The 56130-nt window shown below is 69.1% G+C and carries 55 protein-coding genes and 1 rRNA gene (1 of these 56 only partly in view); 23 read left to right on the forward strand and 33 right to left on the reverse strand.

What is annotated here, in order from left to right; all coding sequences use genetic code 11:
* Positions 1-77: ribosomal RNA gene (rrf, locus tag ABD817_RS38075) — 5S ribosomal RNA — on the forward strand; the annotation flags it as partial.
* 293 nt (positions 78-370) lie between these two features.
* On the opposite strand, the gene ABD817_RS38080 is transcribed toward rrf, so the two are convergent.
* Positions 371-808: a nuclear transport factor 2 family protein gene (locus tag ABD817_RS38080; protein WP_344923326.1), complete on the reverse strand. Its 438-nt coding sequence runs from the start codon at positions 806-808 to the stop codon at positions 371-373.
* Between the two features lie 223 nt (positions 809-1031).
* Between ABD817_RS38080 and ABD817_RS38085 the strand changes: the two genes are divergently transcribed.
* Positions 1032-1586 (forward strand): TetR/AcrR family transcriptional regulator, encoded by a 555-nt coding sequence (locus ABD817_RS38085; RefSeq protein WP_344923327.1) that lies wholly within the window; start codon positions 1032-1034, stop codon positions 1584-1586.
* Positions 1587-1740: 154 nt separating this feature from the next.
* On the opposite strand, the gene ABD817_RS38090 is transcribed toward ABD817_RS38085, so the two are convergent.
* Positions 1741-2208, reverse strand: coding sequence for an Lrp/AsnC family transcriptional regulator (locus tag ABD817_RS38090; protein WP_344923328.1), 468 nt, complete (start codon positions 2206-2208; stop codon positions 1741-1743).
* Positions 2209-2339: 131 nt separating this feature from the next.
* Between ABD817_RS38090 and ABD817_RS38095 the strand changes: the two genes are divergently transcribed.
* The gene (locus ABD817_RS38095; protein WP_344923329.1) at positions 2340-3227 is read left to right on the forward strand and encodes a phenylalanine 4-monooxygenase; all 888 of its coding nucleotides are present in this window, start codon (positions 2340-2342) and stop codon (positions 3225-3227) included.
* A 137-nt stretch (positions 3228-3364) separates the two neighbouring features.
* Positions 3365-4384: a serine hydrolase gene (locus tag ABD817_RS38100; protein ID WP_344923330.1), complete on the forward strand. Its 1020-nt coding sequence runs from the start codon at positions 3365-3367 to the stop codon at positions 4382-4384.
* A gap of 50 nt (positions 4385-4434) precedes the next feature.
* Here the strand turns inward: ABD817_RS38100 and ABD817_RS38105 are convergent, their stop codons facing one another.
* From ABD817_RS38105 to hisN, 6 genes are all read right to left on the reverse strand, one after another.
* A complete protein-coding gene (locus tag ABD817_RS38105) occupies positions 4435-5154 on the reverse strand; it encodes a response regulator transcription factor (protein WP_344923331.1) in 720 nt (239 codons plus the stop codon).
* 19 nt (positions 5155-5173) lie between these two features.
* The gene (pstB, locus tag ABD817_RS38110) at positions 5174-6001 is read right to left on the reverse strand and encodes a phosphate ABC transporter ATP-binding protein PstB (RefSeq protein ID WP_425583459.1); all 828 of its coding nucleotides are present in this window, start codon (positions 5999-6001) and stop codon (positions 5174-5176) included.
* A 29-nt stretch (positions 6002-6030) separates the two neighbouring features.
* Entirely contained in the window at positions 6031-6921 is an 891-nt protein-coding gene (pstA, locus tag ABD817_RS38115; RefSeq protein WP_344923332.1) for a phosphate ABC transporter permease PstA, read from the reverse strand.
* Positions 6921-7862 (reverse strand): phosphate ABC transporter permease subunit PstC, encoded by a 942-nt coding sequence (gene pstC / locus ABD817_RS38120; RefSeq protein ID WP_344923333.1) that lies wholly within the window; start codon positions 7860-7862, stop codon positions 6921-6923. The genes pstA and pstC overlap by 1 nt, the downstream gene beginning before the upstream one ends.
* Complete coding sequence (locus ABD817_RS38125; protein WP_344923334.1) at positions 7862-8869, reverse strand: PstS family phosphate ABC transporter substrate-binding protein; 1008 nt, start codon at positions 8867-8869, stop codon at positions 7862-7864. The genes pstC and ABD817_RS38125 overlap by 1 nt, the downstream gene beginning before the upstream one ends.
* Before the next feature lie 423 nt (positions 8870-9292).
* On the reverse strand, positions 9293-10096 hold the full coding sequence (gene hisN / locus ABD817_RS38130; RefSeq protein ID WP_344923335.1) for a histidinol-phosphatase: 804 nt from the start codon (positions 10094-10096) through the stop codon (positions 9293-9295).
* Between the two features lie 139 nt (positions 10097-10235).
* On the opposite strand from hisN, the gene ABD817_RS38135 reads away from it, so the two are divergent.
* Entirely contained in the window at positions 10236-10679 is a 444-nt protein-coding gene (locus ABD817_RS38135) for a DUF4442 domain-containing protein (RefSeq protein ID WP_329085613.1), read from the forward strand.
* Between the two features lie 13 nt (positions 10680-10692).
* Here the strand turns inward: ABD817_RS38135 and rsgA are convergent, their stop codons facing one another.
* Positions 10693-11751 (reverse strand): ribosome small subunit-dependent GTPase A, encoded by a 1059-nt coding sequence (gene rsgA, locus ABD817_RS38140; protein WP_344923384.1) that lies wholly within the window; start codon positions 11749-11751, stop codon positions 10693-10695.
* A 67-nt stretch (positions 11752-11818) separates the two neighbouring features.
* Positions 11819-13096, reverse strand: a complete 1278-nt coding sequence (gene aroA, locus ABD817_RS38145) for a 3-phosphoshikimate 1-carboxyvinyltransferase (protein WP_344923336.1) — start codon at positions 13094-13096, stop codon at positions 11819-11821.
* Positions 13097-13312: 216 nt separating this feature from the next.
* Between aroA and ABD817_RS38150 the strand changes: the two genes are divergently transcribed.
* Together ABD817_RS38150 and ABD817_RS38155 are read left to right on the forward strand one after the other, a co-directional pair.
* Positions 13313-14050, forward strand: coding sequence for an SOS response-associated peptidase (locus tag ABD817_RS38150; RefSeq protein ID WP_344923337.1), 738 nt, complete (start codon positions 13313-13315; stop codon positions 14048-14050).
* A 191-nt stretch (positions 14051-14241) separates the two neighbouring features.
* On the forward strand, positions 14242-14580 hold the full coding sequence (locus ABD817_RS38155) for a TraR/DksA family transcriptional regulator (RefSeq protein WP_344923338.1): 339 nt from the start codon (positions 14242-14244) through the stop codon (positions 14578-14580).
* Positions 14581-14651: 71 nt separating this feature from the next.
* On the opposite strand, the gene ABD817_RS38160 is transcribed toward ABD817_RS38155, so the two are convergent.
* Positions 14652-15392 (reverse strand): class I SAM-dependent methyltransferase, encoded by a 741-nt coding sequence (locus ABD817_RS38160; RefSeq protein WP_344923339.1) that lies wholly within the window; start codon positions 15390-15392, stop codon positions 14652-14654.
* A 357-nt stretch (positions 15393-15749) separates the two neighbouring features.
* On the opposite strand from ABD817_RS38160, the gene ABD817_RS38165 reads away from it, so the two are divergent.
* The 6 genes from ABD817_RS38165 (at position 15750) to ABD817_RS38190 (ending at position 20815) form a co-directional block, all read left to right on the forward strand.
* Positions 15750-16286 carry a sigma-70 family RNA polymerase sigma factor gene (locus tag ABD817_RS38165; RefSeq protein ID WP_386247759.1) on the forward strand — a complete coding sequence of 179 codons (537 nt, stop codon included), beginning with the start codon at positions 15750-15752 and terminating at the stop codon, positions 16284-16286.
* A gap of 64 nt (positions 16287-16350) precedes the next feature.
* Complete coding sequence (gene rsrA, locus ABD817_RS38170) at positions 16351-16617, forward strand: mycothiol system anti-sigma-R factor (protein ID WP_344923340.1); 267 nt, start codon at positions 16351-16353, stop codon at positions 16615-16617.
* A gap of 51 nt (positions 16618-16668) precedes the next feature.
* On the forward strand, positions 16669-17613 hold the full coding sequence (locus tag ABD817_RS38175; protein ID WP_344923341.1) for an NAD-dependent epimerase/dehydratase family protein: 945 nt from the start codon (positions 16669-16671) through the stop codon (positions 17611-17613).
* Between the two features lie 215 nt (positions 17614-17828).
* Complete coding sequence (locus ABD817_RS38180) at positions 17829-19184, forward strand: HD-GYP domain-containing protein (RefSeq protein WP_344923342.1); 1356 nt, start codon at positions 17829-17831, stop codon at positions 19182-19184.
* A complete protein-coding gene (locus tag ABD817_RS38185; protein ID WP_344923343.1) occupies positions 19181-20461 on the forward strand; it encodes an HD-GYP domain-containing protein in 1281 nt (426 codons plus the stop codon). Before ABD817_RS38180 ends, ABD817_RS38185 begins: the two co-directional genes overlap by 4 nt.
* A 141-nt stretch (positions 20462-20602) precedes the next feature.
* Positions 20603-20815: a biotin/lipoyl-binding carrier protein gene (locus ABD817_RS38190; RefSeq protein ID WP_344923344.1), complete on the forward strand. Its 213-nt coding sequence runs from the start codon at positions 20603-20605 to the stop codon at positions 20813-20815.
* Here ABD817_RS38190 and ABD817_RS38195 read toward each other — a convergent pair.
* A complete protein-coding gene (locus ABD817_RS38195) occupies positions 20805-21203 on the reverse strand; it encodes a thioesterase family protein (RefSeq protein ID WP_344923345.1) in 399 nt (132 codons plus the stop codon). The two genes, ABD817_RS38190 and ABD817_RS38195, sit on opposite strands and share 11 nt — an antisense overlap.
* Between ABD817_RS38195 and bsaP the strand changes: the two genes are divergently transcribed.
* Together bsaP and ABD817_RS38205 are read left to right on the forward strand one after the other, a co-directional pair.
* Complete coding sequence (bsaP, locus tag ABD817_RS38200; RefSeq protein ID WP_344923346.1) at positions 21202-21411, forward strand: biotin synthase auxiliary protein BsaP; 210 nt, start codon at positions 21202-21204, stop codon at positions 21409-21411. The two genes, ABD817_RS38195 and bsaP, sit on opposite strands and share 2 nt — an antisense overlap.
* A gap of 328 nt (positions 21412-21739) precedes the next feature.
* Positions 21740-23458: a serine/threonine-protein kinase gene (locus ABD817_RS38205; RefSeq protein ID WP_344923347.1), complete on the forward strand. Its 1719-nt coding sequence runs from the start codon at positions 21740-21742 to the stop codon at positions 23456-23458.
* A 233-nt stretch (positions 23459-23691) separates the two neighbouring features.
* Here ABD817_RS38205 and ABD817_RS38210 read toward each other — a convergent pair whose 3' ends face one another.
* The 5 genes from ABD817_RS38210 to ABD817_RS38230 form a co-directional block, all read right to left on the reverse strand.
* The gene (locus ABD817_RS38210) at positions 23692-25344 is read right to left on the reverse strand and encodes an acetolactate synthase (RefSeq protein WP_344923348.1); all 1653 of its coding nucleotides are present in this window, start codon (positions 25342-25344) and stop codon (positions 23692-23694) included.
* Positions 25345-25558: 214 nt separating this feature from the next.
* Positions 25559-26554 carry a biotin synthase BioB gene (bioB, locus tag ABD817_RS38215; RefSeq protein ID WP_344923349.1) on the reverse strand — a complete coding sequence of 332 codons (996 nt, stop codon included), beginning with the start codon at positions 26552-26554 and terminating at the stop codon, positions 25559-25561.
* 37 nt (positions 26555-26591) lie between these two features.
* Complete coding sequence (gene bioD / locus ABD817_RS38220; protein ID WP_344923350.1) at positions 26592-27314, reverse strand: dethiobiotin synthase; 723 nt, start codon at positions 27312-27314, stop codon at positions 26592-26594.
* A 31-nt stretch (positions 27315-27345) separates the two neighbouring features.
* On the reverse strand, positions 27346-28065 hold the full coding sequence (locus ABD817_RS38225; RefSeq protein ID WP_344923351.1) for a GntR family transcriptional regulator: 720 nt from the start codon (positions 28063-28065) through the stop codon (positions 27346-27348).
* Positions 28062-29222, reverse strand: coding sequence for an 8-amino-7-oxononanoate synthase (locus tag ABD817_RS38230; protein WP_344923352.1), 1161 nt, complete (start codon positions 29220-29222; stop codon positions 28062-28064). Before ABD817_RS38230 ends, ABD817_RS38225 begins: the two co-directional genes overlap by 4 nt.
* Before the next feature lie 67 nt (positions 29223-29289).
* On the opposite strand from ABD817_RS38230, the gene ABD817_RS38235 reads away from it, so the two are divergent.
* Positions 29290-30753 carry a histidine kinase N-terminal domain-containing protein gene (locus ABD817_RS38235; RefSeq protein ID WP_329085580.1) on the forward strand — a complete coding sequence of 488 codons (1464 nt, stop codon included), beginning with the start codon at positions 29290-29292 and terminating at the stop codon, positions 30751-30753.
* A gap of 138 nt (positions 30754-30891) precedes the next feature.
* Here ABD817_RS38235 and ABD817_RS38240 read toward each other — a convergent pair whose 3' ends face one another.
* Complete coding sequence (locus ABD817_RS38240) at positions 30892-31146, reverse strand: WhiB family transcriptional regulator (RefSeq protein WP_329428561.1); 255 nt, start codon at positions 31144-31146, stop codon at positions 30892-30894.
* 281 nt (positions 31147-31427) lie between these two features.
* Positions 31428-32387: a diacylglycerol/lipid kinase family protein gene (locus ABD817_RS38245; protein ID WP_344923353.1), complete on the reverse strand. Its 960-nt coding sequence runs from the start codon at positions 32385-32387 to the stop codon at positions 31428-31430.
* Between the two features lie 78 nt (positions 32388-32465).
* Between ABD817_RS38245 and ABD817_RS38250 the strand changes: the two genes are divergently transcribed.
* A complete protein-coding gene (locus ABD817_RS38250; protein WP_344923354.1) occupies positions 32466-32849 on the forward strand; it encodes a hypothetical protein in 384 nt (127 codons plus the stop codon).
* 7 nt (positions 32850-32856) lie between these two features.
* Here the strand turns inward: ABD817_RS38250 and ABD817_RS38255 are convergent, their stop codons facing one another.
* The 3 genes from ABD817_RS38255 to sodN all read right to left on the reverse strand — a co-directional run bounded on the left by ABD817_RS38255 (position 32857) and on the right by sodN (position 34825).
* Complete coding sequence (locus ABD817_RS38255; RefSeq protein ID WP_344749384.1) at positions 32857-33657, reverse strand: RNA polymerase sigma factor SigF; 801 nt, start codon at positions 33655-33657, stop codon at positions 32857-32859.
* Positions 33654-34079, reverse strand: coding sequence for an ATP-binding protein (locus tag ABD817_RS38260; protein WP_425583460.1), 426 nt, complete (start codon positions 34077-34079; stop codon positions 33654-33656). The genes ABD817_RS38255 and ABD817_RS38260 overlap by 4 nt, the downstream gene beginning before the upstream one ends.
* A gap of 344 nt (positions 34080-34423) precedes the next feature.
* Entirely contained in the window at positions 34424-34825 is a 402-nt protein-coding gene (gene sodN, locus ABD817_RS38265; RefSeq protein WP_344923355.1) for a superoxide dismutase, Ni, read from the reverse strand.
* 90 nt (positions 34826-34915) lie between these two features.
* On the opposite strand from sodN, the gene ABD817_RS38270 reads away from it, so the two are divergent.
* On the forward strand, positions 34916-35218 hold the full coding sequence (locus ABD817_RS38270; protein WP_344923356.1) for a S24 family peptidase: 303 nt from the start codon (positions 34916-34918) through the stop codon (positions 35216-35218).
* Between the two features lie 9 nt (positions 35219-35227).
* On the opposite strand, the gene ABD817_RS38275 is transcribed toward ABD817_RS38270, so the two are convergent.
* Positions 35228-35758 (reverse strand): CGNR zinc finger domain-containing protein, encoded by a 531-nt coding sequence (locus ABD817_RS38275; RefSeq protein ID WP_344923357.1) that lies wholly within the window; start codon positions 35756-35758, stop codon positions 35228-35230.
* A 277-nt stretch (positions 35759-36035) separates the two neighbouring features.
* On the opposite strand from ABD817_RS38275, the gene ABD817_RS38280 reads away from it, so the two are divergent.
* Together ABD817_RS38280 and ABD817_RS38285 are read left to right on the forward strand one after the other, a co-directional pair.
* The gene (locus ABD817_RS38280) at positions 36036-37229 is read left to right on the forward strand and encodes an NAD(P)-dependent malic enzyme (RefSeq protein ID WP_344923386.1); all 1194 of its coding nucleotides are present in this window, start codon (positions 36036-36038) and stop codon (positions 37227-37229) included.
* Between the two features lie 296 nt (positions 37230-37525).
* A complete protein-coding gene (locus ABD817_RS38285; protein ID WP_344923358.1) occupies positions 37526-38884 on the forward strand; it encodes an NsdA family TPR-like regulatory protein in 1359 nt (452 codons plus the stop codon).
* 159 nt (positions 38885-39043) lie between these two features.
* On the opposite strand, the gene ABD817_RS38290 is transcribed toward ABD817_RS38285, so the two are convergent.
* From ABD817_RS38290 to ABD817_RS38310, 5 genes are all read right to left on the reverse strand, one after another.
* The gene (locus ABD817_RS38290) at positions 39044-40582 is read right to left on the reverse strand and encodes a trypsin-like serine peptidase (protein ID WP_344923359.1); all 1539 of its coding nucleotides are present in this window, start codon (positions 40580-40582) and stop codon (positions 39044-39046) included.
* 939 nt (positions 40583-41521) lie between these two features.
* Positions 41522-43060 carry a trypsin-like serine peptidase gene (locus ABD817_RS38295; RefSeq protein ID WP_344923359.1) on the reverse strand — a complete coding sequence of 513 codons (1539 nt, stop codon included), beginning with the start codon at positions 43058-43060 and terminating at the stop codon, positions 41522-41524.
* A gap of 500 nt (positions 43061-43560) precedes the next feature.
* Entirely contained in the window at positions 43561-44721 is a 1161-nt protein-coding gene (locus ABD817_RS38300) for a trypsin-like serine peptidase (protein WP_344923360.1), read from the reverse strand.
* A gap of 129 nt (positions 44722-44850) precedes the next feature.
* On the reverse strand, positions 44851-46080 hold the full coding sequence (locus ABD817_RS38305; RefSeq protein ID WP_344923361.1) for a trypsin-like serine peptidase: 1230 nt from the start codon (positions 46078-46080) through the stop codon (positions 44851-44853).
* Between the two features lie 213 nt (positions 46081-46293).
* A complete protein-coding gene (locus ABD817_RS38310; protein ID WP_344923362.1) occupies positions 46294-47853 on the reverse strand; it encodes a trypsin-like serine peptidase in 1560 nt (519 codons plus the stop codon).
* Between the two features lie 319 nt (positions 47854-48172).
* On the opposite strand from ABD817_RS38310, the gene ABD817_RS38315 reads away from it, so the two are divergent.
* A complete protein-coding gene (locus ABD817_RS38315) occupies positions 48173-48817 on the forward strand; it encodes an SSI family serine proteinase inhibitor (RefSeq protein ID WP_344923363.1) in 645 nt (214 codons plus the stop codon).
* A gap of 99 nt (positions 48818-48916) precedes the next feature.
* Here ABD817_RS38315 and ABD817_RS38320 read toward each other — a convergent pair whose 3' ends face one another.
* Positions 48917-50032 carry a trypsin-like serine peptidase gene (locus tag ABD817_RS38320; protein WP_344923364.1) on the reverse strand — a complete coding sequence of 372 codons (1116 nt, stop codon included), beginning with the start codon at positions 50030-50032 and terminating at the stop codon, positions 48917-48919.
* 488 nt (positions 50033-50520) lie between these two features.
* On the opposite strand from ABD817_RS38320, the gene ABD817_RS38325 reads away from it, so the two are divergent.
* On the forward strand, positions 50521-51402 hold the full coding sequence (locus tag ABD817_RS38325) for a hypothetical protein (protein ID WP_344923365.1): 882 nt from the start codon (positions 50521-50523) through the stop codon (positions 51400-51402).
* Between the two features lie 195 nt (positions 51403-51597).
* Positions 51598-52560: a zinc-binding dehydrogenase gene (locus ABD817_RS38330; RefSeq protein ID WP_344923366.1), complete on the forward strand. Its 963-nt coding sequence runs from the start codon at positions 51598-51600 to the stop codon at positions 52558-52560.
* A 49-nt stretch (positions 52561-52609) separates the two neighbouring features.
* Here the strand turns inward: ABD817_RS38330 and ABD817_RS38335 are convergent, their stop codons facing one another.
* The 4 genes from ABD817_RS38335 to ABD817_RS38350 all read right to left on the reverse strand — a co-directional run.
* Positions 52610-53299: a PadR family transcriptional regulator gene (locus ABD817_RS38335; RefSeq protein WP_344923367.1), complete on the reverse strand. Its 690-nt coding sequence runs from the start codon at positions 53297-53299 to the stop codon at positions 52610-52612.
* Complete coding sequence (locus tag ABD817_RS38340) at positions 53296-54093, reverse strand: DUF4097 family beta strand repeat-containing protein (RefSeq protein WP_344923368.1); 798 nt, start codon at positions 54091-54093, stop codon at positions 53296-53298. The genes ABD817_RS38335 and ABD817_RS38340 overlap by 4 nt, the downstream gene beginning before the upstream one ends.
* A 70-nt stretch (positions 54094-54163) precedes the next feature.
* Entirely contained in the window at positions 54164-54340 is a 177-nt protein-coding gene (locus ABD817_RS38345) for a DUF6104 family protein (RefSeq protein ID WP_329094229.1), read from the reverse strand.
* Positions 54341-54478: 138 nt separating this feature from the next.
* On the reverse strand, positions 54479-56130 hold the 3' portion of the coding sequence (locus ABD817_RS38350) for a multifunctional oxoglutarate decarboxylase/oxoglutarate dehydrogenase thiamine pyrophosphate-binding subunit/dihydrolipoyllysine-residue succinyltransferase subunit (RefSeq protein WP_344923369.1). The gene runs 2050 nt beyond the window's last position; only the last 1652 of its 3702 coding nucleotides appear in the window; its start codon lies off the right edge, out of view; its stop codon occupies positions 54479-54481.

A 56130-nucleotide genomic window follows, 5' to 3' on the forward strand; every position in this document is an offset into this window, starting at 1 on the left:
CGAACCCGGAAGTTAAGCTCTTCAGCGCCGATGGTACTGCACCGGGGACGGTGTGGGAGAGTAGGTCACCGCCGGACAATCTTTCGTGAAGGGCCTCCACCGTTGGTGGGGGCCCTTCGTGCTTTCCAGGACCTGTTGCCCCGGCCCCTTTGTCAGGACCTGTTGCCCCGGCGCCTGTGTTTCGTCTCTGTCCCGGGCTCCGCCTGTTGAGGTCCCTCCCGGGCTTTACCTCTTCCCAGGGCGCCTGTCCTGGGCTTTTCACGCTGTCCCGGGTGCCCCTGTTTCCCGGGCCTGCGGTGTTTCAGACTTCCGGGCCTCCATAACCTTGGAGTCTCCGGCGGTGGACGTCCTTCCTGTTCTCAGGCGCTCGTCAGGCTCGCTCCGGGTGCCCCATGATCTCGATCATGGCCAGGGTGTTCTGGTATTCCCGCCAGTTGACGATTTTCCCGTCCCGGACCCTGAGGACCCCGATGAAGGGGGAGGATGCCTGCCTGCCGGTGGCGAGGACCCTGCCGACGAGCTCGTACTCGACGACGATGACCTCGGGATCAGCGGTCTCGTGAACGACCACGTCGCGGATCTCGTCCAGGGCGAACCGCTGGGCGAAGGCGGCCTGTTCGGGACCGCTGAAGAGGAGGAACGCCTCCTTTCCCTCATGACGCCTGGCCCTGCCCGGAGGGGCGAAGGGGACTTCGATGACGGCGTCCTCGGCGAGCTCGCTCCCGAAGCCGCCGAGGTTCTCAAGCCAGTGTCGCCGTACGCGCTCGAAGATCTCGCGGGGGCCGGGGACGACGGTGGACTCGGTCATGGTGGATCCCTTCGTAACGAACACTAAGATGAGTGGAAACTCATCTTTATAATCGTGAGTGGAGACTCACTTTGTCAACGCCGCATCTCGCGGGCGAGGACCGGGCACAGACGAGGACGACGGAGACGGGGAAGGCTAGATGACCACTACGAATCCTTCATCGGGCGATACGGGCGATACGGGCGAGACGGGTAAGAAAGGCGATCCCGGTGGTGCCAGGCCGTTGCGTGCGGACGCCCAGCGCAACCGGGAGCGCATCCTCGCCGCCGCGGAGGCCGTCTTCGCCGAGAAGGGCCCCTCGGCGTCGACCGAGGAGGTCGCCGCCCGTGCCGGGGTGGCCATCGGCACGGTCTTCAAGCACTTTCCGACCAAGCAGGCCCTGTTGCAGGCCATCATGAAGGGCCTTTTGGGCAGGCTGGACGGGGAGATGGCCGAGCTCGCCGCCGATGAGGCTCCTGGGGAGGCGCTGTTCACCTTCGTCACCCGCATGGTCGAGCAGGCGGCGCGGAAAAGGACCGTCGTCGGTCTCCTTGCCGAGACGGGTGTCGATCTCCAGGTCGCGAGTTCGGTGCGGATGTTGCGCGATGGGATCGGGACACTCCTCGCTCGCTCCCAGGAGGCCGGTACGGTCCGTGACGACGTCCGTCTCGACGAGGTGATCGCCCTGCTCACCGGCATCTGCCAGGGAGCCCTCCACGCGGGCTGGGACGACGACCTGCGGCAACGCACGCTGGCCATCGTCTTCGCCGGTCTCCGGGCACCTGAGGCCCGCCGATGACCCATGTCGCCGACCTGGCCGGGGGCGGGGGCAGGTCGCGAGGGCCAACCGGGGCCGGTCGCGATGGCGAATCATCCTGAGGCGTGATGGCGAATCACCGTGAGGCGCGATGGTGACCCGTCGTGAGGATCGGGCGAGCGGCCGTGATCCGAGGTCAGGCGCCGGAGGCGGCGCGGAGCAGGGGCTCGATCCGGTAGGGGATCTGGATGGAGAGGGCGATCGTGGTGTCCGTCCGCTGGACCGCCGGAGAGGCTAGGATGCGGGCGATGATCTCCTGGAGGTCGGGGGTGCTGCGGGCGACCACGCGGCAGAGCAGGTCGGCCTGGCCGCTGGTGCCGTACACCTCCAGGATCTCGGGAAGGGACTCCAGGGCTCTTACGGCCTCGTCCAGGCGGCCCTGGGCGATCTGCAGCGAGACGAACGCCAGGATCGGGTATCCGGTGCCCTCGGGGGTGACGGTGGGACCGAAGTCGGCGATGACGCCGCGGGCGATCAGCTTCTCGACGCGGGCCTGCACGGTGCCCCGGGCCACGCCCAGCAGGCGGGCCAGCTCGGTCAGGCCGATGCGCGGATTGGCGCGCATGGTGACCAGGAGGCGGCCGTCCAGCTCGTCGATCGACATCTCCGCAGGGTCCCGTCAGATTGGGCGATTCGACCAGCATAGACGAGGTGTGACGATACGTTTCTGTGCGGATCGCTCAGTACAACTGGCTGCTCTTGCCAACGTTTCCGGATATTGCTGTCATTTCACTTATGTTCGAGGAAGCACAGTACTTCGCACCGGTGTCGACCCGTGACGACGGTTCGATCGAGGTCGAGCTCGGTGCCGGTCATCCCGGTTTCGCCGACCCGGTCTACCGCGCGCGCCGCAACGCGATCGCCGCGCTCGCCGTGGGGTACGTGCCCGGTACGCCGATCCCGACGGCCGAGTACACCGACCAGGAGCACGAGGTGTGGGCCCTGGTCAGCCGGGAGCTGGGCCGGAAACACCGCGAGTACGCGACCGCCGAGTATCTGCGCGCGGCCGAGCGGCTCGGGCTGCCCGCCGAGCGCATCCCGCAGCTCCAGGAGGTCGGCGAGCTGCTGGAGCCGCTGACCGGGTTCCGCTACGTCCCGGCCGCGGGGCTGGTGCCGCTCAGGGACTTCTACGGCGTCCTGGCGGACGGGCTCTTCCACTCCACGCAGTACATCCGGCACCACTCCACGCCGCTGTACACGCCGGAGCCCGACGTGATCCACGAGGTGATCGGACACGCCAACGCGCTGGCCTCCGACCGCTACTCGCGGCTCTACCGCCTGGCGGGAGCGGCGGCCCGGCGGGTCGAGGGCAAGGAGGCGCTTGAGTTCATCTCGAAGATCTTCTGGTTCACGATGGAGTTCGGCGTGATGACGGACCAGGGCGAGCTGCGGGCGTACGGCGCGGGCATCCTGTCGTCGTACGGGGAGATCGAGGAGTTCCGGGGGATGGACATCCGTCCGCTGGACATCGCCGCCATGGGCACCACTCACTACGACATCACGAAATATCAGGACGTACTCTTCCGGGCGGAGTCGCTGGAGCACCTTGAGGACATCGTCGGGGGCTTCTGGGCGACCTGCGATGACGAGGTCATCGCCCGGCTAATCGCGGACGTTCGCTAAGGGCGGGCATCGGTTCGGCGGGATGTTCTATAGCGCACGCCCTGTTTCAGACTAGATTTCGCTTGATCGTCTTATTGTTACGTGTAGTGGGATATATCCCGATCGTCACGTAATGGGGGAGACGGTTGGGGTGGATGATGGGAGCAAGGAATCGGGCGGCCCTGGCCGCCGCCATGCTGGTCATCGCGCAGGTCACCGCCTGCAGCACGTGTCAGGGCCTCACGCCGGTGAGCATGCCGACGCCGTCCCCCTCGCGGCAGGCGGCACCGGTCCCGACGTCCGGCGCCACTCCTCCCGCGCCGTTCCTGGCGGTGGTCCCGGCGCCTGTCTTCCCCGGCGCCGGGGCACCCCGTGCCTCCGGCCGGGTGGCCGCCCGCCCGCGAAGGATCTTCTCCAAGGAGCTCAGCCGCAGCCTCGACGCGTTCCTGGCCGGGTACGGCGGCAGGACCGCCGCCTCGGTGAGCGACCTGAGCACCGGCCGGCGCTACCACTACCACCACACCCTGCAGCTGCCGTCGGCCAACACCTCCAAGGTGAGCATCCTGACGGCACTGCTGCTCGGAACGCGCTGGCACGAGCTCGGTGAGCAGGCCAGGTCCGACGCGAGCGACATGATCCGCTTCAGCGACAACGAGGCGGCCGACCGGTTGTACGAGCGGATCGGGATGAGGCCCGGCCTGGCCAGTGCGAACCGCAGGCTCGGTCTCAGGCGCACCTACACTCCCGGCGGGTGGTGCGCGGCCCAGTACTGCTGGGGCGTCGCGCAGACCACGGTGGAGGACCAGATCCGGCTGGTCAAGGCGCTGGCCACCGGTAAGAGCCCGCTCGCGGCTCCGGAGCGCCGCAGGGTGCTCGGGCTGATGGCGAAGGTGACCCCCGAGCAGAAGTGGGGGATCAGCGCGGGGGCGTGCGAGAGCGACCAGGTGTCACTGAAGAACGGCTGGCTGCGGCACACGGCGAACGGGCGCTGGGCGGTCGCCAGCGCCGGGCTGATCCGAGGGCACGGGCACGACTACGCGGTCGCCGTCCTCACCGAGGACAGCCCGAGCATGGAGACGGGCATCGCCAGGATCGAGGGCGTGACCAGGCGCCTCATGGACGCCTTCAGGGGCGGGCGCGGCTGCGAGGCGACCGCGAACCGAGCGCCGGGTCCGTGAGCCGGTGAAACCGCGGGCTCGCGGAACCGCGTGCCCGCGGGGAAGGCGTGTCACGCCGTTCTGTCGACCAGCCGGTAACCCACCCCTCGTACGGTCTGGATCAGCTGGTCGTCGGTGTCGCCCAGGCGGGCACGGAGGCGCTTGACGTGCACCGCGATGGTGTTGGTCGAGGTCGTGTCCGTGGAGTTCCAGACATGCCGCATGATCTGCTCCCGCGTCACCGTGCGGTGCGCGTTGCGCATCAGATAGTGCAGCAACTCGAACTCGCGCAGCGGCAGGTGGACGACCCTGCCGTCGACCCTGACCTGGTAGGCGTTGACGTCGAGTTCCACCCTGCCGACCACGAGTGCCCTGCGGGCCCCGGACTCACCGGTGAACGCGGCGTGGATCAGGGGCAGCAACTCGGGCACCCGGTAGGGCCGGGCCACGCACGCGGTGGCTCCGGCCGCCAGTGCCTGGACGGCCTGCTGGGCGTGCCCCTCGCCCACGCCCAGCAGGACGGGGATCACCCGCGTCAGCCGTACCGCGCGGACGAACTCCACCGCCCCTATGACCGGCAGCGAGGCGCTGACGAGCACGACGTCGGGGCGGAGCGCCCCGGCCTGCAACAGGGCTTGGGCGCCGTCGGTGACGCCCATGACCTGCACTCCTTCGCGTTCCAGGGCCGCGGCCAGGTCATGGACCATGGCCGCCTCCGGATCGGCCACCAGCAGCATGGGCGCCGTCCGTGTGTCCCCGTCCACCTCTGGTGCCGTCTGCGGCTGGATCACCCGCATCCTCCAATATGGGTTAGCCGAAGCGGCCGGTGATGTAATCCTCAGTCCGCTTGTCGCTGGGGTTGGTGAAGATGCGGCTGGTCTCGTCGAACTCCACCAGGCGGCCGTGCCGCACGCCGGCCTCGTCCACCTCGGCGGTGAAGAAGGCCGTACGGTCCGAGACGCGGGCGGCCTGCTGCATGTTGTGGGTGACGATCACGATCGTGTAATCGCGCGTCAGCTCCTGCATCAGGTCTTCGATCTTGGTGGTCGCGATCGGGTCCAGGGCCGAGCAGGGCTCGTCCATCAGGATGACGTCGGGCTTCACCGCGATCGCCCGCGCGATGCACAGACGCTGCTGCTGTCCGCCGGACAGGGAGAGGGCGTTCTGCTTGATCTTGTCCTTGACCTCGTCCCAGAGCGCCGCCTTGGTCAGCGCCTCCTCGACGATCTCGTCCATGTTGCCCTTGATCCCGTTGACCCGGGGACCGTAGGCGATGTTGTCGTAGATCGACTTGGGGAAGGGGTTCGGCTTCTGGAAGACCATGCCGATCCGGCGCCGGACCTCGATCGGGTCCACGTGGTCGCCGTACAGGTTCTCGTCGTGGTACAGGATCTCGCCGACCGCGCGGGCGCCGGGGATCAGGTCGTTCATCCGGTTGAAGCAGCGCAGCACGGTGCTCTTGCCGCAGCCGGACGGGCCGATCATGGCCGTGATCTCGCGGTTGCCGATGGTCAGGTTGACCCCGCGTACCGCCTCGTAATCGCCGTAGAAGACGCTGAGGTTGGAAACGGTGAAGACCGGGTCGAGGGCTTCGATGGTGCGGGGGACTTCGGGGCCGCGCACGTTCACGTTCGGCACGGAAATTCCAATCTCGGACATTTCTTACCTCACCAGCGCTTCTGGTAGCGGTTACGGAGCCAGATGGCGACGGAGTTCATCAGGAGCAGGATCGCCAGCAGGATCACGATCGCCGCCGCGGCGAGGATGGCGAACTCCTCCTGGGGGCGGCTGATGAAGCTGTAGATCTGCAGCGGCAGGACGGTGAAGCTGCTCCAGACGCCCTCGGGGTTGAACCGGACCAGCGTCGCGGCACCGAGCATCAGGAACGGGGCGGCCTCGCCGATCGCGCGGGAGAGGGCCAGGATCGAGCCCGTCGCGATGCCCGGGATCGACGCCGGGAGCACCTGGCGGTAGATGGTCTGCCACTGGGTCGCGCCCAGTGCCAGCGAGCCCTCGCGGATCGACGGCGGCACCGCGCGGATGGCCTCGCGGGCGGAGATGATCACGATGGGCAGCACGAGCAGCGAGATGGTGACCGCGCCGGTCATGACGGTGAAGCCGAACTGCAGCCAGCGGGCGATGATGCCCAGGCCGAGGATGCCGTAGACGATCGAGGGAACGGCCGCCAGGTTGGAGATGTTCAGCTCGATCAGCTTGTTGTACCACTTGGTCCTGTCGGCGTACTCCTCAAGGTAGATCGCCGCGAGGATGCCGGTGGGCAGGGCCATGAGCGCGGTCAGGCTGATGATCCACAGGGTGCCGAAGATGCCCGACTGGATGCCGGACGTCTCCGGGCGGCGGATCGAGGGCTGGTTCTCCCACAGCACCGAGTTGAGCCGCGGCCAGCCCTCCTCGACGACGTAGAACAGCAGCATCGCCAGGAAGGCGAGAGCGATCGCGAGGCTGGCCAGCAGCGCGATGCGGAAGAGGTGTTCCTTGAGGGGGCGCCCCTGGCTGGCCAGCTGTACGGCCGAGCGGGGGGTGGAGAGGATGGCCATCAGTCGTATACCTCGCGATACTTCTGGACCATGCGGGCGCTGAGGTAGTTCATCGCGAAGGTGATCACGAAGAGCAGGGAACCCACCGCGAAGATGGTCTTGTAGGCGATCGAGCCGACCGAGGCGTCGCCGGAGCCGGCCTGGGCGATGAAGGCCGCCATCGTGGCCATCTCGTTGCCCGGGTAGAGCGTGAAGACGGACTTGAAGCCGCCGGCGATCGCGACGATCATCGTCTCGCCCGCGGCGCGGGAGATCGCCAGGATGACGGCGGCGACGATGCCGGAGAACGCTGCGGGGACGACGACGCGCACCGAGGTGAGCATCTTGGAGGCGCCGAGGGCGTACGAACCCTCGCGCAGGCCGTTCGGCACCGCGGCCATCGAGTCCTCCGACAGCGACGCGACGATCGGAATGATCATCACGCCGACCAGGAGGCCGGCGGCGAGCGCGTTCTTGCCGTCCAGGTCCAGGAAGGGGAGGACGTCCCTCAGCAGCGGGGTGACGAAGGTGAGGGCGAAGAAGCCGAAGACCACCGTCGGGATGCCCGCGAGGACCTCCAGCACCGGCTTGAAGATCTTGCGGGTCCTGCGGGAGGCGTACTCCGACAGGTAGATCGCGGCGGCCAGGCCGAGCGGCACGGCGACCACGATGGCGATCAGGGTGATCTCCAGGGTGGCGACGATGAGCGGCCACACGCCGAACGACGGCGGGTTGAACAGCGGGCCCCAGTTGGTCGAGCCGAAGAACTCCCCGATGCTCACCGCGGCGAAGAACTCGACGGTCGGTTCGAGGAGCGCGATGACGATGCCGATCGTGGTCGCCACCGACACCATCGCCGCGGCCAGGAGAACGGCCTTGACGACGAACTCGCCATAACGCGGGCGCGACCGCGCCAGGGACCCCGGGGCCCCTGGAACGGTCGTGCGGTGCTGAGCCGACATCAGCCGGCGCTCTTCAGCGCGGTGATGTCAGCCTTGAGCTTGGCCTCCTGCTCGGGGTTGAGCGGGATGAACTTCGCGTCCTTGGCGATCGCGTTGATGTTGGCCGCGTAGTAGTCGAGGAAGGCCGTGACCTCGGGCCGCTTCACCGCGGTGGTGGCGGGGTAGATGAACAGCGGGCGGGCGAGCGGGGTGTACTTGCCGCCCTGGGCCGCCTCGACGCTCGGGGCCACGCAGCCGCTGCCGGAGTCGATCTCCACGGCCTTCAGCTTCTCGGCGTTCTCCTCGAAGTAGGTGAAGCCGAAGTAGCCCAGGCCGCCCTTGGCGCCCTCGACACCGGTGACGATGTCGTTGTCGTTCTCGCTCGGGCTGTAGTCCTTGCGGCTGGCGCCCTCCTCACCGTTGATCTCGCCGGTGAAGTAGTCGAAGGTGCCGGAGTCGGTGCCGGGGCCGTAGAGCTTGAGCTCCTCGGCCGGGAACTTGGCGTCGACGTCCTTCCAGGTCTTGACCTTGCCCTCGGCCGCCGGCTCCCACATCTTCTTGAGCTGGTCGGTGGTGAGGCAGGTGACCCAGTCGTTCTCCTTGGGAACCACGACGGTCAGCGCGTCGACGGCCACCGTGAGCTCGGTGAACTTGATGCCCTTCGCGTCGCAGGCCGCCTTCTCCTCGTCCTTGATCGGCCGGGAGGCGTTCGAGATGTCCGTCTCACCGGCGCAGAACCTCTCGAAGCCGCCGCCGGTGCCCGAGGTGCCGACCGGCACCTTCACCTGCGGCTGCTCCTCGCCGAAGAGCTCGGAGGCCGCCTGGGTGAGGGGGGCCACGGTGCTGGAACCGTCGATCTTGATCTCGCCGCTCAGGGCCGCACCGGCACCCGCCTCGGCGGAGGATGCGGTGGCGGCGGTGGTGCTGCCGTCACTGTTGGGCTTGGCGTCGCCACCACAGGCGGCCGCGAGCGATACGACGAGCGCGGCCGTCGCCACCGCGCTGAGGCGGCGCTGTCCACTGGTCACGGTATGTTCCTTCTCCGTAGTGAGATCCGTTCTCGATGCCTCCGATGAAAGTGGGGCAAAGTGAACGGAAGTGAAACGAGCCATGACCGTGGCCGGAAGAGGTAGGCCCGCGGATGTGAATACCCGGACGTCGCCGGAAATTTGATCCCGGTTTCCGGTCCGGTAGGTCCGGTGGGCAGGGCCTTGGGGATTCCCTGGTCTGGGCGTGACCCGGTGGGACAGCCTCGCCGCGGGAACGTTCCCGTTCCCGGCCGCCGTCTCGCGGACTTGCCGATCTGTTCATCTTCCCGACATCCGGCGGAAGGTAACGCGGCCGGATCTCCGGCGCGGCCAGGAGGGGAAAGGTCGCGGCGAGCCCTGGGCGGGGGTCTTCAGATGGGCAGGGTTCTCCGGGGAGCGAGCCCTGTGCGGGGAAGGGGAACCTTAGGCGGGGAGGGTGAGCGGGCCGCCGCCGAGGCGTTTGAGCACCTCGCCGTGCAGAGAGCCGTTGCTGCACAGCAGGCTGCCGCCGTTGATGTCGGGAACGCCCGACAGGTCGGTCCAGATGCCTCCGGCCTCCTCGACGATCACGGTCAGCGCCGCGATGTCCCAGGGGGAGAGTTCCGGCTCCGCCGACACGTCGGCCGCGCCCTCGGCGACCAGCATGTGCGACCAGAAGTCACCGTAGGCACGATTGCGCCAGACGGAACGGTTCAGGTCGAGGAACGCGTCGAGCTTCCCGGTCTCCTCCCAGCCGCCGATGCTGGAGTAGGAGAACGAGGCGTCCTCAAGGCGGGTGACGGAGGAGACCCGGCACCGGGTGGCCTTGGTGAGGCTCTTACCGGTCCAGGCGCCGCTGTCGCGGGCGGCCCACCAGCGGCGGCCGAGCGCGGGGGCGGAGACCAGGCCCACGACGACGCGGCCCTGGTCCATCAGGGCGATGAGCGTGGCCCAGACGGGCACTCCGCGCACGTAGTTCTTGGTGCCGTCGATCGGGTCGATGATCCACGAGCGCTCGCCGCGGCCACTCGCGCCGAACTCCTCGCCGATGACGGCGTCGCGCGGCCGGGCCCGGCCGAGAGCGGAGCGGAGCGCCTCCTCCGTCGCCTGGTCGGCGTCGCTCACCGGTGTGAGGTCGGGTTTGGTCTCCACCCGCAGGTCCATGGCCTTGAACCGGCGCATGGTCAGATCGTCGGCGGCGTCGGCCATGACATGCGCGAGGCGAAGATCGTCGTTGTAACCCGTCACGGGGGGCAACGCTATCGCGTCGATGGCCGAATGGCGGAGATCGGGGAGCAAGCGGAACAATCGTGTCGCGTCCCACCAGGCCGGGATACCGCGTGAAACATCCGTTGGCATCGGTGTTACTCGCGAGTAGCATCCCGGTATGACCTTTGACGTGGGTGACTTCATGCTGCAGAGCGTCCCGTTCGCCAGGACGCTGGGCATCTCGTTCGACAAGGTGGAACCGGGCTTCGCCGTCGCCCGCATGGCCGACCGGGCCGAGCTGCACAATCACGTGGGAGGCCCGCACGCCGGAGCCCTGTTCAGCGTCGCCGAGACGGCCTCCGGCGCCGCGATGCTCTCCACCTTCGGCGACCAGCTGTCACGGGCCACCCCGCTGGCCAAGAGCGCGGCGATCCGCTACCTCAAGCTCGCGAGGGGCGAGGTCGTCGCGGAGGCCCGCCTCCGGGCGTCCAGGGAGGAGGTCGTGGCCACGCTGGACGCGGGAGAGCGCCCGGAGTTCGACGTCGCCGTCGAGATCAGGACGGCCGACGGCACCCTCGTGTCCGAGATGACCGTCGCCTGGGCCTTCCGGCTGAACAGCTGACGCCGCGGCGTCCTTACGACTGGTCGTCGTCGGAGGCGCCCTCACGGCTGGCGAGCAGGCGGCGCAGGGAGGTCAGCCGGGTCGGGTCGGCGTGTCCGGCCGCCACCCAGGCGTCCAGGGCGCACTCGTCGGAGAGGTGGTTGCAGCCCTTCGGGCACTGGACGGTGCCCTCGACCAGGTCGGGGAAGCCCGCCAGGACCGTCTCCACCGAGACGTGGGCCAGCCCGAAGCTGCGCACCCCCGGGGTGTCGATGATCCAGCCGCCCTCCGGCAGCTCCAGGGCGACGGCCGAGGTGGAGGTGTGACGGCCCCGGCCGGTCACCGCGTTCACGTGTGAGACGGCCCGGTTGGCGTCCGGCACCAGGGCGTTGACCAGTGTCGACTTGCCCACCCCCGAATGGCCGACGAGCACGCTGACCCGGCCCTTCAGGCGTTCCCTCACCTCTTCCAGGCCGCCCCCCTTCTGGACCACCACGTACGGGACCCCGAGGGGGTCGTACAGCGAGACGAGCTCGTCGGGCGAGGCGAGGTCGGACTTGGTGAGACAGAGCATCGGATCGATGTCGGCGTCGAAGGCCGCGACCAGCATCCGGTCGATCATGCGGGGCCGGGGCGGCGGATCGGCCAGGGCCGTCACGATGACGAGCTGGTCGGCGTTGGCGACCACGGGCCGCTCGATGCCGTCGGTGTCGTCGGTGTCGTCGGCGGAGCGGCGGAGCATGGAGGTGCGGGGCTCCACCCGCACGACGCGGGCCAGCGTGTCGGCCATGCCGGAGACGTCGCCCACCAGGGCCACCCGGTCGCCGACCACGATGCCCTTGCGGCCCAGCTCGCGCGCCTTCATGGCGACCACGACCCTGCCGCTCATCGCGGCACCCTCCGCGTTGTCCTTCTTGCGACGGCGGCTCTTCTCGCCCGCCGACTCGACCAGGCACGTGTAGCGCCCGCGGTCGACGGCGACCACGAACGCAGGGATCGCGTCCTCGTGGGCAGGGCGAATCCGGGTCCGGGGCCGAGATCCCTTGCCCGGCCTGACCCTGACGTCGTCCTCGTCGTACTCGCGCCTTCTCAGTTTCTCCGCCTTGTCCGGCCCGGTGCGCCCCCGAGGAGGGCCGCGGGGCCTGCCGGACGGTCGCCCCTCACCGCGCGCCGCGCAGCATGTCCGCCCACATGGAGGCGAACTCGGGGAGGGTTTTACCCGTGGTGGCGATGTCCTCCACCTCGACGCCGGGCACGGCGAGCCCGATCACCGCTCCGGCGGTGGCCATCCGGTGGTCGGCGTAGGAGTGGAACACCCCGCCGGTGAGCGGGCGGGGCCTGATCTCCAGGCCGTCCTCGGTCTCGTTCGCGTCGCCGCCGAGGCCGTTGATCTCGGCGACCAGGGCGGCGAGCCGGTCGGTCTCGTGCCCTCGGATGTGGGCGACACCGCCGATCCTGCTGGGGGAGCTCGCGAGGGTGGCCAGCGCGGCGATCGTCGGGGTCAGCTCGGCCACGTCGCGCAGGTCCGCCTCGATGCCGGTGATCCGCCCGGTGCCGGTGACCGCCAGCCCCTCGGGCGTGCGCTCCACCGAGGCGCCCATGCCGGCCAGCAGCGTACGGAGCTGGTCACCCGGCTGGGTCGTCCGCGCGGGCCAGTCGGGGATGGTGACCGTGCCGCCGGTCACCATGGCGGCGGACAGGAAGGGCGCCGCGTTGGACAGGTCGGGCTCCACGGTGAAGTCCCTCGCCCCGATGGGGCCGGGCTCGACCCGCCAGACGTCGGGCTCGGAGTCGTCCACCACGACGCCGAACTCGCGGAGCATCTGGACGGTCATCTGGATGTGCGGCTGCGAGGGGATCGGCGGGCCCTCGTGGCGTACCGTCACGCCCTTCTCGAAGCGCGCCCCCGCCAGCAGCAGGCCGGAGAGGAACTGCGACGAGCCGGACGCGTCGAGCATGACCTCGCCGCCGGCCAGCGGCCCTCGCACCGTGAACGGCAGCGCGTCGCCCGTCACCTCGGCGCCGAGGGCGCGCAGCGCGCGCAGGATCGGGCCCATCGGGCGCTTGCGGGCGTGCGGGTCGCCGTCGAAGAAGACCTCGCCCGTGGCCAGCGCCGCCATCGGCGGCACGAAGCGCATGACCGTGCCCGCCAATCCCACGTCGACGCGGGCCCCGCCGACGACGGGACCGGGCGTGATCGCCCAGTCGACGCTGGAGGCGCTCTCGTTGGAGGGGACCATCGTCGCGCCCAGCGTCCGCAGCGCGTCCGCCATCAGGTCGGCGTCGCGGCTGCGCAGCGCCAGACGCACCGTGCCGGGTCCGTCGGCCAGCGCGGCGAGCAGCAGCGCGCGGTTGGTCACGGACTTCGACCCGGGCAGGGGGACGGTCGCGCGGACGGGTTCGGTCGCGGTCGGTGCGGGCCACAGCGGAGCGGACATGGGCAAAAGCCTACCGGTGCCCGCCCCGCGCCGCCCTTCCACGCCCGGACGCGGCGGGGGACGCGTGGTGGATGGGATGAGATGAGGTGAGGAGCCGGGTAAGCCGGGTAAGGGCGTCGTCACCGCGACACCCGGCGGCGACGCCGTGAGGCGCGGCGAGATCGAAACACGGGGTTGGAGACTCCCCGGCGTGTCGTGGCGTGGGAAAGTGGAGATATGTGCGGGAGATACGCGTCTGCGCGGGGCAAGCAGGAGTTGCTGGAGGAGTTCCAGGTCGAGCTCGACGGAGCGTCCGACGAGGAGCTCGGGCCCGACTACAACGTCGCCCCCACGAAACCGGTGTACGCGGTGATGAGCCGGGTGCCGAAGGCCGGGCCGGACGGACGGCCGGTCCGGCAGCTCCGCGTGGTCCGCTGGGGACTGGTCCCCGCCTGGGCGAAGGACCCGTCCATCGGATCCAAGATGATCAACGCGCGGGTGGAGACGGTGGCGGAGAAGCCCGCCTACCGCAAGGCGTTCGCGGAGCGCAGGTGCCTGATCCCCGCCGACGGTTACTACGAGTGGGCCGTGCTGGACGAGAAGGACGCCAAGGGGAAGCCGAAGAAGCAGCCCTACTTCGTCCGTCCCGCCGACGGCGGCGTGATGGCGATGGCCGGACTGTACGAGTTCTGGCGGGACCGGGGCCGGGCCGACGACGACCCGCTCTCCTGGCTGGTGACCTGCACCATCATCACGACCGACGCCGTGGACGAGGCGGGCAGGGTCCACGACCGGATGCCGATGCTGATCGAGCGCGACCGCTGGGGCGAGTGGCTCGACCCGGGGACGCCCAACGCGAAGGGGTTCCTGATCCCGGCGGGCTCCACGGGGCTGGAGATCCATCCGGTCTCCACCGCCGTCAACTCGGTGCGGAACAACAACCCGGAGCTCGTCGAGCCGTTGAAGGAGGCGTAGGGCGAGAGCCGGAGCTCTTCCGAAAACGCCAGGTGATCCGGTGTAAAACTATCGCCAAGTGGGCATTCCGCTGTGAAAGCGGTGCCTCGTGGCGAGGTGGCGAGGTCGCCGTCACAGAGCCCCCCTTGCGCCTGACGGGAGAGTCGGGGATCCCCTCACAGGCCGCCCCCGCTTCCCGGAGGTGCGGATTCGTGGATCTCGCGACCGCGCGTGAGCGCCTGAAGAGCATGCTCGCCGAACTCGACCGGTCCATCGGAGTGCTCCGCGGGGATTCCCCCGCCGTACGGGAACGGGATCGCTCCCGGGCGGACGGCGGCTCCGACCTGACCGACTCCGACCGCAACCGGGCCCTGCTGGACGTGGCCACCCGGCACCGCCGCTCGGTCCTGGAGGCGCTCAAGCGGATGGACGAGGGAAACTACGGCCTCTGCGCGGACTGCGACACGCCGGTCCCCGAGGGCAGGCTGGAGGCGCGGCCCGAGGCCGCCCGCTGCGTACAGTGCCAGTCCAGGCGCGAACGCAGGCGCTGACCCCCGCGCCCCCGCGCCCCCATGAGGCGCAGTCAGGACGTGCCAGTGCCCGCCGGGGCCCGGCGGCGCGATCAGCCGGGGCGCCGGGCGCTGGCCACCAGGTGGATGCCCACCGTGTCGTCGTCGTCCGGGTGGGTGTCCAGCTCGGTGTTGACCAGCCAGGTGAGCGCGCGGGAGTCGGAGGCGAGCACGTGGTCGACCGTCGAGGGGGACAGCACCGTGCGGGGCCGTATCCACTCGACCTCCAGCCCGGCGCCGGTGAGCAGCTCGCGGAGCTGGGCGCTGCTGAAGCACCGGGTGATGCTGCCGTCGGGCCAGGGCACGAGCATGACCTCGCCGGTCTGGCGCAGATGGGCCCAGTAGTTCTGCTCGGCGAGGATCGCCATCCCCAGCACCAGGGAGTCGACGCAGACCAGGGCCCGGCCGCCGGGGCGCAGGACCCGGGCGACGTCGCCGATCGCGGATTCGGCCATGAGCTCCACCGACATCGCGCGCTCCTCGGCGAGCACGGCGTCCACGCTGTGGTCGGGCAGGAAGCGCAGGTCGTCGGCGCGTACCTGGCTGACCTTGGAGATGTCGTGCAGCGGCTGACCGTCCGCGGGCCTGCGGAAGTCGACCACCTCGATCACCCGGTGCCCCGCCTTCGCCGCCTGGACGGCCCAGCGGCCGTCGCCGCAGGACATGTCGAGGACGGTGGACGGGTTTTCCGGCAGCCATCGGCTCAGTTGCTCGGCCACGACCGCGTGGTAAAAGGTCCAGTACGGCCCGAGCGCACCTGAGCCGTTCAGCTCTTCGGCCGGGATGGGCAGCACAAGCAGCTCCTGGCGTCGGGAGGATCCGGTGGTGGTTCAACTGCCTACCGGTACGTACCTTCTTTTTCCCCGTACCGGGTCGTTCGTCACCTTCTATCTTGTGGGAACAGACAGCGGTGCGGGCGTGTTGCAAGCGGACAACGCACGATCCTTTCGGAGGTTGGCAAGCAGATGCTCGCCTTGATCGAACCCGTCACCCGCCCCGGTGATCGGTCTGTCCCTGACGAGCGGGTATTCTCCGCTCAGTACGGTGTCCCGCGTCAGCAGGACTCCGGCGATCTTAAGGGGGTGGGTCCGGTCCCTGCGACAGACGAGGAGACTCTGGAGCAGCGGAGCACACGGTTCGAGCGGGATGCCATGCCCTATCTCGACCAGCTCTACTCCGCAGCGCTTCGGATGACCCGAAACCCCGCGGACGCCGAGGACCTTCTTCAGGAGACCTTCGCGAAGGCTTTCGCGTCCTTCCACCAGTTCCAGCAAGGCACGAACCTCAAGGCGTGGCTTTACCGGATCCTGACGAACACTTTCATCAACAGTTACCGCAAGAAGCAGCGGGAGCCCAAGCAGTCGGGCGCCGAGGAGATCGAGGACTGGCAGCTGGCCAGGGCCGAGTCGCACACCTCGGCCGGGCTGAAGTCGGCGGAGATCGAGGCGCTCGAACACCTCCCCGACACCGACGTGAAGCGGGCGCTGGCCGCGCTTCCCGAGGAATTCCGCATCGCGGTCTATCTCGCCGACGTCGAGGGCTTTCCGTACAAGGAGATCGCCGACATCATGGGGACCCCCATCGGGACCGTGATGTCGCGGCTGCACCGTGGCCGCCGCCAGCTGCGGACCCAACTTGAGGACTACGCCCGCGAGCGTGGCCTGGTTCCCGCGGAGGGTGCGAAGTGAACGAGCGAGACAGGAACGACGAGCCCGCCCGCGCGGGCTCCCGCCCTCGGGGCCGGGTGATCGCATGAGCTGCGGCGGGCACCACGACATCGACTGTCGCGAGATCCTGGACAAGGTCTACACCTACCTGGACGGCGAGCTCGACGAGAGCAACTGCGCCGACATCCGCCAGCACCTGGACGAGTGCCACCCCTGCCTGGAGGAGTACGGCCTGGAGCAGGTCGTCAAGCAGCTCGTCGCCAAGCACTGCGGCTGTGACCAGGTCTCGGCCGACCTGAGGGCCAAGGTGCTCGGCCGTATCGACCAGGTGCGCTCCGAACTGGCCCGCTGACCTCCTAGGATCTCTCGTACGGCCTGGGCCATACGACGATGGGGGTTCACCATGCGCATACTCGTGACCGGCGGGGCGGGATTCATCGGATCCACCCTCGTCGACCGGCTACTGGCCGACGGGCACGAGGTCGCTGCCGTGGACGACCTGTCGGGCGGCGACCGCGGCAACCTGGTCCGCGCCGCGGAGAGCCCGATGTTCGCCCTGCACGTGATGGACGTCCGCGACCCGGCCCTGATCGGCCTGGCCGCCGAGTGGCGGCCCGAGGTCGTCTGCCACCTCGCCGCGCAGATCAGCGTGCGCAAGAGCGTCGCCGACCCGGTCCACGACGCCAGGCTCAACGTCGAGGGCACCGCGTCCGTTCTACAGGCCGCCCACCACGGGGGCACCCGCAAGGTCGTCTTCGCCTCCTCGGTCGCGGTGTACGGCAGGCCGGAGGTCATCCCGGTCCCCGGCGGCGCGGCGACCGACCCGCGCTCCCCGTACGCGGCCTCCAAGCTGAGCGCGGAGACCTACCTGGCCACCTTCAAGGCGCTGCACGGCATCGACTACACCACCCTGGTGCTCTCCAACGTCTACGGCCCGCGCCAGTCGCCCGACGGCGAGGCGGGGGTGGTCGCCATCTTCACCGACGCGCTGCTCAACGGCACCCCCACGGTGGTGTACGGCGACGGTGCCCAGACCCGCGACTACATCTTCGTCGACGACGTGGTGGACGGTATCGCCCGCGCCTGCGGCACCGAGGGCGGCGGCGGCCGGTTCAACCTCGGGACCGGGGTCCAGACCACCGACCGGAGGCTGCACTCCCTGGTCGCGGAGGCGGCGGGTGTCGCCGACGAGCCGGGCGAGGCCCCCGCCCGGCTGGGTGACCTCCCGGCGATGGCCGTCGACCCGGCCCCCGCGTTCGAGGGGCTCGGCTGGCGTCCTCAGACGGATCTGGCCGCGGGCCTGAAGAGCACCGTCGACTGGGCGAGGACCAGGCTCGCGAGCCTGTGACGCCGCGTGACTGCGGGGCGTCGGCCGTCGATGGCAGTCGGTGATTGCTTGATTACGCTTTGCTTGCGATTGGCCGTCTCGCCCTCCTGATCAGGTTCGCTTCGATAGCCTGGGTGCGAAATCGACGTGGAGGCAGCGCATGTTGAAGGAAACGGTCACCCCGGTTTTTCCTGGGATTTCCTGGACCTGAGCACGCGCCCTTTAGGAACCCTAGGGTGGCCGCTTTGCGTGGACTGCCGTGGTTTGCCAAGGTCTATCTGATCCTTGTCATCGGAGCGGCGTTCGCGCTGCTCGGATACAGCGTGGTGTCGGACGGACGGCTGGACCTGCTCGACTGGTCCAACCTCATGGTGCTGGCCCTGCTGTTCCTGGTGTGCGAGTCGGTGCCCACCCTGCTGCACGTCCGGCAGGCGGCGGTGTCGGTCAGCTTCTCCGCGGTGCTCGCCGCGGTGGTGCTGCTCGGCCCCGAGGGGGCGGCGCTGGTCGGCATGACGGCCATGTTCAGCGTGCGCCCCGGCCTGCCGCTGGTGAAGCGGCTGTTCAACAGCGCCCAGTTCGCCATCTGCGGCTACGTCGCCGGCCGGGTCTACGTGTGGCTCGGCGGCAGGTCCGGGGTGCCGACCATCGCCGGGTTCGACGACATCATCGTGCCGTTCGCGGGCGCGGCGGCCGTCTTCGTGCCCCTCAACTTCGTGCTGATCGCGATCGTGCTGAAGCTCACCGGTCAGGCCGACCAGGTGCCGCTGCGGGGCGTGGTCCAGTTCATGGTCTCCTACTTCGGCTACGCCACCTTCGGCCTGCTGATCGCCGGGCTGTGGGCCACGGTCAACTCGATCTCCGCGGTGCTCGTGCTGCTCCCGCTCTTCGTGGCCCGCTGGGCCTTCGGCCAGTACCTCGCGCAGCAGCGCTCCTACGACGCGACGATCGCCGCGCTCTGCCAGGCCGTGGAGACCAAGGACTACTACACGCGCGGCCACTGCACCCGCGTCTCCCTGGCCGCGGGCATGATCGCCGAGGAGATCGGCATGGGGTCCGAGCGGCTGCGCGCGATCCGCTACGCCGGGATGCTCCACGACGTGGGAAAGCTGGGCGTGCCGACCAAGGTGCTGCAGAAGGACGGCCCGCTCAGCGAGGAGGAGTTCGCGGCCATCCAGCTCCATCCGATGCGCGGGCTGGAGATCGTGCGCGGCATCGACTTCCTGGACGAGGCGTTCGCCGGGATCATGCACCACCACGAGCGGCAGGACGGCAAGGGCTACCCGATGGGGCTGGCGGGCGACGAGATCCCGGAGTTCGCCAGGATCATCGCGGTGGCCGACGCCTTCGACTCGATGACCTCCGACCGCTCCTACCGCAACGCCCGCTCGCGCGAGGTGGCGATGACCGAGCTGCGCAAGGGCGCCGGCACCCAGTTCGACCCGGTGATGGTGGTCGCGTTCGTCAAGGCCGTCGACCGTGACGGCTGGGAGCCGCCGCGCACGGTCGTCACGCCTCCGGCCGACGTGACGGAGACCACCACGAAGGACCACGACGACCCGACCGTGCCCATCCAGGTGGTGTCCGAGCGATGAACGGCTCCGGCACCACCCGGGTTTTCCAGACGCTCGACTCGGGCCAGCTCCTGCTGATCTGCGCGGCGGGGCTCCTGGCGGTGGCGGGGGTGGCCCACACGGCCGCGACCGGCCTGCTCGACCCGCGGATCGCCGTCGCCTTCGGCGCGCTGATCGCGATCGGGGAGCTGGCCAGGCTCACCATGCCCGGCAACAGGGAGGTGGCGCCGATCGGCGCGGCGGCCGCGCTCGGGTACACGCTCCTGCTGGACATGGGGGGTGTTCCCGCGCGGCATTCGGCGTTGCAGGTCGTCGCGGTGCTGTCGGCCGGCATGGTGGCGGGGGCGCTGCCGCACCTCGCGGTGGGCCGTCCGCCCCAGCTGGACGGGATGGCGCGCAGGCTCCTCACCGGCGCCCTGCTCGCACTGGCCTACCGGCCGCTGGCCGGGCCGCTGTTCGAGGTGGCGAGCGGAGGGGAGAGCGGCTGGTGGCCCGCGCTCGGCGTGATGGCCCTGCTCATCCTGGTGATGGTGATGGTCGACGTGCTGCTGGCCGCCGTGCTCCGGGCCGAGCAGGTGCGTGCCGCCCTCAGGGTGGCCGTCCACGACGAGCTGCGGATGGCCGCGCCGCTGGGGGCCGCCGTCGCCGCCTCCGGCATCCTGCTCGCGCTCGCCTCGCACAGCATGGGCATGACCGCGCTGCTGGTCTTCGCCGCGCCGCTGCTGGTCACCCAGGTCGCCTTCCGCAAGTACGCCGGGATCAGGGCCACCTACCTGCAGACCGTACGGGCGCTGTCGCGGGTCACCGAGGTCGGCGGGTACGTCGAGCCCGGCCACTCCCGCCGGGTGAGCCGCCTCGCGGTGGCGGTCGGGCGGGAGCTCGGCACGGCGGAGCCCGAGCTGCTGGAGCTCGAGTACGCCGCGCTCATGCACGACATCGGGCAGCTGTCGTTGCGCGATCCCATTCCGGGCGGCGCCACGGTCCTCACCGACCCCGAGCAGGCGCGGCGCATCGCCGAGCTGGGCGCGGAGGTGATCAGGCAGACCGGGGTGCTGGACCGGGTGGCCGAGATCGTCCGCCGCCAGTGCGACACCTGCGCGGAGACGCCTCCGATGGCGAGCCGCATCATCAAGGCGGCGAACGCCTACGACGACCTCGTCGGTGGTTCCAGCGACCGCGACCGGGCGGGTGCCGCCCTGGAACGGCTCCGTCTCGGCGTGGGCCGGGAGTACGACCCGACGGTCGTCGAGGCGATGGCCCGTGTGATCGACAGGCTGGCCCCGATTCACCGGCTTTAGAGTGGCGGGTCTCCGCGCCGGGTCGCCGGAGCAGGCGGAGTTCGCCGGCCGGAGCCACGACACGGGACTGGTGGTCCCGTACGCGGGCGTGATCGGCTCTTTCTGGCACAGTTGAGGAACGTTGAACGATGGGAGTTTCCGGTGGCCGAGATCCGCGCCGAGATGGTGGCGAACGTCTGGAAGGTCCTCGTGGCCGAGGGTGACAGCATCGAGGACGGCGACGCCCTGGTCATCCTTGAGTCGATGAAGATGGAGATCCCGGTCCTGTCCGAGGACAGCGGTGTGGTCGCCAGGTTGCAGGTCGCCGAGGGCGACGTCATCCAGGAGGGCGACCTGATCGCCGTCATCCAGTAGCCCCGCCGTCGCGGGTGAGCCGCGCGAGGAAGCGCTCGCGGTCGACGACCACGCGCTCGATCGTTCCCGAGGCGACGACGGACCTCCGGTCGCGGGCGACGAAGCCGAAGACCAGGCGGCGCCCGTCGACCTCGGTGAGCTCGACGGCGATCTCGACGTGCGTGCCGACCGGGCTGGCCGCCAGGTGCTCCAGGGAGACCCGGGTGCCCACGGAGGTCTGGCCCGGGGCCAGGGCACCCGCGAGCGCCTGGACGCTGGCCCGCTCGGCGAGGGCGAGCACGCGGGGCGTGGCCAGCACCGGGACGTCACCGCTGCCGACCTTCGCCGCGGTGTCCTCCCTCTCCACCATGATGAGGAGCCGTGCCTGCAGACCGGGAGCGAGCGTCATGCGCGTCAGCATAGGGTCTGGTCTCGTGACCTCGTACTGCGACCACTGCGGGCGCCCGGAGGGCGAGGCCGACCACGCCGTGTGCCGGTCGGCCCGCGCGATGGAGCCGCCCCGTTACTGTTCCCGCTGCCGTCGCCGGATGGTGGTGCAGGTGACCCCTGGCGGCTGGTCCGCGCGCTGTGCCGAGCACGGTACGACGAGCGGCTGACGCCCGCTGATTTACCCCCGGTTTGAGCGCTTTTTGCGTACCCTTGTAGGGTTTTACGGAGTTCGCCCTGGATGTCGTGGGGTGACGCCGTGGCACCTGGGCTGAGTGTTTCCTGTGTGACTTCCGGGTGGCCTTGGGCGCAAGAGCCTGCAAGGTGTACAAGTACGCCCAAAAGCGCCGGGTTTTGTGCGATGCTACGGCACGCGTCTCGTTTGTGAGCCATACGGCATGCAGGGTTTCGTTACAGCGCCGTGACGGTGCCGCGACGCTGATCCGCTTTGTTGGAGAGCTCTGGTGGGGTAGGAGTGGAGAGGGTTACGGGGGAGTCATGGTGGCCCAAGGCACGACGCTGGCGGGGCGGTATCGCCTAAGCACCCGCATTGGCGCCGGCGGTATGGGCGAGGTGTGGAAGGGCGAGGACGTCGTCCTGGCCCGCACCGTCGCCGTAAAGGTGCTGCTCCCGGGCCGTACGGACGATCCGGGCTTCCTGGTTCGCTTCCAGGGCGAGGCTCGGGCGATGGCGACGATCAACCACCCCGGGGTCGTCGACGTGTACGACTACGGGGTTCACGAGGTGCCCGGCGCGGGGGCGACGGCATACCTGGTGATGAAGTTCGTCGACGGCGAGCCGCTCGACCGCCTGCTCGGGCGACTGCGGCGCGTCGCCCCCGGGGCCGCGATGGACCTCATCGCCCAGGCGGCCTCGGCACTGCAGGCGGTCCACGACCAGGGCATCGTCCACCGGGACATCAAGCCGGGCAACCTGCTGGTGCGCTCGGACGGCACGCTCGTGCTCACCGACTTCGGCATCGCCAGGTCCGACACCGCGAGCCGGTTGACGGACGCGGGCATGGTGCTCGGCACCGCCGCCTACTGCGCGCCCGAGCAGGCCGAGGGCGCGCCCGTCACACCGGCCGTGGACATCTACGCGCTGGGCGTGGTGGCGTACGAGTGCCTGGCCGGGCAGCGCCCGTTCGACGGCGACACGCCCGTCACGATCGCGCTCAAGCACATCCGCGAGGCGCCGCCGCCGCTGCCGCCGGACATCCCGCCCGCGGTTCGCGCGCTTGTGGAGCGCTCCCTCGCCAAGGATCCGGCCCGGCGCTTCCCCAGCGCCGCGGCGATGAGTGCCGCCGCCAGGCAGGCCGCCTTCGGCGCGGAGGGCGGCGGCACGCTGTCGGCGTCCGCGCAGCAGCAGTCCGAGCCGCCGGAGACCGGCTGGCAGGCGCAGGCCCCCCAGGGAGGCCCGCAGGGGCAGACCGGCTGGCACGGCCAGGGATCGGCCGTGCCGCAGACGGGCTGGCAGGGCGCCCAGGCCCCGACGGGTAACTGGCAGAGTGCCCAGGCCCCGACCGGCAACTGGCAGGGAGGCGCGCAGCACTCCACCGCGCCGACGGTGGGAGCCGAGGCGGGCGCGCAGGGTCGCGGTCGCCGCGCCGCGCAGAAACCTCGGCGCAGGAGCGGGCTGGTCGCGGTGTCGGCGGTCGCGGCCGTGATGTGCGCGGGCCTCGTCGCGGTGGCGATCAACGGGATGGCGGCCTCCCGGGAGACGGCGAACTCCGACCTCATGAGGCAACCGGTGCCCACGGCCATCGCCGACGAGCCGACGAAGACGGCGAGGCCGGCGAAGCCGAACCGCAGGACGCCGACGGCCACTCCGCAGGTGACCCGCGCGCAGCCGAACGAGCGGCCCACCCCGGAGGTCACCGAGAGGGAGAGGTCGCCGACTCCCACCCCGACGGTCACGAGGACGCCGAAGCCGACTCCCACCCTGACTCCCTCTCCGACGCCGAAGCCGAAGAAGAGCGTCCCGGGCACCGTCGGCATGAAGCCGGGCGCGGCGGAGGCGATGCTCAAGCAGGCGGGTTTCAAGGTGACGCTCTCCTACAGCGCCGACGTCAATCCCGGGGACTGCACCGAGGTGGTCGAGTCCCGCCCCGACGCGGGCACGATGTGGGACCCGTCCAAGCCGGTGGAGATCATCATCGCCAAGGCCGAATGCCCGTCGACGCCCACCCCGACGCCGACGGCGACCGGCAAGCCCTAAGGCCTGTTTTGTGGATCTTTCCGCCTACTGCGGTCGTCCAGGCGGCGCCTCGCGGCGTTGTCGTCGTCGCCCATAACTCCGTTATGAACTCCTCCTCCGCCTTGCGGGGAATCCACCTGGACGATCCTCGCCACGGCGAAGATCCACAAAACAGGCCCTAGCCTTCTCGCGGTGACGACCGGCTCGCGCCGGAGGACCTTCCGGTCCCCGTGCGCGAGCCCGGTGGCGCTCTCCTAGATGCCCGTGGTGTGCCGGGGGTAGGCCACCGAGGGGTCGGTGGCGATGTTGACCATGTAGGGGATGCCGGAGTCGAACGCGCGGCGCAGGGCCGGGCCGATCTCCGACGGGTCGGTGACGAGCTCGCCGCCGCCGCCGAGGGCGGTGACCACCTGGTCGTAGCGGCACTGCGGCTGCAACTCGGCGGCCACGTCGTAGCCGTAGAGCATCTGCATGGGGTGCTTCTCCAGGCCCCACATGCCGTTGTTGCCGCAGATCATCACGACGGGCAGGCGGTGCCGCACGAGCGTGTCGACGTCCATCAGCGAGAAGCCGGCCGCGCCGTCGCCGAGCAGCAGCACCACCTGCGAGGAGGGGCGGGCGATCCTGGCGGCGATGGCGTACCCCAGGCCGGTGCCCAGGCAGCCGTACGGGCCCGGGTCGAGCCAGTTGCCCGGCTGCCGCGGCTCGACGTACTTGCCCGCGTACGAGACGAAGTCGCCGCCGTCGCCGATCACCACGGCGTCGTCGGCGAGGATCTTGCTCAGCTCCCCGTAGATCCGCATCGGGTGGATCGGGTCGGACGCCGACTCCAGCAGGGCGGTGTCGGCGGCGATGGCGGCCGAGGCGGCCTCGGACAGCCGCGTCACCCAGGGCGCGTAGGTCTTGGGGGAGACGCCCGCGTTGGCACAGGCCGCGCCGAGGCTCCAGAAGAGCAGTGAGAGGTCGCCGGCGGCGACGGCCGCGGGATCCATGTGCGTGGTCAGCTGCGACGGCGCGTCGGCCAGGTGCACGACCTTGGCGAGCGGGGCGCCGTCCTTGCCGCCGAACCAGCCGTAGCCGAGGCGGAAGTCGATCGGGGCGCCCGCCACGATCACCAGGTCGGCCTGCGAGAACGCCATCCCCCTGGCCCGGGTGACCAGCAGCTCGTGACCGGCGGGCAGGATGCCGCGGCCCTGGCCGTTGGGGATGACCGGCAGGCGGTACTCCTCGACGAAGCTCCTGGCGACCTCCTCGGCACGGTCCATCCACACGTCGGAGCCGAGCACCAGCACCGGGTGCTGCGCCTCGGCGATCAGCTGGGCGATCGCGGCCAGCGCCTCGGGGTCGGGCTCCAGCGGCGACGGGGTCAGCGTCTCCAGGGCCTCCTCGAGCGGGGGCGAGGCCGAGAAGAGGTGGTCCATGTGGAAGTCGAGGAAGACGGGGCCGCGATGCGGGGCGAGGGCGGTGCGGAAGGCCATCTCCACGTCCTGCGCGATGGAGTCGGCGCCGGAGCCGGTGAAGGCCAGCTTGGTGATGGGGGCGAACAGCGGCGGGTGGTCGATCTCCTGCAGCGCGCCCGACCCCCAGCGCGACTGCGGGGCACGACCTCCCATGACCACGACGGGGGAGCCGTTGAAGTGCGCGGTGGCCACCCCGCTGACGCCGTTGGTGATGCCGGGGCCCGCGGTGAGCACGGCCAGCCCGGGTTTGCGTGTCAGCCGCGCGGTCGCCTCGGCGGCGAAGACGGCACTCTGCTCATGGCGGACGTCGAGGATGGGCATGCCCTCGTGGACCGCACCGTCGTAGAGCGGGAAGACGTGCCCGCCGGAGAGGGTGAACATGGTCTCGATGCCATATGCCTTGGAGACGGCGACCGCTATGTCACCTGCGTGCTTGGGAGACTCCATATCGCGCAACCTACCAGTCAGTCACTTAGCCGGACAGGGATTGTTCCCCCTGCCCAGATCCCCTCGGCTAATGCCGCCCGCGCATATCACGTCTATCCGGAAATAGACCGCCCAACGCCTGGTGGCGGGCCCCACGGACCCCGCGGGCCGTACGGGATCGGCAGGGGAGCGGGGACGGGCCGGAGCGCGGAGGCCACCGGGGTGAGGCCGGGGCTCAGAGGGTGTCGGAGAGCGCCTTGATGGGCATCTTGAGGTCTGCCAGCAGGCCGAGGTCGGCCTCGGCCGTGCGGCCCAGGGTGGTCAGGTAGTTGCCCACGATGATCGCGTTGATGCCGCCGAGCATGCCGTCACGGGTGCCCAGGTCGCCCAGGGTCAGCTCGCGGCCACCCGCGTAGCGCAGGATCGTGCGGGGCAGCGCGAGCCTGAAGGTGGCGATCGTCCGGAGCGCCTCCGGCCCCTCCAGCAGCGGGAAGGACCCGAAGGGGGTGCCGGGGCGCGGGTTGAGGAAGTTCAGCGGGACCTCGTCGGGCGCGAGCTCGCCGAGCTGGCCGGCGAACTCGGCCCGCTGCTCCCGCGTCTCACCCATGCCCACGATGCCGCCGCAGCACAGTTCCATCCCGGCCTCGCGCACCATCAGGCAGGTGTCCCAGCGCTCCTCCCAGGTGTGGGTGGTGACGACCTTCCCGAAGTGCGACCTCGCGGTCTCCAGGTTGTGGTTGTAGCGGTGCACGCCCATCTCGGCCAGCTCGTCGACCTGCGCCTGGGTGAGCATGCCGAGCGAGCACGCCACGTTGATGTCGACCGCCTCGCGGATCGCCTTCACCCCCTGGCGGACCTGGTCCATCAGACGCCGGTCGGGACCCCGTACGGCGGCCACGATGCAGAACTCGGTGGCTCCCGTCGCCGCGGTCTCCCTGGCGGCCTCGACCAGCGAGGGGATGTCCAGCCAGACGGCGCGGACCGGGGAGGAGAACTGCCCCGACTGCGAGCAGAAGTGGCAGTCCTCCGGGCATCCGCCGGTCTTGAGGGAGATGATGCCCTCGACCTCCACCTCCGGTCCGCACCACTTCATCCGTACCTCGTGGGCGAGGGCGAGCAGCTCGGCGAGGCGGTCGTCGGGCAGCTCCAGGCAGCGCAGTGCCTGCGCCGCGTCGAGACCGCGGCCCTCCTCCAGCACCTGTGTCCGGGCGATTTCGAGGATGTCGCTCATCTAATACCCCCATCGTGGAGAGGACCCGCGGCTTCGGCTACGGGGAAAGCCTAAGGGTGGCGCGGAAGGAGGCGGGGTCGAAGCCGCCGCCCAGCGCCGGGCCCAGCCCCGCGCGGGCCACGCGGGTGAAGGCGTCGCGCTCCAGCAGCCCGGCCCCCGCCGGGAGGGCGCCCGCCAGCGGCCGGGCGGCCAGCATCTCCAGGTCCGCCACGTTGCTCCGCTCGGCGAGGCCGGGCTCGGCCGGCCAGGAGCCGATCACCACCCCGGCGGGCTCCAGCCCCCGGTGGGCCATCGCCTCCAGCGTCAGCGCGGTGTGGTTGAGCGTGCCCAGCCCGGCCCTGGCCACCAGAAGCAACGGTGCCGAGAGCGTCCGGGCCAGGTCGGCCAGGGTCGCCCCCTCCTCGTCGAAGCGGACGAGCAGCCCGCCCGCCCCCTCGACGATCACCAGCCGGTGCGAGGAGGCCAGCTCCTCGATCCGGGCCGCCGCCCCCGCGACGGAGATCGGCGGCAGGCCGGCCAGCCGCGCCGCCGCGGCCGGGGACAGCGCGGCGGGGTATCTGGCCAGCTCGAAGGTCGTCCGTACCCCCGACAGCCGGATGACGTCGTCCACGTCGCCGGGGTCGGTGTCGGACACCCCGGTCTGCGCGGGTTTCACCACCGCCACCGAGGAGCCCCGCTCCCTGGCGAGGGAGGCCACCGCCGCGGTGACGACCGTCTTTCCCACCCCGGTGTCGGTCCCGGTGACCACGAGAATGCTCACCCGTCCCACCTTAGGGGGGTCGGCGGGAGCCTCAGGGGCGGCGCAGGCGGGTGACGAACTTGTAGCGGTCTCCCCGGTACAGGGACTGGGCCCACTCGACCGGGTTGCCGTCCGCGTCGAAGGCGTGCCGGGTGAGCAGGAGCATCGGCAGGCCGACGTCGACACTGAGCACCTGCGCGTCGTACGGGGTGGCGAGCACGGTCTCTATGATCTCCTCGGCGTCGGTCAGCCGCACGCTGTAGGCGTTGTACAGCGTCTCGTACAGCGAGGAGTGCGCCTCCAGCTCCCGTCTGAGGCGGGGGAAGCGCCGGGCCGACAGGTGGGTGGTGTCGATCGACATCGGCTCGCCGTTGGCCAGGCGCAGCCGGTGGATGCGCAGCACGCGGCCACCGGCGTTGATGGCCAGGCGGCGGGCGAGCGGCTCGTCGGCGGTGACGTAACTGATGTCGAGGATCTTGGTGTCGGGTTCGAGGCCGACGGTCCGCAGGTCCCCGGTGTAGGAGGTCAGCTGGAGGACCTGGGCGACCTTGGGCTGCGCGACGAACGTCCCCTTGCCCTGGATGCGCACCAGGCGGCCCTCGACCACGAGCTCGGACAGTGCCTGGCGCACGGTCGTGCGCGACGTCTCGAAGCGGACCGCGAGAGCCCGTTCCGGGGGCAGGGCACTGCCCGCCGGCAGGCTCTTGGTGAGGGTGAGCAGGCTGCGCTTGACGTCGTAGTACTTCGGGATCCGCGGGGAGTCGTCGCTCACATGGTCACCTTCATCTCGGCCACGGCGGTGAGTGCACCCCGGATCACCGCTAGATCATCGGAACTCAGATTGGCCCGTGCCGTCAACCGCAGGCAAGAGCGGCCGGCCGGCACCGAGGGCGGCCGGAAGCATCCGGCGCGCACCCCGTGTTCCGCACAGATGAGGGCGGCCCGAAGCGCGGTCTCGGGTGGGCCGAGCACGATGGGGACGACCGCACCCGCCGGATCGCCGGTCTCCAGGCCGAGCTCGCGGGCCATCGCGGCCAGCTCCCTCGCCCTGGCCCGTACGCTTCCGGGCAGTTCGGGCTGATGGTGAAGGATATCGACGGCGGCGAGTGCCGCCGCCACGCTGCCCGGTGCCAGCCCGGTGTCGAAGATGAACGAGCGGCCCGTGTCGATGAGGGTCTGGATCACCTCGGGCGCGCCCAGCACGGCCCCGCCCTGCGATCCCAGGGATTTGGACAGTGTGATCGTTCTCACAACGCCCGGTTCGGCCGCGAGTCCCGCGGCGTGCGCCGCGCCCTGGCCGAGGGCGCCGACGACCCCGATGGAGTGCGCCTCGTCGACGACGAGCAGCGCGCCCTGCCGCACCGCCGCCGCGTGCAGTTCCGCGAGGGGGGCCAGGTCGCCGTCCACGGAGAAGATCGCGTCGGTGACCACGATCGCGTGCTCCTCGTCCCGGTCGGCCAGGGCCTTCTCCACGGCCACCACGTCCCTGTGCGGGGTGACCACGACCCGTGAGCGCGACAGCCGGCAGGCGTCCACGATCGACGCGTGGTTGCCCGCCTCCGAGACCACCAGGGCGTCCCTGCCCAGGGCCGCGACGGCGGCCAGGTTGGCCAGGTAGCCGGAGGAGAACACCAGGGCGCCCTCCGCGCCGGTGAAGGCGCGCAGACGCGCCTCCAGGCGCGCGTGGAGGGTCGTGGAGCCCGTGACCAGGCGAGAACCCGTGGAGCCGGTGCCCCAGGCGCGTGTGGCCGCCACGGCCGCCTCGACCAGCCGCTCGTCCCTGGCCAGGCCGAGGTAGTCGTTGGAGGCGAGGTCGATCAGGCCGTCGTCGTCGGGTGTGCGGGCGCGCAGGACCCGCCGCAGCCCTGCCGCCTCCCTCGTGGCCGCTGCCGTGCGGAACCGGGCCAGCGGGTCGGGGGTCTGCTCCATAGGCGCATCTTTCCAGCAGACCTCACCCGATTCGCGTTCGGGCCCGCAAAGAACGCATGATGCACGGGTGCCGACTCTAAGCGACCTGGCGGTTCGTCACACCGCGCTCGACGATGCGGACCTTGAGTGGATGCACTCGCTGGTGTCCGACTGGCAGCTTCTCGCCGACCTCTCCTTCGCGGACCTGATCCTGTGGATCCCCCTGAAGGAGGGCTCGGGCTGGATCGCGATCGCGCAGATGAGACCCACCACGGGGCCGACGGTCTACCACGACGACATCGTGGGCATGACGGCGGCCAAGGGGGAGCGGCCGCTCCTGGAGACCGCCTGGAACGAGCGTCGTATCTGCCGCGAGGGCGACCCCGACTGGTCCAGCGGGGTGCCGGTCCGCGAGGAGACCATCCCGGTGCGGCGGGCCGACCACTTCCTGGGCGTCATCCAGCGCTCGACGAACCTGTCCTCCGCGCGCACCCCCTCCAGGCTGGAGCTGACCTACCTGCAGAGCGCCTCCGACCTGGCCCAGATGGTGGCCGAGGGCCGCTTCCCCTTCTCCGGCGCCGAGCCGATCCTGGTCCGCTCGCCGAGGGTGGGCGACGGGCTGCTCCGGCTCGACCGGGCGGGCCGCGTCACGTACGCCTCGCCGAACGCGCTCTCGGCCTACCGGAGGCTGGGCCTCAACGCCGACCTGGTCGGCGCCGAGCTGGGCCGTACGACCGCCACGCTCTGCTACTCCGACGAGCCCATCAACGAGAACCTGATGCTCGTCGCGAGCGGGCGGGAGCCCAGGGAGACGGAGGTGGAGTCGGGCGGCACGGTCGTGCAGCTGCGGGCGATCCCGCTGATCGTCGGCGGCGGGAGGATCGGCGCGCTCGTGCTCATCAGGGACGTGACCGAGCTGCGGCGCCGCGAGCGGGAGCTGATGACCAAGGACGCCACCATCAAGGAGATCCACCACCGGGTGAAGAACAACCTGCAGACGGTGGCCGCGCTCCTGCGGCTCCAGGCCAGGCGGATGCAGCTGCCGGAGGGCAGGGAGGCGCTGGAGGAGGCGGTGCGCAGGGTGGGGTCGATCGCGATCGTGCACGAGACGCTCTCGCACACGCCCGAGGAGCAGGTCGACTTCGACGACATCGCCGACCGGGTGATCGCGATGACGGGAGAGGTCGCGGCCCCGGAGACGCAGGTCGTGCCGCGTCGCGTCGGGACGTTCGGGGTGCTGCGCTCGGAGATCGCGACGCCGCTGGCGATGGTCCTCACCGAGCTGCTGCAGAACGCGGTCCAGCACGGGCTGGCACAGCGCCAGGGCAAGCTTCAGGTGATCGTGTCACGCGGGGCCGAGCGGCTGGACGTGATCGTGTCCGACGACGGCAGCGGGCTGCCCGAGGACTTCGATCTCGACCAGGCCACCAGTCTCGGCCTGCAGATCGTCCGGACCCTGGTGGTGGGCGAGCTGTCCGGGCGGCTGGCCATCGAGCCGCGCCAGGGCGGCGGGACCGAGGTGAGCCTGAGCATCCCCCTCCCCGCTGTCTGAGCGGGGGAAGGGAAACGCGTCAGGTCACGCCCTCGGCGCGGGACGCGCTCGTCACCCGGCCGGGGAGTGTCGTGGCAGGTCGAAGGGACGTGCCCGTCACCCGGCCGGAGGAGCCGGAGGGAGCGGGGGTGCGGCGGGTCAGACGCTCGCGCGGGTGCGGGCGCGGGCCGTGCGGCGCTTGAGCGCGCGTCGCTCGTCCTCGCTCAGGCCGCCCCAGACGCCGGCGTCCTGCCCGGATTCCAACGCCCACTTCAGGCATGCTTCACTGATGCTGCACGTGTTGCAGACCTGCTTGGCTTCCTCGATCTGCATCAGGGCGGGGCCGGTGTTGCCGATCGGGAAGAACAGCTCGGGGTCCACGTCACGGCAGGCAGCTCGGTGGCGCCAGTCCATGCGTCCACTCCTTCGTATGAGGAGCCCTTGCGTCGGCTCCAGCGGCTCACTTTGTGAAGAGTTTCACTAACCAGCGCGAACGGAACCCCGGTCCGTGGTCCGGGTCGGGGGTCTATCCGCTTGATCGTCGGTGGCCTGGGAGCGAGGTAGCCGCTCAAAGGTCCTACGTTCCGACGTCAATCTCGAGATTGTCAGCCACGCTTAGTACACGCAAGAGGTTTGGGAGAACGTTTTGCCTGAAATGGATGTCGGATGCGTCACACACGCCGGCACGTAACCGATTAGACCAAGACCTGTAACGCGTCGGGGATAGAACGGAACGTTATCCGTTCGACCTCCCCCAGGTAATCCCCGTCCAGCTGGAACGCCACCGGGCGCCCGGCGCTCAGCGTGAACTCCTTCTCGTCGTGGAGTTGCACCAGGTGGCGGCCCGTCGGCAGGGTGTCGCGGCCACCGATGATCTGGGACATCAGCTGGAACATGGAGGGCAGGCCGAGGCGCTGGAGACCCAGGAGATCGAGCCCGGTCTCGAAGCTCGCCCACGGGGTCGGGGAGACCGGCCTCGGGCCGATGTACGACCACGGGGAGGTGTTGGAGACGACGGCCATGAAGATGCCGCCGGTCCGCGGCACGTCCGGGCCCTCGACCGTCATCGGCGGGTGGCGCTTGTCAGTCGACAGATAGTGGTGTAACGCGGTGTTCACATAGCGGGTGGGCGTCGCCTTGCGGCCGGTGCCCCGCATCCCCTCGACCGCCCTGATCACCTCGGCGTCGTACCCGAGGCCACTACAGAACGTGAAATATCTACTGTGGTCATCCCAGATCGCCTGGCCGAGCCCGACGGTCCGCCTCCGGCCGTCGCGGATCGCCTCCAGGATCGCCCCCACCGCCTCGACCGGGTCGTTCGGCAGGCCCAGGGCCCTCGCGAAGACGTTCGCGCTGCCGCCGGGGATCGCGAGCAGCGCGGGCCGGTCGATCGAGCTGCCCTCGTCGCCGGCCTTGCCGTCCACCGGGTCGAGCAGCCCGTTCACCGCCTCGTTGATGGTGCCGTCACCGCCCAGCACGGCCACCGCGTCGTAGCCGGAGGCGTGCGCCTTGCGGGAGAGCCGCGTCGCGTGCCCCCGGTAGGCCGTCTCCTCGACGGTGAGGTTCATCGTCGCGCTCAGCGCTCTGATGAGAACGTCCCTGGTTCGCTGATTGGTCGTCGTCGCCTTCGGATTCACCAGGAGCATCGCGCGCATGACCTCAGCGTATCCGCCGGAAACCGCGCTGAGGCGGCGAAGAACCGGGCGACGGCACCCGGCGATAGGGTTGACCGCGTGTCGAACCGCCCGATGACCCTCACCGTCGCCGCCGCCGTCATGGCACTGGAAGGCACGACCGCCCTGCTCCTCGGCGGCTACGCCGGCGTGGAGACGGTGATCGGCCGGCCGTCCGACCTGATGAGCTCGATCGCCGTCGCGGCGTTCGGGCTCATCATCGGCGCAGCCCTGCTCTGGGTCGGCTGGGGCATGCTCCGGTCGGAGCGATGGGCGCGGAGCCCGGGGGTGCTGACGCAGATCTTCGCCATCCCGGTCTCGATCACGTTGATCCAGTCCGACCAGCGGGTGATCGGCATCTCGCTGATCGCCCTCGCGGTGATCGGACTGGTCACGCTGCTGTCCCCGCCGACGACGCACGCCCTCTACGGGGACCAGGACTAGCCGTCCGCTAGTCGTCGACGGTCAGGCCCTCACGGAGCTGGGCGAGGGTCCTGGCGAGCAACCGGGACACGTGCATCTGCGAGATGCCGAGCTCGGTGGCGATCTGGGACTGTGTCATGTTGCCGAAGAAACGCAGCAACAGGATCCGCTTCTCCCGAGGGGGCAGCCGCTCCAGCAGGGGTTTGAGCGACTCGCGGTATTCGACGCCCTCCAGGGAGTCGTCCACGATCCCGAGGGAGTCGGCCACCGCCGGCGCGTCGTCGTCACCGGAGTCGGGCGCGTCGAGGGAGACCGTGGAGTAGGCGTTTGCCGACTCCAGCCCTTCGAGCACCTCCTCCTCGCTCATCTTCAGGAACGCGGCCAGCTCGGCCACGGTCGGCGCGCGCCCCTCCCGCTGGGAGAGCTCGCTGATCGCCTTGGTGAGCGAGAGCTTGAGCTCCTGCAGCCGGCGCGGCACGCGGACCGCCCAGCCCTTGTCACGGAAGTGGCGTTTGATCTCGCCCACGATCGTCGGGGTCGCGTAGGTGGAGAACTCCACCCCTCGGCCGAGATCGAAGCGGTCGATCGACTTGATCAGCCCGATGGTCGCGACCTGGGTGAGGTCGTCCAGCCACTCACCCCGGTTACGGAACCGGCGGGCGAGGTATTCGACGAGGGGGAGGTGGAGCTCGACGAGCTCGTCACGGATGCGCTGACGCCGCGGGTCGTCGGGGGTCAACTCCACCAGTTCCGCGAAGAGCAGGCGCGCACGCACCCGGTCGGGCACCGCGTGGTCGCTGGCGGCCATGGCACGAGTCCTTTCCGTCACGCCGGCCTCGCCGCGCCTCGGCGCTTGCGGAGGACGATCGCCATACGGTCGGGGGAGTCGGTTACGGCATCCACATCATCGGCCAGGGCGGTGAGCACCATCCACGCGAAGTCGTCGCGCTTCGGAGGGGTGTTCCCCACCGTGCTGACCTCGACCCGCACTTTCATCAGCTGCCCGGTGAGCTCGAACTCGGCGGTCAGATCGGTGCCGGGAACGGCCTGGGTCAGCAACATCGCACACGCCTCGTCGACCGCGATCCGAAGATCCTCGATCTCGTCCAGCGTGAAGTCCAGCCGCACGGCGAGCGCGGCTGTCGCCGTACGCAGCACGGACAGATAGGCACTCGTCGCCGGCAGCCGGACGCTCACCACGTCACGGATCCCGCCCATGCCGACAGCGGGCGCCTCGGTGTGTTCGGTCACGTTCCTCCTCGCAGAGTCGCTGACTGCAACCTACAGCCCTGAGACGGTGGTTGGCCCGCTTGGACTCGCGATCGGGGCGATTTGCCACCGTCAAGAACCCCTGAAGATACGCAAAAAGGGGCACTGTACTTATGACGGCTCCGGCGCATCGCGGTCCGGCCCGCGCCGGAGGGCGCCGACGCGCCGGGATCCGGCCTGTCAGGCGAGGCCGGGGACTCCCGGCCCGGACACCCCGCCGACGGCGGCGCGTCCCCGCGGACCCCGATCCGGATCAAGGGAGTGTCCAGGGGACGTTTCCTTGATCCGGACAACCGGTGCCTTCTCACGACATCGTTGTGAGGGTTTTAAGCGGCCTTGGTCTCCCAGAAGATCTTGGAGATGTCGTCGATCTTGCCAAGGAGCTCGTCGGCCTTGGCGACGTCGACCGTGCCCTTGCCGCCGGCCGCGCCCGCGAGCTTGGTGGCCTCCCAGAACAGCTGGTGCAGCTGCGGGTAGGTCTCCAGGTGCGGAGGCTTGAAGTAGTCGGTCCACAGCACCCACAGGTGGTGCTTGACCAGCTCGGCCCGCTCCTCCTTGATGGTGAGCGCACGGGAGCGGAACACCGGGTCCTCGTTTCCGGCGTACTTCTCCATGATGGCCTTGACGGACTCGGCCTCGATGCGGGCCTGGGCCGGGTCGTACACGCCACAGGGCAGGTCGCAGTGCGCCGAGGCGGTGTGCTTGGGGCGCAGAAGTCGTGCGAGCATCGGAAATCCTTCCTTGATGCCAGGTACAGAATGGTCCGGTTAACGACCTTACTCGTCTCCGAATGCCCGCGTGGGAGGGGGTTACGCTCCATGAGAGTCCGTGTCGCGGGAGAGTCGATGCTGCCCGCGCTGCGACCGGGCGACTGGCTCTGGGTGCGGCGCGGCGCGGCCGTGCGGCCCGGGGACCTGGTCGTCGCCCGGTTGCCGTCCGACCCCGCCGTGCTCATCGTCAAGCGCGCCGCGTGGGAGGCGGACGGCGGCTGGTGGCTGGAGAGCGACAACCAGCGCGCGCCCGGCCGGCGCGACAGCTGGGACTTCGGGGCGCTGCCGCCGTCGTCGATCGTCGGCAGGGTGGTGCTGCGCTACTGGCCGGGCTTCTGGCGGGCCCGGTAGCCCCGGACGTTACTGGACGACCTTCTGACGGGCCCGGTAGGCGGCGACGTTGGCCCGGCTGGCGCACCGCTCCGAGCAGTAGCGGCGCGAGCGGTTGGAGGAGGTGTCGAGGTAGGCCCTGCGGCAGGGTGGCGCCTGGCAGAGGCCGAGCCGGTCGACGCCGAGATCGGTGATCATGGTGGCGAGCCCCATCACCGCGCCCACCGCGTACTGGTCGGCCATCCGGCCGCCCTCGGTGAGGTGCAGGTGCCAGCGCTCGCCGTCGTGACCGGAGATCTGCGGCTGGACCGGGTGGTGGATCAGCAGCGAGTTGAGCCGGTCGACCACCGCCTCCTCGTCGCCCGCCTCGGCGGTCTCGAACACGATCATCAGCTCCTCGCGCAGGTCGCGCAGGGCCTCCAGGTCGCTCCTGGTGATCCGGCAGCCTGGCCGGTAGCGGCCACCTTCTTCCAGGAGCAGGCGCAGCCCTTCGAGGCCGGTCAGCCGGTCGGGGCTGTTGATCAGTAGTACGGCCAGCTCCGCGTAGGAGGTCAGGTCCATCTGGGGATCCGTCGATGTAAGAGGCGGCATGGATTTCGAGTATTACACGATGCGGTGAGGTTAACACCGGGACGGCGAAAGTGAGTGACCTCCTCCACCGGAGGCAGTCTCAACATGTGGCACAATCGAGCAACGGGTGACCCCCGTACCCTCCAGGCGACCGTGCTCAGTGAGCGGGTCCCGAGCGGCTACCGAAGCCCGGGACAGGCTTCCTCCGGCCGCTTCCGAAGGAAACATCCGTCTGTCTGACTGAACTACAGGGGTCGCTGTGGCTGTTATGCCATCCTCCATCTCCCTCGAGGCTCTCGAGGCACTCGATCTCGATCCGGCCTTCGCCCTGCACCGCGGGGGCAAGCTGGAGGTCCGCTCCACCGTCCCGGTCCGCGACGCCGGGGACCTGGCACTCGCCTACACGCCGGGGGTGGCCAGGGTCTGCAGCGCGATCGCCGACGAGCCCGAGCTGGCCAAGGACTACACCTGGATCTCCAACGTGGTCGCCGTCGTCTCCGACGGCACCGCGGTGCTCGGCCTCGGGGACATCGGGCCCGCCGCCGCCATGCCGGTCATGGAGGGCAAGGCCCTGCTGTTCAAGCAGTTCGCGGGCGTCGACGCGGTGCCCATCTGCCTCGACTGCACCGGCGTGGACGCCCTGGTCGAGACGGTCGTCCGGCTCGCCCCCTCCTTCGGCGGGATCAACCTCGAGGACATCAGCGCGCCCCGCTGCTTCGAGATCGAGTCGCGCCTGCGCGAGCTCCTCGACATCCCCGTCTTCCACGACGACCAGCACGGCACCGCGATCGTCACGCTGGCCGCGCTGAAGAACGCCGCGCGGCTGACCGGCCGCTCGCTGGGGGAGCTGCGGGTCGTGGTCGCCGGCGCCGGCGCCTCCGGGATCGCGGTCAGTAGGATCCTGCTCAACGCGGGCATCGGCGACATCGCGGTGGCCGACTCCAAGGGCCTCATCTACGAGGGCCGCGACGGGCTCAACCCGGTGAAGGAGGCCCTGGCGCGCGACAGCAACCGGGCGGGCCTGCGCGGGTCCACCGAGCAGGCGCTGGCGGGGGCCGACGTGTTCGTCGGGCTGTCGGGCTCGACGGTCTCCGAGGAGGCCGTCGCGTCCATGGCCGCCGGTTCGATCGTCTTCGCGCTGTCCAATCCGACGCCCGAGGTGCGGCCGGAGATCGCGCGCAGGTACGCGCACGTGGTCGCGACCGGCCGCTCCGACTTCCCCAACCAGATCAACAACGTGCTCGCCTTCCCCGGCGTCTTCCGCGGGGCGCTCGATGTCCGCGCCACCACGATCACCGAGAACATGAAGGTCGCCGCCGCCGAGGCGCTGGCCGGGGTCGTCGGGGACGACGAGCTGTCGGCCGACTGCGTGATCCCCAGCCCGTTCGACGAGCGCGTCGCCCCGGCGGTCATCGCCGCCGTCTCCGCGCAGGCCCGCGCCGACGGGGTCGCCCGCCTCTAGGCCCCACCTCTCCGGACCCACTCCTCGACGCCGTACGGCCGGAAGCGCGGCCCCGTATCCCGTACCGCATCCCGTATTGGTCCCACGCTCACCAGGCACGCGATCACGGACGCCCCCCGCCCGACCGGTGGGGGGCGTCCGTGCTTTCCGGAAACCCCGAGATTCGTCACGGATCGTGCTATAAAAAGAGCTCTCAGTTACCTATGCGAGTAAGGCGTGCATCAGGTAGTCGACGCGCGCACGACCGGATCACGCGTGCCGTCGGCACGCAGGTGGTTCTCGCGGTGAGGGGAGCTATGGAACGCGAGCCCAACCGACTACTCCAGCGGCTCATCGCCGAGGCGGGCTTCACCCACAAGGGGCTGGCTCGCCGGCTCAACGATCTCGGCGCGGCTCGCGGTCTGTCCGGTCTGAGGTACGACCACAGTTCCGTGCTGCGCTGGCTCGCCGGTCAGCGGCCGAGAGACCCGGTCACGGGGCTGCTCGCCGAGATCTTCGCGCTCCGGCTCGGCAGGGCCGTGAGTCCCGAGGATCTCGGCCTGCCGGCCGCCCTGACGCCTCTCGACCTCGGGCAGGAGTTCAACCACACGTGGCAGGAGGGAATCTCGACCGTGACAGCACTGTGGCGCGGGGACGTGGAGAGACGCAGGTTCTTACTCGACTCCACCTTCGCGATCGGAGCCGGGTCCGCCGGAGCGCTGCGCTGGCTGACCCTTCCGCTGGAAAGTCACCCCGAGGGGCGGGGCACCCGGCGCGTCGGCATGGACGACATCGCGGCGATCCGGGAGGTCACCCGGTCCTTCGGCGCGCTGGACAACAGGTTCGGCGGCGGCAGGGTCCGGCCAGCTGTCGTGAAATATCTGGACACGGCGGTCGGGCCGCTCCTCGGTGACGGCACGTACGCCGAGAACACGGGCAGGGCGCTGGCGTCGGCCGCCGCCGAGCTGACCCGGCTGGCCGGATGGATGGCCTACGACCTGGAGCAGCACGGCCTGGCCCAGCGCTACCTGATCCAGGCGCTGCGCCTGGCGCGCGGGGCGGGCGACCACGGACTCGGCGGCGAGATCCTCGCCGGGATGAGCCACCAGGCCATATATATAGGACAACCCGCCCACGCGCTCGACCTGGCCAGGGCCGCCCAGCTCTCCGCCCGGCGGGCCGGGATCTTCGCCCTGCTGGCGGAGACGCACGTGCTGGAAGCCCACGCGCACGCGGCGCTGGACGACCGTGCGGCGTGCGCGAGCTCCCTGCACGAGGCCGAGCTGTCCTTCGACCGGCGCCGGGCCGGTCACGAGCCCGACTGGATCTCCTACTTCGACGAGGCCTACCTGTCGGCGAAGTTCGCGCACTGCTTCCGCGACCTGGGCGACGGGCCGGGCGCGGTACGGCACGCCAGGCGCTCGCTGGAGATGGACGGGCGTTACGTGCGCGGCCGGATGTTCAACCTGTCACTGCTCGCGGCCGGGCTGCTCGCCTCGGGGGAGCTGGAGGAGGCCTGCTCCGTCGCGGTGGAGGCGCTGGAACTGGCCAAGGGCCTGGAATCGGCCAGAACCCGGTCCTACGTCGCGGACCTGCGGCGGAGACTGGATCCCCACGCGGCCGAGCGGCCGGTGATGGAGCTGAACGAGCGGGTCGGGGAGCTCAATCCCGCCTGAGTGCCCGTTCTCGGGCCTTCGGCTCGCGGACGGAGTCCTTGGATGGCCGAAGGGGCCCGGCGTGTGCCGGGCCCCTTCGGGTGGAGCTGGTGAAGCTAGGTGTTGCTGTGAGTCTGGGGTTTGGACGCCCGGACTCGGGTGATCGTCAGGGAGCTACTACTACTTGACGACCGAGCCGGACCACACCGCGGCGGCCTTCTTGTAGATGGCCGCGGTCTCACCGTCGAAGTACGGCGAGGTGATGAGGTCGTAGCGACCGTTGCTGTCCTGGTCACCGAAGAGGCTGGTGACACCGTTGACGTAGCCGAGACGCTTGGCGTTGCTGTACTTGGCGAGCCAGGGGCCACCGTCGGCGCCAGGGGTGAAGGAGCTCTTGAGGCCGACGTGCTCCTCAACCTTCGTGGAAGCCTGGACGTACTTCTGGGCGTTGGTCTTGCCGTAGGTCCACTTGGGCGTGACGCCGGTGTAGGCCTTGTTGCCGTCGGGGTGCGCGTCGGCCGGGTAGCCGAACACGAACACCGTCTGCTGCGGCTTCTGGTTCCAGGTGAAGCCCTGGCCACCAACGTTGTCGCCCAGCTTGCCGGCGTCCTTGATGAAGCCCTCGATGATGAAGAACGTGTCCTTGAGGTACTTCGTGGTCTTGGTCTCCTTCACCCACTTCTGAACGTAGAAGTGAGTGATGGTGTAGTTGCCCTTGGCGTCAATCTTGCGGTAGCCGAGGCCGGTGTAGGCGTCGTACTCGGCCTTGGTGACGTCGTCGACGGTGACGTGGGACTTGTTGCCCTGGCCGTCCTTCCACCACGGGCCCGCAGCCTCGAACTGAGCCTTGGAGACCTCGTCCTTGGTCCTGACGGCCTTGTACCAAACGCCGTCGATCTTTTCCTTCCAGTCCGGGCCGACCAGGACCTGGGAAGCCTCCTCCTTGGCGTAGCAGTCGGAGGTCTCCTTCCCGTTCAGGTCCTTGCACTCCTCGTACTGGGCCTTGGTGATCTCCTCGGTCTTGACGTCCTTGGGACCAACGAACTTCTCGTAGTCTTCCTTGGACACGACCTTGGGGGTGCCGCCGCCGACGTGGACACCGTTGTACACGGTCACGAACGCGTAGTCGCGGTCGTAGTCCTCGTAGTTGGCGAAGTCGTAGTGGGTGTAGGCCGTCTTACCGGCGTACACGCCCCACGGAGCCTTGCCCTGGTAGTAGCCGGGGACGAAGGCCCAGTTGTCCATGACGCTGGCGTTCGCCTTGTCGTCGTACACGCAGTGACCGGCCGTGGAGACCAGGTTGCGGTACTGCGACTGGATCGAGGTGGCCGAGCACCACTTGAACTCGCCCTTCTCGTCGACGAAGAACACCTTGCCGATGGACTTCGGCAGGTTGATGTTCTTGACCTTCGAGGTGGTGCTCGTGCCCTCACCGGTCGGGGCGACGGAGCCGGGCTTGCCGTCGGCGACGTAGCCGCCACTGGCGTTCAGCTTCGGCGTGGCCTTGGCCTCCCAGGTGTAAGGCTTGGCCTTGGCCAGGTTGTTGGCCGTGCCGTTGCCCGCGAGCCAGAACTCGGCGACGTCGAGAGCGGTCGGGGCGTCCTTGGCCAGGGTGTCGTAGGCCCAGTCCGGAGCGGCGTTGGCGGTGCCGGCCAGACCGGCGGCCAGCAGACCGGTGGCCAGGATGGCGCCACCGGCGGGGAGGAGGATGCGCTTCAAGGGAAACTCCTTGGTCTGATGTGGAACGCCTCTTGCGTCCCATGCGTCAGTAAAGGGATTGCCAGAAACATACAGCGCCGATCTTGAACACCGGAAGCCGCTTTGGGGATCAAAGACGTCCTTGATCACGTCGATACCATTCTGTGATGTTTGGACTTCTCTGAAGTCGATGTTGGGATTGAGGATTCGCCGATGTGTTTGTGCAGATAGGCATATGGTTGTTAGTGAAGTGACGGATGTGCCGTTACTGGCCCAATACATTCCGTTACCAGTCACGTGTGACGCAGATCACATCGATCTGATGGCACCGATTTCACGGGGGCCGCGTCTAAAGAGCCGTTGATTCGGGATCCGGGCCCGCAGAGGGGCCGGGCAGCGCGCGAGACACGCACCGAACGGGCATCGAACGGACACGGCACGGACACGTCACGGGTACCGAACGGGCGCGGCATGAGCGCGGAAAACTGGAGTGAGCGTCCCCTTGTCCCCCGCGCCCCGTGCGCGAGTGCCCCTCACGCCTTCTGCGCGAGCTTGATCCTTTCGCTGCCGGGCGCTGGCCGCGGGAGCGGTGTCTCCCGGCCTGGAAGATCTGATCCCGGCTGAGGGCGCGATGTGGCGGTGTGGAAGCGGGATGGTCGCCGCCCGCGCGCACGGGAGACGTCGCGGAGAACGCGTCCGTGATCTCCACGGGCCGGCGCCGCCGAGATCCGGTGAGTGACACCTGAGTGATACCGCCACAACGTCGAAGGGCCCGGCATGTGCCGGGCCCTTCGACGTACACGCGGAGCCGGTCGCCGCCTCCGCGACGAGCCCCGGTGGGGGATGGCCGAAGGGGCCCGGCGTGTGCCGGGCCCCTTCGGGTGGAGCTGGTGAAGCTAGGTGTTGCTGTGAGTCTGGGGTTTGGACGCCCGGACTCGGGTGATCGTCAGGGAGCTACTACTACTTGACGACCGAGCCGGACCACACCGCGGCGGCCTTCTTGTAGATGGCCGCGGTCTCACCGTCGAAGTACGGCGAGGTGATGAGGTCGTAGCGACCGTTGCTGTCCTGGTCACCGAAGAGGCTGGTGACACCGTTGACGTAGCCGAGACGCTTGGCGTTGCTGTACTTGGCGAGCCAGGGGCCACCGTCGGCGCCAGGGGTGAAGGAGCTCTTGAGGCCGACGTGCTCCTCAACCTTCGTGGAAGCCTGGACGTACTTCTGGGCGTTGGTCTTGCCGTAGGTCCACTTGGGCGTGACGCCGGTGTAGGCCTTGTTGCCGTCGGGGTGCGCGTCGGCCGGGTAGCCGAACACGAACACCGTCTGCTGCGGCTTCTGGTTCCAGGTGAAGCCCTGGCCACCAACGTTGTCGCCCAGCTTGCCGGCGTCCTTGATGAAGCCCTCGATGATGAAGAACGTGTCCTTGAGGTACTTCGTGGTCTTGGTCTCCTTCACCCACTTCTGAACGTAGAAGTGAGTGATGGTGTAGTTGCCCTTGGCGTCAATCTTGCGGTAGCCGAGGCCGGTGTAGGCGTCGTACTCGGCCTTGGTGACGTCGTCGACGGTGACGTGGGACTTGTTGCCCTGGCCGTCCTTCCACCACGGGCCCGCAGCCTCGAACTGAGCCTTGGAGACCTCGTCCTTGGTCCTGACGGCCTTGTACCAAACGCCGTCGATCTTTTCCTTCCAGTCCGGGCCGACCAGGACCTGGGAAGCCTCCTCCTTGGCGTAGCAGTCGGAGGTCTCCTTCCCGTTCAGGTCCTTGCACTCCTCGTACTGGGCCTTGGTGATCTCCTCGGTCTTGACGTCCTTGGGACCAACGAACTTCTCGTAGTCTTCCTTGGACACGACCTTGGGGGTGCCGCCGCCGACGTGGACACCGTTGTACACGGTCACGAACGCGTAGTCGCGGTCGTAGTCCTCGTAGTTGGCGAAGTCGTAGTGGGTGTAGGCCGTCTTACCGGCGTACACGCCCCACGGAGCCTTGCCCTGGTAGTAGCCGGGGACGAAGGCCCAGTTGTCCATGACGCTGGCGTTCGCCTTGTCGTCGTACACGCAGTGACCGGCCGTGGAGACCAGGTTGCGGTACTGCGACTGGATCGAGGTGGCCGAGCACCACTTGAACTCGCCCTTCTCGTCGACGAAGAACACCTTGCCGATGGACTTCGGCAGGTTGATGTTCTTGACCTTCGAGGTGGTGCTCGTGCCCTCACCGGTCGGGGCGACGGAGCCGGGCTTGCCGTCGGCGACGTAGCCGCCACTGGCGTTCAGCTTCGGCGTGGCCTTGGCCTCCCAGGTGTAAGGCTTGGCCTTGGCCAGGTTGTTGGCCGTGCCGTTGCCCGCGAGCCAGAACTCGGCGACGTCGAGAGCGGTCGGGGCGTCCTTGGCCAGGGTGTCGTAGGCCCAGTCCGGAGCGGCGTTGGCGGTGCCGGCCAGACCGGCGGCCAGCAGACCGGTGGCCAGGATGGCGCCACCGGCGGGGAGGAGGATGCGCTTCAAGGGAAACTCCTTGGTCTGATGTGGAACGCCTCTTGCGTCCCATGCGTCAGTAAAGGGATTGCCAGAAACATACAGCGCCGATCTTGAACACCGGAAGCCGGTTCGAGAGGTAAAGGGCGAGCACAAGAGGCCGAGACCGTTTCGTGATGTTTAGACACCCTTGATGCTGATGTTGGGGTTGAGCCTGGCTTGAGCTGTTTTCGCAGATAGGCGTAAGTGTGGGGTAAAAGTGACTGATGTGGTGTGATTGGTTGATCGCAGCGAGTCGCGGACCCTGTGTGATGCAGATCACATCAAACTGATGGCACCGATTTCGGGGCGGGCACGTCTAACGCGTCCATCCTTGGCCGGACGGGCTTCCGGATCGCCCCGCGGAACGCCTTCTCGTCCTCGGGAATCGGCCTCTTCGCCCCCGGAAACGGGTGCGGGGCCCGGCGCTACGCGCCGGGCCCCGCGGGTGGTCAAGGGGCCGGGAGGGTCCCTCGCCTCAGGTGTGTGGGTTACCTGTAGAGCTCGCCGTTCGGGCCGACGATCCTGCCGGACCACACGTTGGCGGCCTTGCGGTAGATCTCGGCGGTCTCCCCGTCGAAGTACGGCGAGGTGATGAGGTCGTAGCGGTCGTTCTGGTCCTGGTCGCCGAACAGGCTGGTGACGCCGTTGACGAGGCCGAGGCGCCTGGAGCTGCTGTACTGCGAGATCCACGGACCACCGTCGGCGCCCGGGGTGAAGGCGCCCTTGAGGCCGACGTGCTCCTCGACCTTCTCGGCCGGGGAGACGTACTCCTTGCCCGACGTCTTGCCGTACACGTACTTGGGCGTCACGCCGCTGTAGGGCCTGTCGCCGTCGGGGTGCGGGGCGGTGGGGTAGCCGAAGACGTAGACGGTCTTGCCGGTGCTCTGGTTCCAGGTGAAGCCCTGGCCGCCGACGTTGTCGCCGAGACGGCCGACGTCCTTGGAGAGCAGGATGTAGTAGTGCGAGCCACGTGACCACTTGGGTCCGGTGAACCCGTTGTACTCACCCCGGGTGACCTGCTTGACCCCGTTGAAGGCGACGCCGTTGTAGACCGTGACGAAGGCGTAGTCCTTGTCGTAGTCCTCGTAGTTGGCGAAGTCGTAGTGCGTCCAGGCCGACTTGCCGACGTAGATGCCCCACGGGGTCTTGCCCTGGTAGTAGCCGGGGACGAAGACCCACTTGTCGAGGGTGTCGCTGTTGCTGCCCGGGTCGTAGACGCAGTGTCCGGCCGTCGCGACCACGTTGCGGTACTTGCCCTGGATCGAGGTGGCCGAGCACCACCGGTACTGGCCGTTGACGACGAAGAACACCTTGCCGATGGTCTTGGGCAGGTTCACGTTCTTGGCGAGCGACGGGGTGGGCTTCTCCGAGCCGGTCGGACCGACGCTGCCGGGCCTGCCGTCGGGGGAGAAACCGCCGCCGACCTTCATCTTCGGGGCCCCGGGGTCGGGGTTGTAGACCGTCGCCTTCTTGAGGGCTGCGAAGTTCGACGCCGCCCAGAAGTCGATGACCGAGACCGCCGAGGCGTTGTTCCTCGCCATCGGGTCGGTCGCCCAGTCGGGAGCGGCCTGGGCGGTGCCGGCCATGGTGGTGGCCAGCAGGGCGGTGGCGGCTGCGGCGCCACCGAGGGGGAGAAGAGAGTGCTTCAAAAGACGAGCTCCTTGCGCTGCAACGTCCCCGGGCGTCCGGGGACTGCGGGACGACAAGCTACGAACCTATGCAGTGATCGCCGGAGCAAACCCCGTATAAGGGTCTCTTAAGCCTCTCTTAAGGCGGCGTTATGTTCGGGGCGCCTGCTGGGTCGCGGCCCAGTGATAGACGACGTAGGTCGACGCGATGAAGTACGGGGAGGAGATCCTGTCGTACCTGCGGTCGGTGTTGACGTCCCAGGCGAAGCTGTTGACGCCGTTGAGGTAGCCGACACCGGTCGCGCTGCTGTAGGAGATCAGCCAGGGGCCGCCGCTCGCGCCGTTGGTGAACCCGCAGGTCAGGGCGATTCCCTGCTCGACCAGGCGGGCGGGGGCCGTCACGCTGATGGTGCGCCCGTCGCACCACTTCAGCTTCTGGCCGTCGTAGGGCCGGGAGCCGTCGGGGTGCGGGGCGGCGGGGTAGCCGAAGGCGACCGTGGACAGGCCCCTGCCGCGGTTGGTCACCAGGCCCTGGCCGCCGACGTTGTCCTCCAGGCTTCCGACGCCCTCCATCTCGTAGGTGCCGGCCGTCTTGCCGGCCTTCCACCTGAAGCCGTTGTGCACGGTGACGAACGCGTAGTCGTAGTCGTAGTCGCCCTTGCCGACGAAGTCCTCGTGCAGGTTGAGGGAGTGGCCGACGTAAATTCCGTACGGGGTGTCGCCCTTGTCGTAGCCGGGGATGAAGATCCAGTATTCGGCCTGGCTGCCCGTCTTGGCGTCGTAGGCGCAGTGCCCGGCCGTCGCGACCAGGTTGTGGTTGGTCGCCGCGACCGAGGAGGCGGAGCACCAGTAGTCCTTGGCACCGATCCGGAAGAACACCTTGCCCACGGTCACCGGTGAGCTGCCGGAGGCCGGGGTCCTCTTCTTCGGCAGGGTGGGCTTGACGACCGGCGCGGAACTCCCGGACGTGGTGGAGCTCTTCCCGCCGGTGGCCGCGGTCATGCTCTCCGCGGTCGTGCTCTCCGCGGCCTCGGATGCCGCGGCGGCGGTGGCGCTCCCCGGCGTGGCACTTCCCGGCGTGGCGCTCCCCGTGGGACCGCTGGAGGAGGGGGACGCGGAGGAAGGAGTCCCGGAGGAGGGAGGACTGCCGGGCGTGGCCGGCACGTTGTCCATGGCCTGCTTGAGCCTGGCCGGGCTCCAGTACTCCGCGATCCGCCTCATGTCGGCGCTGCTCTTGGTCAGGGTGATCGAGGTGATCCCGTTGGGAACCCCGTACAGGGGGCCGGCCGCGGCGCTCCCGGCGAACGCGGACGTCATGGTCACACAGGCGGCGACCAGCCCGCCGAGTGTGGCCGTGAGCCGCCGTGCGCGGGAGGACATGGGGATCCTTTCGGGGACCGGGAGTTTCGGGGGGCTACCAGAGGTGCAAAGGGTGATTTTTCCAGATCAACTCGGTTTTGGGCAGTTCGTTAGATCGATTCGCTCTTACTCTGTTATCTGGCCAGTGTGGCTGAAGGTGTATAAGCACCCCGTGAAGGTGAAAGAAGGACCCGGTGCGCACACCGGGCCCTTCCTCGCTCACGAAGCCCGTGTCTAGGCGGGAAGCTTCCCGGTCCAGAGGTTGGCGGCGTGCTTGTAGATGCCGTACGTGTCACCGTTGAAGTACGGGGTGGTGACGCGGTCGTAGCGCTTGTTGCCGTCGCTGTCGAGCGTGAGGCTCACGACACCGTTGAGGTAGCCGGTCCGCTTGCTGTTCTTGTACTGCAGCAGGAAGGGACCGCCGCTGGCGCCCGGGGTGAAGGCGCACTTGATCGCCTGGTGCTCCTCGGCCTTGTAGGCCGACACGACGGGCGCGGCGGCGGTCGTGCCGTAGCACCACTTCTGGGTGTGGCCGGAGTACGGCTTGTTGCCGTCGAGGTGGGCCGAGGTCGGGTAGCCGAACGTGAAGACCTTCTTGCCCAGCGCCTGGTTCCAGCTGAAGCCCTGGCCGCCGACGTTGTCGCCGAGACGACCGGCGTCGGCCACCGTCGAGATGTAGTGGCGGAAGATCACGTACTTCACGGACGCGGTCTTCTTGATGTACTTCACCACGAAGTAGTAGGTGATGGTGTAGTTGCCCTGGGCGTCGATCTTCCGGTAGCCAAGACCCTTGTAGGCGTCGTACTCGGTCTTGGTGACGTTCTCGACGCGGGTCTCGATCTTGGAACCGGCCTTGGGCCAGTTGGCCTGCGGCAGCTCGTTGCCCTTGAGCGTGACCTTGTCGTTCTTCAGGCCGTAGACCTCGCCGGTGACCTTCTCCCAGGTCCACTTGTCGGTCTCGGCCGCGACGGCGAGGGCGCCGTTGTACTGGGGGCCGACCTCGTCCTCGGAGGAGACGTTCTCGACCTTGCCCAGGCCGCCCTTCTGGGTCCACTTGTCGTAGGTCTCGAAGTCGACCGTCGTGGCGGACTCACGGCCCACCCCGCCCTTGTCGACGTGCGCCTTGAAGGTCTTGTAGTCGACCTCCTTCTCGGGCTGCTGCTTGATGCCGTTGTAGACGTTGACGAAGGCGTAGTCGTAGTCGTAGTCCTCGTAGACCGTGAAGTCGTCGTGGGTGTTGACCTTGGCGCCGACGTAGATGCCCCAGGGGGCCTTGCCCTGGTAGTAGCCGGGGATGAACACGAAGTTGCCGAAGGGCTTGTTCGTGTCGGTGTCGTAGACGCAGTGGCCGGCGGTGGCGACCAGGTTGCGGTACTTCGACTGCACGGAGCTGCCGGAGCACCAGCGCTCCTGGCCCTTGTCGTCGACGAAGAAGACCTTGCCGACGGTGATCGGGAGGTTCACGTTCTTCGACTGGCCGGCGCTCTTGTCCTCTTCGCCGGTCGGCGCGACGACGCCGGGCTTGCCGTCGGCGGCGGCCCTGGCGGCACCGGTCTTGGTCAGCTTCGCCGAGACGGTGGAGTCGGCGAGGTAGGTCGTCGCCGACTTGAGCTTCGAGGCGGTCCAGTAGCCCGCGATGGCCTTCGCGTTACCGGAGGGGGTGAGCGCCGAGGACTTGACGTCGGGGTCGGCGGTGCTCGCCTGGGCGGTGGCGGGGAGGGAGGCGCCGATCATCGTGGCGGCGGCGAGGGCGCCACCGAGGGGAAGGACGAGGCGCTTGGCTCGGGAGTTCAATGGAGCTCCTTCTTTGTCATGGGTCACTCGGGACGCAACCCACGCATGCGTAAAGAGACAAGAGGTGACCGTACTCGGCAAAGATGGGTTAAAAAGCTATAAAACGGGCAATCGGTCGGACCGTTACGTTTTTGTTATTAAATCCATGGAACCGGGAGTCCCTGGTGCCCGTCTGATCTAACTTCGCTTGATCGAGAAGTTCCGTGTGGGTCATGTGTCCGTATGAACTGCGGAAACACCGTGGCCGGTGGTTGTCCCGGGAGCGCGACCGGGGGCAGGCTGAGCCGGGCATCCGCGTCACACGTCATCGGGGGATCTCATGCGGCGTCTTCTCTGCCTGGCCGTTGCCGGCCTCTTCCAGTTCTCGGGTACGGCCGCGGCGGCCACGCCGCCGCTCCTCGATCCCGCTCCCGGGTCGCAGGAGACGAGACCGTTTCCCCGTCCCGGCGACCGGGGGCCGCAGGTGACGGGGCCGCTCCCGCTCCATCCGGGCGCACCCGCCCAGACCATGCCCGAACCGGTGGATCCGTTCCCCAGGGCCAGGCCCCCGCGCAGCGCTAAGGCGCTCGTGCTGAGCCTCGCGCGAGGGGACAAACCCCTGCCCGTGGCGAGTCACGCCCTGCTGCTGTGCGATCGGCCCGGTGACACCCACCCCGACGCGGTCCACGCGTGCGAGGCGCTGGCCGAGGTGCGGGGCGACCCCGCCAGGCTCAGGCCGAAGGCGGGGGTGGCGTGCACGCTGCAGTACGACCCGGTCACGGTGACCGCCATCGGGATCTGGAACAACCGGTTCATCCGGTTCGAACGCACCTACGGCAGCCCCTGCTCGCTGCGGGCCGCCACCGGTCCGGTCTTCGCCCTCGACAACGGCTCCCCGAGACCGGCGAGCGGGTCGAACGTTCCCGACAGGGTGACGGCCTTTCCCGGGACGGCCCCCGGAGGGGTCCGGCGGCCGGGTTCGTAACCGGAAACCACCCGTGTGAGGAGGGCCCGGTCCCAGGACCGGGCCCTCCCTGTTCACCGCGGCCGGCCGAATGGCCTTACGGTCGGCCGGTGGTACGAATCAGCTGGTCCAGCGGTTGGCCGCGGTCTTGTAGACCTTGTAGGTGTCGCTGTTGAAGTACGGCGACGAGATCTTGTCGTACCGGTCGTTCTTGTCGGTGTCCCAGGCGATGCTGTTGACGCCGATCAGGTAGCCGGTCCGGCTGGAGCTCTTGTACTTGTAGATCCAGGGGCCGCCGCTCGCGCCCGCGGTGAAGGCGCACTTGAAGCCGATGTGCTCCTGGACGTTGTACTTCGGCGCGGCCGGCATGGCGCCGGTCGTGCCGTAGCACCACTTCATCGTGCGGCCGGAGTAGGGCTTGTCGCCGTCGGGGTGCAGGCCGGCCGGGTAGCCGAAGGAGAAGACGGAGTTCTTGACCTTCTGGTTCCAGGCGAAGCCCTGGCCGCCGACGTTGTCGCCGAGACGGCCGACAGTCTTGATGATCGGCTTCCACTTGCCGTCCTTGTCCTTCTCCCAGTTCACCTTGAACCCGGAGTGGACGTTGACGAACGCGTAGTCGTAGTCGTAGTCCTCCTTCACGACGAAGTCGTCGTGCGCGTTGAACCACTTGGCCGCGTAGATGCCGTAGGGGTTCTTGCCGTCCCACGCCTGGTTGCCGTCCCAGTAGGACGGGATGAAGATCCAGTTGTCGTAGAACTGGTTGGTCTTCACGTCGTAGACGCAGTGCGCGGAGGTGGCGACGACGTTGCGGTACTTGCCCTGGACTGAGCTGCCGGAGCAGTACTTCCAGCTCTTCGGGTCCGCCGGGTTGGCGCCGGGCAGGGTGAAGAAGACGCGCCCGACGGTGTTGGGCAGGTTCACCTGCTTGCTCTTGGAGGACTTGGCACCCTCCGCGCCGATCGGCGGGACCGACCCGCCGGGGCCGTCGGGGCCCGCCGCGTTGGAGGCCTTGCCGCCCTTGACGCTCAGGTCGAGGTCGCCGGTGGCGTCCGTGGCCTTGCGCATGCGCTCGGGCGACCAGAAGGAGGTGGCCTGGTTGGCCGTCTCCGAGGCCTGGGAACTGACCACGTCCTTGGGGGCCGTACCGGCGTTGGCACCGGTGGTGGCGCCGATCACTCCGGCGATCATGAGAACGCCGGTGAGGGGGATCGTGAGGCGCCGTGCTCGGGAATTCATGAAGCTCCTTTCGTTCTCAGCGCGGAGACGGGACTTCTCCTCGCCGGGAAAACGATCGGAACGTTACTGACTGGATCGAGCGGTCGGCAGGAATTGACGGGAAAAAGTCTGAGACGGTTCCATCCGATGCTGTCTTGTTATTTAAATAGCCATTTGTTATAACTTAACGAATAAGCATTTCCGCAGCTCATGGTGGTTGTGGAGCGGTCTCAGAGGCATCGCCGACATCACCGGTAACAGCGATTGCCGGAGGTTTCTCAAGTAACTCCGACACCTTTGGCCCATTGAGCGCGGTGACGTTCTCGGCGCCGTGTGGCGGCCTTCCGCGTTCATTTCGTTGCGGACCGCGGACGGCGGGCCGTGCGACGGCGCCTCCCCTTCGGGCGGCATCGATTCTGATTCGTGACGATACTGACGCGGGCGCCGAGACCGCCGACCCCCGAGGATGGGGCCGAGAACCGTACCTTCTGCACGAGGCGGCCGAAGACGTGGCCGGTGGTCAGCACGACATCATCGAGGCGAGGTCCGCGAGGGGCCCGTGGCGCTGGATCGGCGCCGCCGCGCTGGCGGCGCTCGTGGCGTGGGGCCTGCTGACGGGCCGGGAGCCGGACGCGGTTCCGCCGCCGCTCCCGTCGCCGGTGCCCACGCGGGCGGGGGCCGTCGCGGAGCAGGCCCCGAACGTGCTCCACCCGCGGTTCCGCCAGGCGGGCGGCAGGGAGATCATCGACGTGGTCTTCCCCGACGGCTCGGCGGCGGAGGTGAGCTACCCGGTGGAGGTGGGTCTGGCGAAGCTGGGGGTCCGGCCCGCGATATCGGGCCGGCTCGAAGGTGACACCGGCCCGTACCGGCAGCTGAACGTGCCGTCGGGAGGTCCGGCGGGGGTCGCCCAGGGGCGGCCGATGATCCGGCGGCTGACCAAGGAGGTCACGCTCTGGCACCCGATGAGCCCCGCCGAGGGGGAGGTGCTGCTGTTCGCGTTCGACCCGTGGTTCGTGGCACTGCGCGATCTCAAGGAGGGCATGCCCTTCGAACAGCGCATGCTCTGGGCACGCAACCTGAGCGGTGAGGTGACCGGGGGCGGCTACCTCGTGCTCGACGCCGAACCCCCGGTGCGACTGGCCACGCGGGGGGAGATCCTTCGCGGTGAGCCGCTGGGGCCGCAGCTGTGGTTCGGCGGGGCCAGGGAGACCCTGCTGGTGCTGGCCCCCATCCCCGGCTGCGACGTCGCGTCGATCGAGCTCTCGGTCATCGAGCAGCGACGCCGCTTCTCCGCCGAGACCTGCCAGGACGGCGTGTACGTCGCGGCCTCGGGGGAGCGAGGACACGTCGAGAGGACCATGGCGGGCATAACCGTGCGGCGGACGACGTAGCGGGGGCCCGGCCGTCGTGGCTCCCGCGCGGACGGCGGACGACGCGCCGCCGTGCGGACGCCTGGGCTGTGGGCCACGGTCACCGTGGATCGTCACGTGGACGACATGGGGACGCTGCCGTGTTCGCCGCGCCGGTCCTGCGGGGGACGGAGCCTGTTCGCGATGGTCGCCGCGTGGACGGCGTAGGGTGCGGCCATGTTCGCTGTAACCGCCACGCGGATCGATCCCGACAGCCCCCTCGACGGTCTCACGCTCGGTGAGCGCCCGGAACCCGAGGTTCTCGACGGGTGGACCACCGTCACGGTGAGGGCCGCCTCGCTCAACCACCACGACCTGTTCAGCCTGCGGGGGGCGGGTCTCCGCCAGGAGCAGCTCCCGATGGTGCTCGGCACCGACGCCGCCGGGCTCGACGAGGACGGCAACGAGGTCATCGTGTACTCGGTGATCGGCGGCGGTGCCGACGAGACGCTCGACCCGAAGCGTTCCCTGCTCTCGGAGAGGTACGACGGCACCTTCGCCGAGCGGGTCACCGTGCCCCGGCGTAACCTCGTGCCCAAGCCCGCCGCGCTCAGCTTCGAGGAGGCCGCCTGCCTGCCGACGGCCTGGCTGACCGCCTACCGCATGCTGTTCGACAAGGCCGGGCTCGAACCGGGCTCGACCGTGCTGGTCCAGGGCGCGGGTGGTGGTGTGGCCACCGCGCTGATCCTGCTGGGCCGGGCCGGGGGATATCGGGTCTGGGTGACCAGCCGTTCGGAGGAGAAACGGGCGCGGGCCCTCGAACTGGGCGCGGACCGGGCCTTCGAGAGCGGTGCCCGGCTGCCCGAACGGGTCGACGCGGTGATGGAGACCGTCGGCCAGGCCACCTGGGGGCACTCGCTGAAGGCGCTGCGCCCCGGCGGCCGGATCGTGATCTCCGGCGCGACCAGTGGCGCGGTCCCGCCGGCCGACCTGAACCGCGTCTTCTTCCTGCAGCTGTCGGTGATCGGCTCCACCATGGGCACCCGCGACCAGCTGGGCAGGCTGGCCCGCTTCCTGGAGCAGACCGGCACTCGCCCGCTGATCGACCGTGCCCTCCCGCTGACCGAGGCTCGCGAGGGCTTCGCGGCCATGCACGAGGGCGAGCTCTTCGGAAAGGTCGTCTTCACCCTGCCGGGGTGAAGCCGTATCGCGACGAGCCCGGCGGGCGTTCCGTGAGGCGTCGCCGGGATCATCGGAGCGCGTCGCGGATGCGGCGGGCCGCGTCGTACAGGGCGTCCTGGGCGGTCGCCAGGGTCTCCTCGCTGACCTGCGCGGCCGCCGCGTCCCTGCGGACCTCCTCGACGAACTCGGCCAGCATCTGCCCGAGCCGGGCGTCTCCGGCGTGTGACCCCTCGCCGGTGAAGCCGTCGGCCCAGACGCGCTTCCACTCGTCCTTCCACTCGCCGCTCTGGCGCTGCCACTCGCGCCGCTGGCGCTGCCACTCCGTCTTCTGCTCGCGCCAGACCTTGCGCGAGTCCTGCTCGGTGCCCTGGCGCACGTCGCGCGCCATCTGGGTGAGCTCCTCGCGCAGCGACTTGACCGTGTCGCGTACGTCCTCCTTGACCTCGCGGGCGATGTCGCGGACCGAGTCGGAGATCTCCTGCTCCAGGTCGGCGAGCTCGTCGAGCCGCTCGTTGAGCTCGTCGCGGCCCCGGTCGCTGATGGTGAAGACCTTCTTGCCGTCCACGACCTCGTGGGTGACCAGGCCCTCCTCCTCCAGGCGGGCCAGACGCGGGTAGATCGTGCCGGGGGAGGGGGAGTAGACGCCGAGGAAGCGATCCTGGAGCAGCCGGATCACCTCGTAGCCGTGGCGCGGGCTCTCCTCCAGCAGCTTCAGAAGATAGAGCCGGAGCCTTCCGTGGCCGAAGACCGGGCTCATGCCTGTGCTCCCTTCAGGAGAGTGACGTCCGCGGAGACCGTGTTGGCCGTCAGCGACGCCATGCCGCCGCCGATCCGGCCGCTCAGCGTCTTCGCGCCGGGCTGGACGGAGTGGTCGAGCTCGGGGAAGCCGGTGTCGATCCTGCCCGAGGTGGAACGGATCTTGACATCGGTCTCCACCGTGTACGGGAGCCGGAGCACGATGTCGCCGGAGACGCTGTTCATGGTGACGTGACCGGTCGGCGGGAGCTCCAGGTCGGCGGTGATCCGGCCGGAGACGGTGGTGACGCTCAGCCGCCGGGGCGTGCCCTGGGCCACGGTCAGCTCACCGGAGATGCTCTTGAACGACAGGTCGCCCACCAGGCCGCGGCTCTCCACGGCGCCGGAGACGGTGTCGGCGTTGATCTCGCCGCTCACCCCGTCGAGCACGATCCCGCCCGAGACGCTCCTGACCGAGGTGCGGTCCTCGAAGCCGGCGACGACCGCGGACGCGGAGACCACGCCCACGTTGACCGGGCAGTCCTTCGGCACGGTGAGGGTCAGCGTGGCCCTGCGGCGCCCGGGACGCAGCCAGCCCAGCAGGCCGTCCCAGGTGAGGTCCTTGTAGGTGACGGTGAGCGTGCCGTCGTCCTCGTGGGTGACGAGCAACGGGGGGTTGTCGACCTCGGTGACCTCAAGCGTGGGAGGGCCGTCGCTGGCCAGCACGGCCAGTTTCCCCGCCACGATCCGCACGTTGAGTTTCCTCACGGACTCAAAGGTGAGCTGCTCTGGTTTCTCGATCGTCCATTGCCGCATGTGCGTGACCTCCTTGTACTGGACACGATATGTCGCGTCAATCGGAAGGTCAAGATATATCGCGTTTTTCTCAGTCGTCCTCGTCGTCCAGCCGGGCCAGCCAGGTGGCCAGCCGTTCCACCGGCGTTTCGAAGTCGGGGTTCAGGTCGACGAACTCGCGCAGACGTTCGGCCAGCCACACCACGGTGACCTCCTCCTCGCCCCGGCGCGCGACGAGTTCCTCGATGCCGCGATCGGTGAAGTACATCACGTTCTCCTCTGACGACGCTGTGGTCACACTCGCGGTCTCCTGGTGACTCGCGATAACGGGAAAGTCCCCCGCAGAGGCTCCTGCGGGGGACTTCCGTGGTGACGCCTGCCTCGGACCGGCCGGTGGCCGGTCCGCCTACTTGAAGATCTCGCCCAGCATCTGCTGCAACTCCGCCTCGTGGGTGGAGTGCGAGCCGGTCGCCGGGGAGGAGTTGGCCTTGCGGGAGACCCGCTTGATCGAACGCCCGCCGAAGACCCCCGGGTTCTCGGCCAGCTTGAGCGCGAGGAACGGCCACGGACCCATGTTGAGCGGCTCGTCCTGCGCCCACACCAGCTCGATGTCGGCGGCGTAGCGGCTCAGCTCGGCCTCCAGCGGGTCGCCGGGGAACGGGTAGAGCCGCTCCAGGCGGACGATCGCCACGTCGTTGCGGCCCTCCTTGTCGCGGGCCGCCGCCAGGTCGTAGTAGAGCTTGCCGGAGACCAGCACGACCTTGCGGACGCCGGCCGGGGGGGCCGTGACGTCGCCGAGCACCGGCTGGAACGACCCCGAGGTGAAGTCGCCGACCGCCGAGATCGCCGCCTTGTGCCGCAGCAGCGACTTGGGCGTGAACACCACCAGCGGACGGTGCCGGTTCGACAGCGTCTGCCAGCGCAGCAGGTGGAAGTAGTTGGCCGGGACCGTGGGCTGCGCCACGGTCATGTTGTCCTGGGCGCACATCTGCAGGAAGCGCTCGATGCGGGCCGAGGAGTGGTCGGGGCCCTGGCCCTCGTAGCCGTGCGGCAGCAGCAGGGTGACGCCGGAGCGCTGGCCCCACTTCTGCTCACCCGAAGTGATGTACTCGTCGAGCACCGACTGGGCGCCGTTGACGAAGTCGCCGAACTGCGCCTCCCAGGCGACCAGCGCCTCGGGCCGCTCCACGCTGTAGCCGTACTCGAAGCCGAGCGCGGCGTACTCGCTCAGCAGCGAGTCGTAGACGTAGAACTTCGTGGTGCCCTGGTTGAACGCCTTGAGCGGGGTGTGCTCCTCGCCGGTGACCCGGTCGACCAGCACCGCGTGCCGCTGGGTGAACGTGCCGCGCCGCGAGTCCTGGCCGACGAGGCGGACCGGGTGGCCGTCGATCAGCAGCGAGCCGAAGGCCAGGGTCTCGCCCATGCCCCAGTCGATGTGGTCTTCGGCGACCATCTGCCCTCGGCGCTGCAGCACCGGCAGCAGGCGCGGGTGGACGGTGAAGCCCTCGGGCATGTTGAGCTGGGTTTCCACGATCCGCTTGACGGTCTCCTCGGAGACGGCCGTCTTGACGTCCTCGTGCGACCAGGGGACGTTCTCCATGTCGACGGGGCGGGAGAACTCGCCCGTCGGGTCCTTGGCCGCCGCGCGGGTCTCGGCGAAGGCGTTCTCCAGCTTGGCCTGGTAGTCGCGGAGCGCGCCCTCGGCCTCCTCCACCGTGATGTCGCCCCGGCCGATCAGCGCCTCGGTGTAGAGCTTGCGGGTGGAGCGCTTGGCGTCGATCAGGTCGTACATCAGCGGCTGGGTGAAGCCCGGGTTGTCGGCCTCGTTGTGCCCCCGGCGCCGGTAGCAGATCAGGTCGATCACCACGTCCTTGCGGAACGCCTGGCGGTACTCGAACGCGAGCCTGCCGACCCTGACCACGGCCTCCGGGTCGTCGCCGTTGACGTGGAAGATCGGGGCCTGGATCATCCGGGCCACGTCGGTGGCGTACACGCTGGAGCGCGAGCTGGCCGGGCTGGTGGTGAAGCCGACCTGGTTGTTGACCACGATGTGCACGG

It is taken from the genome of Streptosporangium oxazolinicum (assembly GCF_039537505.1).
GTDB lineage: Bacteria > Actinomycetota > Actinomycetes > Streptosporangiales > Streptosporangiaceae > Streptosporangium > Streptosporangium oxazolinicum.

Excerpts from the sequence above, each read along its gene's own strand:
- ABD817_RS38080 (WP_344923326.1), bottom strand. The coding sequence starts at position 808 with ATGACCGAGTCCACCGTCGTCCCCGGCCCCCGCGAGATCTTCGAGCGC.
- ABD817_RS38090 (WP_344923328.1), bottom strand. The coding sequence starts at position 2,208 with ATGTCGATCGACGAGCTGGACGGCCGCCTCCTGGTCACCATGCGCGCC.
- ABD817_RS38095 (WP_344923329.1), top strand. The coding sequence starts at position 2,340 with ATGTTCGAGGAAGCACAGTACTTCGCACCGGTGTCGACCCGTGACGAC.
- ABD817_RS38100 (WP_344923330.1), top strand. The coding sequence starts at position 3,365 with ATGGGAGCAAGGAATCGGGCGGCCCTGGCCGCCGCCATGCTGGTCATC.
- pstA (WP_344923332.1), bottom strand. The coding sequence starts at position 6,921 with ATGGCCATCCTCTCCACCCCCCGCTCGGCCGTACAGCTGGCCAGCCAG.
- pstC (WP_344923333.1), bottom strand. The coding sequence starts at position 7,862 with ATGTCGGCTCAGCACCGCACGACCGTTCCAGGGGCCCCGGGGTCCCTG.
- ABD817_RS38135 (WP_329085613.1), top strand. The coding sequence starts at position 10,236 with ATGACCTTTGACGTGGGTGACTTCATGCTGCAGAGCGTCCCGTTCGCC.
- aroA (WP_344923336.1), bottom strand. The coding sequence starts at position 13,096 with ATGTCCGCTCCGCTGTGGCCCGCACCGACCGCGACCGAACCCGTCCGC.
- ABD817_RS38150 (WP_344923337.1), top strand. The coding sequence starts at position 13,313 with ATGTGCGGGAGATACGCGTCTGCGCGGGGCAAGCAGGAGTTGCTGGAG.
- ABD817_RS38165 (WP_386247759.1), top strand. The coding sequence starts at position 15,750 with ATGCCCTATCTCGACCAGCTCTACTCCGCAGCGCTTCGGATGACCCGA.
- rsrA (WP_344923340.1), top strand. The coding sequence starts at position 16,351 with ATGAGCTGCGGCGGGCACCACGACATCGACTGTCGCGAGATCCTGGAC.
- ABD817_RS38175 (WP_344923341.1), top strand. The coding sequence starts at position 16,669 with ATGCGCATACTCGTGACCGGCGGGGCGGGATTCATCGGATCCACCCTC.
- ABD817_RS38185 (WP_344923343.1), top strand. The coding sequence starts at position 19,181 with ATGAACGGCTCCGGCACCACCCGGGTTTTCCAGACGCTCGACTCGGGC.
- bsaP (WP_344923346.1), top strand. The coding sequence starts at position 21,202 with ATGCGCGTCAGCATAGGGTCTGGTCTCGTGACCTCGTACTGCGACCAC.
- ABD817_RS38195 (WP_344923345.1), bottom strand. The coding sequence starts at position 21,203 with ATGACGCTCGCTCCCGGTCTGCAGGCACGGCTCCTCATCATGGTGGAG.
- ABD817_RS38205 (WP_344923347.1), top strand. The coding sequence starts at position 21,740 with ATGGTGGCCCAAGGCACGACGCTGGCGGGGCGGTATCGCCTAAGCACC.
- ABD817_RS38210 (WP_344923348.1), bottom strand. The coding sequence starts at position 25,344 with ATGGAGTCTCCCAAGCACGCAGGTGACATAGCGGTCGCCGTCTCCAAG.
- bioB (WP_344923349.1), bottom strand. The coding sequence starts at position 26,554 with ATGAGCGACATCCTCGAAATCGCCCGGACACAGGTGCTGGAGGAGGGC.
- ABD817_RS38230 (WP_344923352.1), bottom strand. The coding sequence starts at position 29,222 with ATGGAGCAGACCCCCGACCCGCTGGCCCGGTTCCGCACGGCAGCGGCC.
- ABD817_RS38240 (WP_329428561.1), bottom strand. The coding sequence starts at position 31,146 with ATGGACTGGCGCCACCGAGCTGCCTGCCGTGACGTGGACCCCGAGCTG.
- ABD817_RS38245 (WP_344923353.1), bottom strand. The coding sequence starts at position 32,387 with ATGCGCGCGATGCTCCTGGTGAATCCGAAGGCGACGACGACCAATCAG.
- sodN (WP_344923355.1), bottom strand. The coding sequence starts at position 34,825 with ATGCTCGCACGACTTCTGCGCCCCAAGCACACCGCCTCGGCGCACTGC.
- ABD817_RS38270 (WP_344923356.1), top strand. The coding sequence starts at position 34,916 with ATGAGAGTCCGTGTCGCGGGAGAGTCGATGCTGCCCGCGCTGCGACCG.
- ABD817_RS38275 (WP_344923357.1), bottom strand. The coding sequence starts at position 35,758 with ATGGACCTGACCTCCTACGCGGAGCTGGCCGTACTACTGATCAACAGC.
- ABD817_RS38280 (WP_344923386.1), top strand. The coding sequence starts at position 36,036 with ATGCCATCCTCCATCTCCCTCGAGGCTCTCGAGGCACTCGATCTCGAT.
- ABD817_RS38285 (WP_344923358.1), top strand. The coding sequence starts at position 37,526 with ATGGAACGCGAGCCCAACCGACTACTCCAGCGGCTCATCGCCGAGGCG.
- ABD817_RS38305 (WP_344923361.1), bottom strand. The coding sequence starts at position 46,080 with ATGTCCTCCCGCGCACGGCGGCTCACGGCCACACTCGGCGGGCTGGTC.
- ABD817_RS38315 (WP_344923363.1), top strand. The coding sequence starts at position 48,173 with ATGCGGCGTCTTCTCTGCCTGGCCGTTGCCGGCCTCTTCCAGTTCTCG.
- ABD817_RS38320 (WP_344923364.1), bottom strand. The coding sequence starts at position 50,032 with ATGAATTCCCGAGCACGGCGCCTCACGATCCCCCTCACCGGCGTTCTC.
- ABD817_RS38330 (WP_344923366.1), top strand. The coding sequence starts at position 51,598 with ATGTTCGCTGTAACCGCCACGCGGATCGATCCCGACAGCCCCCTCGAC.
- ABD817_RS38335 (WP_344923367.1), bottom strand. The coding sequence starts at position 53,299 with ATGAGCCCGGTCTTCGGCCACGGAAGGCTCCGGCTCTATCTTCTGAAG.
- ABD817_RS38340 (WP_344923368.1), bottom strand. The coding sequence starts at position 54,093 with ATGCGGCAATGGACGATCGAGAAACCAGAGCAGCTCACCTTTGAGTCC.
- ABD817_RS38345 (WP_329094229.1), bottom strand. The coding sequence starts at position 54,340 with ATGTACTTCACCGATCGCGGCATCGAGGAACTCGTCGCGCGCCGGGGC.